Below are 50,675 nucleotides of genomic sequence, written 5' to 3'. Positions count from 1 at the left end.
GATCATTACTTACGTCAGCATGTGGGTAAAACAGAACGTCAGCTTAAAAACTCAATTCCAAAAGTTGCATTGTCACAAACTGAATATGACGTGTATCTCGACTTTGTCTACCAATACGGCATTGGTGCATTTAACAAGTCGTCTATGCGTACCAATCTGTTAAATGGTCAATATGCACAGGCTTGTCGCTCACTCCTGCAATACCGCTACGTGGCGAAGCGTGACTGTAAGGTTCGCTCAAACAATTGCTATGGCGTGTATACGCGTCAATTAGAACGCTATCAGAAATGTATCGGAGAGAACCAATGAGCTTAGCACTACTCATCAAATTTTGGCGTGAGGGCATTATCGGGGTACTGGTGTTTGTGCTGATGGGCATGATTACCTTAGTTACCAATAAAACACATGCCATAGAAAACCTGAAAAATCAGCATCTTATTTACATTCAAAAGACACAACAAGAGCAACTTAAAGCGCAAGTCGAAGCACAACAACAACTGATCGAAGCGGAGCAAACCTACAATGCTAAACTCAAACAAATCTCGCGTGATGCTGATTTGGCTCACACTCGGGCTGACAGCTTGTCAAAGCAACTTACCCAAGCCAACAGCCGTGTTAAAACCGCAAGACGAGAAGCAGTCGAAGAATACTCAAGAGTCCAAGGTAACGTACTCTCAAGTTGCATCACAGAATATCGAAACATGGCAAAAGTTGCTGATGAGTACCGAGCTGATGCGGGGAGAAAGCCCTAATTAATTAGGGCTTTTTCTTACAAAAGAAAAAGTAAATGAATTAAACAAAATACAAAGAATAATATATATCAATAAAGAAATTAAGCTGCCGAAAAAGAATGAGTAGTTGTCTGTAATTATATAATTATGCTGAAATATTAAATTAGAATATCCACCACCCAATAAACTAAACAGAATACCTAAGATAATATTTTTTGAATACTTAAACCATTTTTCACCCCCTTTAACCCTTTCCCATTCTTTTTTTAAGAAAATATCAATTACCTCATAATTTGTCCGATCATCCGTTAGATCACTACTAGTACCAGATAGAAAATTTTCAAAATTTATATATAGCGCATCCACATGTGTAAGCAATTTTTTGTCATGTGTCTGCATTCCACTTAATTTCAATCTGATCTTTAAATATGCGACGTGAATTTTTTCAATGATTAATTTCTTCTCTGTCTCGTACTCTTTTGTGCTTGGTTTATTAGCAGCACTTTTTTCAACACTATCCAATTCTTTTAAAGAATATATGAATTCAATTAATTCAGATCTTATCTCTTTTATCCAATCTTGACGGAATTGTGAAACACTATTTTCTTTGGTTACAACCATTGTAATAAAAGCTATTATTGCTGCAATAGATGCTGCTGTTATTGCCCCAATTGCTGTCCATGATATATTGCCTTCAGACGACACGCTTGGAGTTGTAAGGCTAACGAGATAGTTAATGTCCATACTAAATAATTAATTTCTAAAAGTTTAATTATATATTAATATATTTTTGAAAAACTATTTTTGATATATAGGAATTTCTCTATTTTCACTTACGATCACAAATGCAAAATAAAATCTAAAAACTGATACTCCACTAAAATGCTATATTTATATACTGCAGATAAGCCCATATAAAGATTAATTGAAATAAAAAATTATAGCCATAGACCAATTTAGTCTATTGCGTTACAGGTTGCGTTACAATCAAAATAATCTTTTATTAATATTGATTAATTTCAAATATTTAAGTGATGAATTATAAGCACGCTGGGGGTACCAAATACAGCATTTCTCAATTCTTATTAAAATAAATCACCGCCTTTTTCAAGATAGCTTACAATTCCTATTTTTATTTAAATGTATATAAGTGAAACTATGACTCATCACATATCTTTAAAGTAATAAATGCTGATTTATAAACAATATATAGCATCATAAAAATTAAAACGATCATCATCATAAGAACCACCAAAGTGTTGTCTTAAGAAGATTTTAGCTAAAAATAATGAAAGATATATTACCAACCCTTATTCATAATATGTAGCTTTTTGTATCTATATTTTGTTATTATGAATGTATTATGGAGGGGTTATGAAAAATAATTTTAAAAAAATAATGATAGGAAATTTACTTTTTTTTCCTATGACATTCGCAGTGTCTGCTGTTTGGCATCCTTTAAAGATTAATGAAGAATTACCACCTAATACTGTTGAAGAAACTGTAGCAGAAACAGATTTGCAACCACAAAAAATTATTTCTAGACAAGAAATAAAAGCAAATGATTTTATTCAAAATAATCGTACACAAGAACAACTTAATAAAGAAGTTGTATCTTCTAAAATTTCAAGCAGTATTGCTTTAGGTATGATTACAGGAGGACAAGCAAAAGAATCATTATATTTACCAAATGAAGGACATAATATTAGTTTATTAACTTGGGAAATCAAAAATACTCCAATAATAAAAACTGAATTAACATGGAGTATTTTTCCATGGCTTGCATTCAATATAAATGGGTGGACAACTTTTAATAATAATCACTCAATGATGAATGATTATGATTGGCTAAACGATAATAATAAGAACCAAGTTACAGACTGGTCGTATCACAATAATACGCGTTTAAACTCGGCTAATCATGTTGACTTGAATGTAACGGCTTGGGTTCTTGAAAAACCACATTATAAAATAGGTTTAACAGCAGGTTATCAGCAGGATCATTTTAGTTGGACTGCAAAAGGTGGAACATTTAAATATAGCGATAAAGATACTAATCAAAATTATATTCCTGACACAGCACAATCTATTCAGGGAAAACTCTTTGATAATTTAACAGTTGGTGGCTATAAACAGAATTTTAAAACACCATATATTGGGTTATTAAGTAACTATTAAAAAGGAAATATAGAGTTAAATGCAGGTATAAAGTATAGTACATGGAGTAGAGTATCGACAGAAGATCAACATTATTTACGCGATATGGTCATACATGGTAAATCTTACAACGGACAATATTTCTCCGCTAATATAAATGCGGGTTATTACATCATGCCATATGCTAAAATCTTTACGGAAATGACATGGACTGACTTTCAAAGAAATTTAGGTCAGCTTTCTGTAATTGAGGAAGGAAAGAAAAGAAAAATTAGTGAAAAAGTAGAACAGTCAGGTAGTTCAAATCGATATATAGGCGTCAATGCTGGTTTACAATATGAGTTTTAAATGATAACAAATCTCACCAAAAATATAGTTATGATTGGTTCTTGCATTATTCATACTTACTTGAAGGAAATAGGATGAAAAAATTACTTGCGATAACTTTAATAGGATTAAGTTGTACAGTAGCTTATGCTGAAAAAATGCCATTATCTCATTCAAATATGATGATGGTAGATAACATTCATGGGCAAAATGCAGACATAAATTTTGTAAAAGGTATGATTGAGCATCATAAAGGCGCAGTAAAAATGTCTGAACAAGAGTTACAGCATGGAAAGGATCCACAAATACGCCGTTTAGCACAATCTATTATTAAAGCACAAAATAAAGAAATTCAGATGATGGAAAAATGGCTGAAATTACACCCTGCAAAATAAGAAAAACCCACGTGCTGTGGGTTTCTTTTTACCATCTTTCTAAGGATGCAATTTGCCATATCCATCCAATTATTTCAAACTGCTGTTCTTGTATTTCTTCTGCTGTTAAACGTTCTTCAGGAAACTCTACCGAATTATCCGATACAATTCTTATTCCACCCATTGGTAAATTATACAAACGCTTTGCTTTAAATAATCCACCATGACAAACAGCAAAAATTCGACCATCTTTAATTGTTGTCCGTCCTGTATCAATATGAATTGTATCACCATCTTTAATAGTTGGTGCCATTGAATCCCCTTCAGCTGTGGTTGCAACAGCATTCATATACTCAATATTTAAGCGTCTTAGTGTTATTTTAGATAGCCTCAATTTTCTTCCTTCACTTTCTAAAGCTTCGCTAATATTGCCTGCCCCACAGGCAAAACGAAAATCCTTGAAAAACTTAATTTCAACTTCGTCATCTTCGAGTGGAGTTTCATCATCCCACACATCAACAGGTTCAAATTGATGAGTCTCTTGACCGCTAATGAGCCATTCACTCGTTGTTTGTAAAACATGAGCCAACCGAGGTAGAGCAGTGTTGCTCGGTATATTCATGCCCGATAACCATTTAGAAATAGTACCTTTACTGAGTCCAGTTGCTTGCACTAAATCAACCTGTTTAAGGTTCAGCGTTTTCATGCGTGCAATGATACGATCCCGAACTTCATTCATCTAATGCCTCCCATTTAAGTTTCCTATAGTAAACTGAATTCATTATCTTTTGGGAAACTTTTTGTTTACTTAAGGAAACTTTTCGGGTAAAATAGACTCTATTGATAAGATAATAACGAAGAGGCAATACGATGACACACATGAATGATGAAATTCTAAATATTTTTGAATGGTATGCACAAGGTCTGACTTCTCGTTCACCAAATTATAAAAAAGGTGATATTACACCTAAACAAACACAAATGTTATATCAAGAACGTTTAGGCGTTTTCTCAAGAATTGATGATAACTTTATTAAAGCAGTTGCAACACTAATGATTTATAAAAATATTTCTAAAGAGGAATATCAACAAGTTAGAATGTATCTTGCACAGGTTTTTATTCAAAAAGCCAAGCAAGATAAAAAAAGAATGCCAGACTTTATTACGATTGAACAACTTGCTTGGCTTATGGCACGCCTTGTAATTGATTTTATGTTAGACCCGCAATTAAATGATTTTTATACCGCACAAGGACGTTTATTTTATGCAGGCATCCATAGTTTTAAAATTAATGTGAATGCGTATCGTATGACATGGAAAAAATACGAACAACTTATGCAAGAAACTTTAGAGCAAGCAATCTTTGATGCACATCTTGTATTAAATGATTATAAAGTTGCATTAGGGAAACATTAAGCTTGCATTTTAAAGAAGAATAGGGTACTATATTTCTATAGTGAAAAATTCCGTTTAAAGCTCATCAATTTTTGATGGGCTTTTTTTTGGACTAAAGAAACCCAAGCCACATAGTTTATGTGGCTTTTTTTTTGTATAGGAAAAAAATATTATGATGCGTTGTCCAATTTGCCAAAAAGCGTCACATACACGTACAAGCCGATATATTACAACCAACACCAAAGAAGTTTATTACCAATGCCAAAATATTGAATGTTCAACCACGTTTAAAACCATTGAAAGTATTGATAAAATCATTTCTTCGCCTGTATCAAAAACTTAAATGTATTATAATGTATGATCTTATATTTAAATTTTAAGTGATTTACAATGAAAAAAACAGTATTAGCAATCATGGTAACATCCGCTTTAGCAATGACTGGGTGTGCAACCATTATTAAAGGCTCTACCCAAACCATTTCGTTCAAAACAACACCTGAAAATTCAAATATTCAAATTAAAAATCGTGCAGGTAATGTTGTTTTAAATGGTCAAACGCCTGCAACAGTAGATTTGCGTAAAGGCAGTGGTTACTTTAAACCTGAAAGTTACCAAATTACCTTTTCAAAAGCAGGGTATCAACCAAGAACTGTAGAAGTTAAAGGTACATTAAGCGGTTGGTATTTTGGTAACTTTGTATTTGGTGGACCAATTGGTTTGTTTGCAGTAGATCCTGTAAATGGTGCAATGTATAAACTAACACCAACAGATACACAACTTGTGTTAGAGCAAAATAAAATTAAAGGTAAAAAAGACGCACAAACTTTAGTGGTAGTTTTAACTGAAACTTTACCAAGTAAAATGATTTCAAATGCAACAAGAATAAACTAAGTAAAAAGCCCCAATGTGGGGCTTTTTTTATAGTTTTAAGATTGCAGAGTAACTAAGCGGAATTGAAAAACTAATTAAAATTAAACTTGCTGTACGCTGTAAATTACACTGATTCAGCCATTTTATTTTGTTAGATATGAGTGCCGCTCCAAATACAATCCATAAAAATGCAATAGGCGTAATGAGGAGTAAAAACACAGACATATGTACAAGGTAAATAGATAAATTTGACCAAGCTGTTTGTGGAAATACAGTAGAAGCAAATAACAGTGCTTTAGGGTTTAAAAGTGTGGCACAAAATAGTGCTTTTGCAGTAATCGTTGATTGTTCTAAGTTTACTTTTTGAGTTGATGTTTTCCATAACTTAAGTGCTAAAAAAATAATATAAGATGCGCTGAGTAGCTTAAGAACAGAGGGTAGCCAAGGCAAATATTGTGAAACTGATTGTAATAAAACTCCCCATAATGTAATTGAAATAAGGTAGCCAAACACCTCTGATGGAACTAAGCGAATTGATTTTTTTATCCCTGCTTGAATTCCTGATGAAGCAAGAAGTGTGTTTGTTGGACCAGGTGTAAGCAAAATTGTTGCGATTACGGAAACAAAAAAAATAGTAACCATACAGTCGCCTAAATTAAAAAAGTAGGGCTACTATTTCAAAAAAGTATGTAACTTGTCTAAATTTAAATGTAAACAAATATTTAACTATAAGCCTGCTTTATCTAAAGCGGTTAATAAATGAGGGTCCAAATCAGTCTTCTTACGCAACCATGATACATAATCTATAGGAAGATCTTTAAGATCTATGCCTTTATGCTTACCAAATGGCATGGTTTTTGGAACTTTTGCTTCTTCAGAAAGCTGATAAAGCTCTTCCATATCAGTAGCATTTGTTAAGCTAATGATATGCATTAAAATATTTGCAGTTAAGATAATATCTGCATCTGCACGATGCGCACCTTTTAACAGTTGGCGTGCTTTCTCGCTTCCTTTACTTATTTGGTAAATCAGAGCTGAAATATTATGAGCTTCTGCATCTTTCCAAACTTGTCTCGCTAAAGCCAGTGTGCAAATTGGTTTTAAATGGCTAACATCCACGCCACAACGCTCAATTGCCTTGATGTCGTACTCAATATTATGTCCAATAATATAAGTGACTTCTTGGGGTAGTTTAAATTCTGTATAAAATGGTTGTCCTGCAATATCAGATTCTAAAATATGGTGGACTGCCATAGAGCCATAAGAGATTGGTTCGCCAACTGAATAAAGTTGATCAAAAATTTTCTCTTTATCTAAAGTAAGTTGCCCTTGTTGTAATTCTACAGGGGCATATGCAATTTCAATAGGTAAACCATTTAGTGCATGAGTTTCTGTATCTAAAATAATACTACGCATAATCATTGAGAAAGCTAAATATATATAATGTATCACTCATAAATTTTGCAGGCTAGTTAATTCCCTATAGAGATTGAGTATAGTTTTCCTATGGAGTTCTTTGTATTACCTGCTGCAAACAGAATTAAGAGCTTTTTATTTTTGCTATCTATAGCAAGACCTTCAGGTTCCCAGTACCCATCTGTTTTACGATTAAATAAATTATCTAGTTTTCCTACCGTGACTTGATTTAAATTTTGTAAAAGTTGACCATTTAGATCGTAGACTTGAATTCTTTTATTCTGATCATTTTCTCCACCACTCATTAGATAAATATATTTTCCATCACTTGCTAAACCTTGTAACGCATATTTATCCTTATAAAAATTTTTATTAATAACCCACTCAAAACTAGCTTGTTGACTAATATCTTGAGAATGATCAAGAGATACATGGTTTAAATCGTAGCCTCGAACTACATTTGTTCCATTTTTATTACCACGAACAAGTAAAAAATGATGGTCAGGTGTAATAACAGGCATAGCATAAGTATTTTTATTATAATCATCGCTAAATACTTTAATTATAATAGGATTGATTACATCGTTATTAGCTGTGTACCTAAAACCAATAATATTCAAACCTTTGTTTTCAATCGCATCGCCTGCAGATGCCCATAACATATTTGTTTGTTGGTCTATAGTAATGCCTTGATGGCCTATAAATTGAGAGGGTTTTTGTGTATCTAAGGCATTTAATGTAGATTTTGTTGGATCATAGTCAAAACGATTAATGACTGCATTTTGCGGTTTTCCATAGCTATGGATAGTGTATAGCGTAGAAGTATTATTATTTATAGCTAATCCTTGCACAGCAGTATTCTTGGCAACACCTTTTCTTATAAGATCAATAGAATCTGTTTTTTTGGAAAAAAACTCCATATAAATAGATTTTTGAATTATATGAGGATTTAAAGGCATGGCATGGCTATTAATAGAAAAGCTGCCAAAACATGCTAGACCAAAACATAATATCTTATTCATCTTCTTATCCAATGATTTTATGTATTTAGATTACGCTAGCATAAAACAGACTAATAAACTTTATTTTTTTAGTAAAAACGTTAATTAAAACATAGAATTAGTCATGTGAAAATATTTGATTGGAAAAAATGTCTAAATCCTTAATCTTGAACAATTTTTCTTAAACGATTAGCAAAGTTCCCCACAAAAATGAACAAACTTCGTGCTAGAATACAGTTCAATTTTAGCACGGCTTAAAAGCCCTAATTAATAGGACCTCGCTAATGTTTGCCAATATCTCTATTTCTGAATTTGATCCAGAACTAGCAAAAGCCATTGTTGCCGAAGATGAACGTCAAGAAGCACACATTGAGTTAATCGCTTCGGAAAACTACTGCTCACCAGCAGTCATGGAAGCACAAGGAAGTAAATTAACAAATAAATATGCAGAAGGCTATCCTGGCAAACGCTATTACGGTGGTTGTGAGTACGTTGATGTTATTGAACAAATGGCAATTGACCGTGCAAAAGAATTGTTTGGTGCAGATTACGCAAACGTTCAACCGCATGCAGGTTCTCAAGCAAACTCAGCTGTTTATTTAGCACTTTTAAACCCAGGTGATACGGTATTAGGTATGAGCTTGGCACATGGTGGTCATTTAACACACGGTGCAAAAGTAAGCTTTTCGGGTAAAACATATAACGCAATTCAATATGGTTTAAACCCAGAAACAGGCGAGATTGATTACGAAGAAGTAGAACGCTTAGCGTTAGAGCATAAGCCTCGTATGATTGTTGCAGGTTTTTCTGCATATAGCCGTGTGGTGGATTGGCAACGTTTCCGTGATATTGCAGACAAGGTAGGCGCATATTTGTTTGTGGATATGGCACACGTTGCAGGTTTAGTGGCAGCAGGTGTTTATCCAAACCCAGTGCAAATCGCTGACGTAACTACGACAACTACACATAAAACATTGCGTGGTCCACGTTCTGGTTTAATCTTGGCAAAAGCAAACGAAGAAGTTGAGAAAAAACTTCAATCTGCTGTATTTCCAGGTAACCAAGGTGGTCCATTGGTTCATGCGATTGCTGCAAAAGCAATTTGCTTTAAAGAAGCAATGTCACCTGAATTTAAACAATACCAAGCAACTGTTGTTAAAAATGCACAAGCAATGGCAGAAGTATTGCTTGAACGTGGCTACGAAGTTGTATCAGGTGGTACAGATAACCATTTATTCTTATTGTCTTTAATTAAACAAGATATTACAGGTAAAGAAGCAGATGCATGGTTAGGTGCAGCACACATTACTGTAAATAAAAACTCTGTTCCAAATGATCCTCGCTCTCCATTTGTGACATCAGGAATCCGTATTGGTACACCAGCTGTAACAACCCGTGGTTTTGGCGAAACAGAAGTGCGTGATCTTGCAAATTGGATTGCAGATATCTTAGACAGCAAAGGTGATGAAGCCGTGATTAATGCTGTAAAAGAAAAAGTAAGTGAAGTTTGTGCAAAATTTCCGGTATATGCAAAATAATTAAATGAGCCTCCTACGGGAGGCTTTTTTATAATGATAAATTAGATAGATATAAAAATAATAATTTGAATTATCCATATCAGCAGTTATTTATACGTAATAGGAGTAAATTTACAGCGTGTAAACTTATAGGACAGAAAAATGAGCAAGGATGTTGTCTCAGAATTAAAACAAATCACGGATGTACTTACAGAAGAATTAGATAAAGCTCCCTATGTAAAAGGATTTAGAGTAGGTGAAGGGCAAGCATTAGCGGTGGCTATTCCTAAAACTTTGATTGAACTATGGCAAATATTAAAAATATGTGTGGCACATGATTTAATTATTTTAATGCAGGCATCTAACACAGGCGTAACAGGCGGTTCTACACCCAATGAAAATAATTATGATCGTGATATTGTAGTGGTGAGTACTCGTCATTTAAAAGGTTTACAACTTATAGAAAATGCACAACAGGTGCTTACCTTTCCGGGCACCACGCTAACTGAACTTGAAAATGCGTTAAAGCCACATCAACGTGAGCCACATTCTGTGATTGGTTCTTCTTGTATTGGTGCATCGGTGATTGGTGGAGTATGTAATAACTCGGGTGGTTCTTTAATTCGTCGTGGTCCTGCGTTTACAGAAAAGTCTTTATTTGCTCAAATTAATGCACAGGGGCAATTAGAATTGGTCAATCATTTAGGGATTGATTTAGGTAATACTCCCGAAGAAATTTTTAGTCGTTTAGAAAAAAAAGAGTACACCACAGGTACACAACCTGATTGGAATGGACGTTTGTGGGCAGATGGGTATGCTCAAGATTTACGAGATGTAGAGTCTGCTAAACCAACACGTTTTAATGGTAATCCAACGTATTTACACGATAGCGCAGGTTGTTCTGGCAAACTTGCCGTGTTTGCTGTGCGTCTACCTACGTTTGAAGCAAGTGGTGCGTCTAGTACGTTTTATATTGGTACAAATGATGAGTATGAATTGGTGGAGTTACGCCGTCATTTATTACAACATCTTACTGTATTGCCCCAACAAGCTGAATATATTCATAAAGAAGCATTTGATCTTACACAACAGTACGCCAAACATATTTACCGTGCAATTGATTGGTTTGGTGCAGAGAAAATCCCTGAATTATTTGAATTAAAGAACACATGGGCAAAGCGTGTTCAAAAAATTCCATTTTTGCCTAAAAATACCATAGATCGGGTAATTCAATGGGTTAATAGAATTACGCCATCAGGTATTAAAAAAAGAATTATGGATTATCACCATCGGTTTGAACACCATTTAATGATTAAAACTGATGCGTCTCAAAAGCAAGAGCTTCAACAACATTTACAAACATTCTTTGCAAATAGAACAGGGCAGTTTTTTGAATGTAATGCAGCAGAAGAAAAAAACGCATTTTTAATCCGCTTTGGTGTGGGTGGCTGTACAGTTTATTATTGTGAAAGTGAGGCGATTAATACAAACGAGCGTTTAATTGCCTTTGACTTTGCGTTACGCCGTAATGACGATGAGTGGCGTGTAAAATTGCCCCCACATTTGCAAGAGCAAATTATGTTTGACTCATGTTGTGGGCATTTTTTCTGTTTTGTGAATCATCAGGATTATATTTTAAAGCCAAATGTAGATGGTAAAAAATTTAAACAAGACGTATTAAAATATTTAGACGAGCGTGGTGCAAAATATCCTGCCGAACATAATGTTGGGCATTTGTATCATGCATCACAAGATTATCAGGATCACTTTAAAGAACTAGACCCTACAAATAGTTTTAACCCCGGTATTGGCAAAACAAGCAAATGTAAACATTGGCACTAAAAAAATGGAAGCGTTTAAGCTTCCATTTTTATTTATTTAGAAGGGTAAAATGTACCCTCTTTAAGAGAGGTTTCAATTTCTTCTAAACTTCGTCCTTTGGTTTCAGGCATCATAAAGTAAATGAAGACAAACCCTAAAAAGTTAAGGAAAGCATAAAACCACATTGCACCACCAATACCTAGCAAGTTGACCATCGAAAGTGCAGTAGCGGTAAGAAGTAGGTTAGATCCCCATAAGGTTGCTGCATGTAAACTTGTTGCTTTTTCGCGGATCCCTAGAGGATAAATTTCTGAACCAACTAACCAACCAATGACTTGAATACCGCCTGAGTTAAATACCATAAAGGCAAATAAACAAGCCACAATCAGCCAACCATGTTGTCCACCTGAGGCATCTAATTTAAACATAAAACCAAGTAAAACTAGACTAATGACTGCACCCGGAATCATCCAAAGCGTGAGTGTACGGCGTCCAATACGGTCTACTAGTAATTTTCCTGTAATGGTAAGCACAAGATAAATAGCAGCGACACCCAAAGCAGAATACAACGCAGCATCACGACTAAATCCTGCATCTGTTAAAAATGTTGGTGTGTAGTAAATCATCATCTCAATACCCGATAATTGGGTAAATGCAGCAATACCTAAACCGACAATGAGTGCAGGACGTAGCCAAGGCTGTTTAAGGTCTTTCCAACTGCCTGTTGATTTACGTTGGGCTTTTTCGTGTACACGTTTAATGGATTTAATTTCTTTACGAACTTCTTCTTCAGTTTCACGTACAGCATCTAAGGCAATATGTGCTTCTTTAAGGCGTTTTTTGCTGACCAACCAACGTGGACTTTCGGGTAGGGGCAACATACCTAAAAACAAAATGGTGGCAGGAATAGCCGCTACCGAAAACATGGTACGCCATGTCCAAGCATCTTGTAAAAAAGTGCCCACTAAAGCAGCAGTTAAAATGCCAAGCCCAATAGAGATATTAAAAAATGTGACTAAACGTCCACGTTTAGCAGGTGGGGCAAGTTCAGCAATGTAAACAGGTACAATTTGAGATGCCCCCCCAACCGCAAAACCTAAGACCAAACGTGCAGCACCTAAGGCATAGGCATTAGGTGACATACCTGAGGCAATGACACCCACTGCAAAAATCGCTGCCACAATCATGACGGTATAGCGTCTACCTAAAATGGTAGATAGCTTACCGCACGTAATGGAGCCGACAACGGCACCGACTAAAATGGCACTGGTGACGAGCTCTTGTGCATGAGAGGATAAGCTAAAATCATGGGTGATTTGTAGTAAGGCACCTGAGATGATGCCTGTATCGTAACCGTATAAAAATCCTGCAATTGCCGCAATGGTAGAAGCTGTTAATAAAAAAGTATCTGGGCTTAAAAAGTTAGTTTCTTCATCAGAGGTATATGATACTTTTTCATTATCAACTGCTGTATGATTCGACGGTTTGTCTAATTCGTCATCTTTTCTTACAGACATAATATTCCTTCATTTGTTGTTGTGTATAAAAGCAAAAATGGCTAGATTTCATACACTTGTTATTTAGGTATAACACGAGGTTTTTTTAATGTCATCTAATGTGTTGTCTAGTTTTTATACGCTAATTTAGAGAAAAAAGCGATTTTCGATCAAAGAAATATTTTTATATTTATTGATATAAAACATGGGTTTAATTAAATATAAGGCGTATGGATATACAAATTTAACAAATAAATATACACAAAATAAACGGGACAGATTTTTATTCTTGTTGCTTGATTAATAGACAAAAGTTTAACTAAATATTTCAAACCTTAGGATGGGTATGCAACATATTAAACAAATAGATATTTTGCGTGGGATTGCCATTTTACTGGTACTGGTTCATCACTTTTGTATTCCTTATAAAATTGGTGAACTACTATTGATTGCACGCAATGGGAATTATGGCGTTACGATGTTCTTTGTAATTTCAGGATTTTTAATTACGCAAACAACATTAAAACGCCAAAGTTTTATCGCCAATTTTTATATACGCCGTTGTGCACGTATTTTACCTTGTTTATTTTTATTATTGGCTATTGTTACGGTGTTAGGGCAATTCGGATTAGCCCCATTTGTTAATCATGCACCTAATGGCATAGCGGTCTCTTATGCCTTAACGGTTCTATCTGCATTAACTTTTTCGATGAATATGCTCATTATCAAATATGGTTGGGTCAACTATGCGTTAGGTGTTTTATGGTCGTTGTCTGTTGAAGAGGTTTTTTATTTTGCATTTCCAATTATTAGTTTATTAAAAAATAAGTTTAAATATGCGATTTTTTTTGGACTAATTTTGTATGCGCCTTTTATACGAGCTTCTTATTTTTTAGATCCAAACGAGGCTTATCTATACCATTATTTTGCAAGTTTTGATGCTATTGCAATTGGCTGTTTAACAGCATTTCTTTGGGATACGTTACGTTTAAATAGATTTTGGGGATACTCCGCTATTTTGGTAATGACGGCGTTATATTTTATTGCACCCATTAAAGACGTCAGTACATGGAGTATGAGTGTTTTTGCAGTTGCAACCGCTGTTTTAATCTTATCTTTTAAAACCGCTATGAAAACAACGTGGCTTTCAAAATTTTTGATTGCAATAGGTCAAAGGAGCTATGAACTTTATTTGTTTCACTTAATTATTTTAGGTTTAATTAAAGTTTATTTTATTCCATCACAGACAGATTATTTAACCAAACTGGTATTGCTTGTGGTTTACCTATTGGGTGCTTATGTTTTAGCTTATCTGATTGAACGATATTATTCGTCTGCACTTAATCTAAAAATTAGAAAACGCTTTATATCGTAAAAAACGATTGTAAGTATAAAAATATACTGTTTTGACTGTTAAGAAACTTTCGTTAAGATAGCATCATTAAACGAATTTACTCCCTTGGAGATTAAACGATGTTAGACCAAAATATTAAAGCACAATTAAAGGCATACTTAGAGCGTTTAGAGAGCCCAATTGAAATTGTGGCATCTTTAGATGAATCAGAAAAAGCAACAAAAATTAAAGAGCTTGTATTAGAGATTGCTGAGCTTTCTGACCAAGTAACTGCACGTTTAGATGGACAAAATTCACGCCGTCCAAGTTTTGGTATTGCAAAAGCAGGTGAAGAACCACGTGTACACTTTGCAGGCTTACCAATGGGGCATGAGTTTACATCACTTATTTTAGCGTTGTTGCAAGTATCTGGTTATGCACCAAAAGTGTCTGATGAAGTATTAACACAAATTAAAGGTTTAAACTTAAAAGCAAACTTTGACGTATTTGTATCATTAAGCTGTCACAACTGCCCTGATGTTGTACAAGCATTAAATTTAATTGCAGTTTATAACCCAAATGCCACAGCAACGATGATTGATGGTTCTTTCTTCCAAGATGAAGTAGAAGAACGTAAAATTATGGCTGTACCTATGGTGTTCCAAGATAACGAACACATTGGGCAAGGGCGTATGACGTTAGAAGAAATTGTAGCAAAACTTGATACCAATTCTTCTGAAAAAGAAGCTGAAAAATTAAATGCAAAAGAAGCGTTTGATGTGCTTGTGATTGGTGGTGGTCCTGCAGGTGGTACATCAGCTATTTATGCTGCACGTAAAGGTATCCGCACAGGTATTGTGGCAGAGCGTTTTGGTGGTCAGGTGATGGATACCATGGACATCGAAAACTTTACAACAGTACAAAAAACAGTAGGTCCTAAGTTTTCAGCAGATATGGAAGCGCATGTGCGTGAATACGATGTTGATTTGATGAACTTACAACGTGTTAAAGCCGTAACAGGTGCTGACCAAACAGAAAATGGTTTAGTTAAAGTTGACTTAGAAAATGGTGCTGTACTTGAGTCTAAAACCGTTATTCTTTCAACAGGTGCACGCTGGAGAGAGTTAAACGTTCCGGGTGAAGTAGAATACCGTACGCGTGGCGTGGCATATTGCCCACACTGTGATGGTCCGTTGTTTAAAGGCAAACGTGTGGCTGTTATTGGTGGTGGTAACTCTGGTGTAGAAGCTGCGATTGATTTGGCAGGTATTGTAGAGCATGTAACGCTTGTAGAGTTTAGCGATAAACTTCTTGCAGACCAAGTACTACAAGATAAGTTAAACAGCTTACCAAACAGTACGGTGATTAAAAGTGCACAAACGACAGAAGTATTAGGTGATGGTTCACAAGTAACAGGTTTAAAATACAAAGACCGCACAACAGATCAAGAGCATGTTGTAGAACTTGAAGGGATTTTTGTACAAATTGGTTTATTACCAAATACAGATTTCTTAAAAGAAAGTGCTGTTGAGTTAAGCCCACGTGGTGAGATTGTGATTAATGCGCGTAATGAAACGAATGTAAAAGGTGTGTTTGCCGCAGGTGACTGTACCACAGTACCTTACAAGCAAATTATTATTGCAACAGGTGAAGGCGCAAAAGCATCACTTTCAGCATTTGATTATATTATCCGTTCAGGACAATAAGTTGTTTAAAAGCCACCTTTTTAGGTGGCTTTTTTTATCCAATTGGAAAACCATTAAATTTTTTTATTTCTTTAAGTACAAACATACTCTGCATTTCTTTGATACCAGATAAACGCCGTATAACATTCATAGAAAAATGCGCATATTCATCAAGATCTTTTGCAACAACTTGTAGTAAAAAATCCGCATCACCACCGATGCTGTAGCAGGCAATAACATGATCTAAACATTCTACTTCTTGTTCAAATTTCTTTGCTTCTTCTTCACTATGATGATCAATCACGACTTTGACAAACACCATTACACCTAAGCCAAGTTTTTTACGATTTAAACGAACGCCATAGCCTTCAATAATTGCCATATCTTCTAATTTTTTTATTTTACGCCAGCAGGGTGATGCAGATAAATGAACTTTATCTGCAATATTTTGATTGGTGAGTCGAGCATTTTGTTGTAATAAATTTAAAATTTGGTAATCTATAGCATCTAGTTTAGACATATTTATTCTTAATAACGGATTATATTGAAATATTTAACCCTTTTAACATAAAAATTAGAAAGATAAAGCAAAGAATATCCCTCTTTTTATTGTCAAAATTTAAAAAAAGGAGGGGTTTATGAACCAAATTTTGTCTTATGCGATTGTCTTTAGTATTGCTGTATTTATCCCCGGACCAGGTATCTTGGCATTAATCTCATATGTGGTTAATCAAGGAAAAAGAAGCGGTTTTTTATTATTATGTGGTTTGATTGTAGGCGATTTATTTTATCTATCCATCGTATTTTTAGGTTTAAATCAGCAAATAAATATGGATTGGCTAACTGTAATTTCAGGAGGGTATCTTATTTGGTTTGCTTATCAGTTATGGGGGAGTTGTTTAGTAATAGAGGAACAAGTAATAAAAAAATCTAATCCGCTTTTACAAGGTACAATGGTTTCGCTTTCTAACCCAAAAACGATGGTTTTTTACCTTGCAATTTTACCGACTATTTTTACAGATATTGACTTACAGAGTAAGTTTTTAGTTTACATCATTACCATTATTATTTTTTTAGGCATCGGCACGTTATACATTTATAGCTTTAAATTTTTAACTGTTTCTTTAATAAAGCATCAAAAAATTATTTTAAGAGCTGTTGCCTGTGTAATGGCTTTTTTAGGATTACATAATTTCTGTCAGATTTTTTAAAAAATAGGTGTAAATCTAAAAATAGACTTACACCTGATTTCATTTTTTATATCTTAAATATAGGTTATTTAAAATAAGTGCTAAACCTGTAATACATGCACCAAAAATCTCTGCTGAATTGGGTACAACTCCCATAATGGCTGAAATAGAAAAGGCTGTTAGTGGCACAACATCCATAAATAAAACACCATTCATTGGACTAAGAATTTTATTCCCTATGTTCCAACATAAAATTCCGAAAAAACTTGCGAAAATAGCAGTATAAGCAACCTGTGGTATGACAAGAATAATATTTTCTAAAGATGGAGGTTGAACGTAATTAAAATAATAAATGATGCTATTTAAAACTAGAACACTGCTCATACCTAGACATGTGGTGAGCGTTGTATATTTTAAAGGTGACCAATGGGAAAAGTAAGAAGCACCTATAGTGTAAATAACCCAACAGAATGCACCCAAAATAATTAAAAAATTAGCTTTATAGTGAGATTGTGTAGATATGAGGCTAAAATAGTCCCCTTGAGTAATAACAGTAATCACGCCAAAAAACGAAATAAAAATAAGAAGAATTGAAATTTTAGGGGGGACTATATGCCGAAGTTTCCAATTTACAAGTATCCCAAGCATGGGCATGGTTGCCATCATAATAGATGCGGTGAGTGCACCACTAGCACCTGCCATTTGTTGTCCTAAAAATACAAGAAAGCCAAATCCTACAAACGCTAGACTTCCAAGAAACCAGGCTAAAAAAAACCGTTCGCTTTTTAATTTAAAACCTTTTTTACCTTCTTTAATATAGAGTGTAAAAGCTAAAAAAATACCTGCAAAGCCATAACGCAGTGTTGTAAATAAATATGGGTCTATATGTTGTAATGCAGTTGTCATTAAGGGAAAAGTACCACCCCATGATAAAGTTGCAAGTAGACAGCATGTGACGCCAAAAGAATAAGAATTTTTCATTATCATTCAAGTGTTAAAATAAAAACTTATCTTTACCGACAACAACGGTATGATAAAGGTTGTCTAGGTTAATTGTCTTGTAACCATAAGGTTTTCAATAATGGATAAACTTGCAGGGATGGAGGTTTTTGTAAGGGTTGTAGAATATGGAAGCTTTACAGCTGCTGCAGAAATTGGCGACGTTTCAACAACAATGGTTGCTAAACAAATTAAAGCAATTGAAAAAAGGCTAAATGCAAAGTTGCTACATAGAACTACACGTCGACAACAGCTTACAGAAATAGGGGCTTTATATTATGAACGTTGTAAAAGAGTGCTTTCTGAGTTTTCAGTAGCTGAAAATACGGCAATTGAATTACAACAAACACCTCAAGGTACAATCCGTTTAGTTGCACCTATTAGTTTTGGGTGTCAATTTTTAATTCCAAAATTTAAAGATTATTTGAATAACTACCCTGAAGTTAATATTTCTTTGACACTAGAACATAAACTACCTAATTTAGAAAAAAATGAAATTGGTATTCATATTGGAAAGATAGATCGGCAAGATATTGTTGCACGCTCTTTACGTTCATATTCTAGAATATTAGTTGCATCCCCTGATTATATTAAACAATATGGTGAGCCTAAACATCCCAATGAGTTAGTTAATTTTAGTTGTTTGGGTATTGCCTATTGGGGGCATGAAAATCATTGGGAATTAGTTGGACCAAATCAAGAACCCTACACAGCAGTTGTAACAGGGCGGTTTACCTCAAATCAAGGAGAAGCATTGCGAGTTGCTGCGTTAAATGGTTATGGAATTATTTTACAACCGACTGCTCTGTTAGAAAATGATTTAAAACAGGGGCGTTTAGTCCGTATTTTGCCTGATTGGTCATATAAACCAACACCTGTTTATTTAATTTATAATCAAGAAACTTATCCATCTGCTAAATTAAAAACAATGATTAATTATTTAATTGAATGTTTGAATAATCCATAAAAAAGCCTATTAATGAATAGGCTTTTTAGGTTTAAACAATGTTAAGTGCTTTAAATTTAACCAGTAGCTCTTCTTTACTTTCAATATATTGAGGGTTTGGAATAATACAATTAATTGGACATACGGCAATACACGTTGGGTTATCATAAAATCCAACACATTCTGTACAGCGCAATGGTTCAATTTCGTAGACTTTTTTCCCTTCAGTAATGGCAGTATTAGGGCATTCAGGTAAGCACATATCACAGTTGATACATGCATCTGTAATTAAAAGAGCCATTATGCTGAGTATGCCAATGAAGACGCAGGCATATCCTCTGCACGATCAGGTAAGTTACGAATTAAAAGTGCATATGTCATATCAACATCTTTAATAGGGACAGGGATTCTAACAACATGCCCTGAACCTTTTGCACTCTCAACATCGTTGCCTTTGCGGTCTTTCATTTGTTCAAGTGTGAAAGTAATATTACCTTGAGGTGTCATTAACTCTAATGAATCGCCAATAACAAAGCGGTTTTTTACATCAATTGTGAGATAACCGTTATGATGTTCAATTACTTCACCACAAAATTGCTGATAGTCAAAACGTGATGAGCCATCTTCATAGTTTTGATATTCTGTATGTACATGACGACGTAAAAATCCTTCTGTATAGCCACGGTTTGCTAACCCTTCAAGTTGGGTCATCAAACTGGTATCAAATGGACGGCTTTCGAGTGCATCATCAATTGCTTTGCGATAAATTTGAGCAGTACGGGCACAATAAAAATAAGATTTAGTTCGTCCTTCAATTTTTAATGATGCAATGCCACTTTTTGTAAGACGTTCTACATGTTGAACTGCGCGTAAATCTTTTGAGTTCATAAAGTACGTACCGTGCTCGTCTTCCTCAGCAGCAAACATTTCTTCTTCGTTACGTTGGATGAGCATAGGCTCAGTCACAATATTTTGAACAGGAATCACGTCGCCTGTTTCGTTTTCTTTTGCTTCATGAATTTTGTAGTCCCAACGGCAGGCATTGGTACATGCACCTTGATTGGCGTCACGCTTATTCATGTAACCTGATAGCATACAACGCCCAGAATATGCCATACAGAGTGCACCATGTACAAAGACTTCAATTTCCATATCGGGTACATGTCTTTGGATATCTTCAATTTCTTCGATAGAAAGTTCACGCGATACAATGACACGCGTTAAGCCATAATCTTTCCAAAATTTTACGGTTGCCCAGTTCACGGCATTGGCTTGTACAGAAAGATGAATATCCATATGAGGGAAGTGTTCACGTACCATCATAATTAAACCGGGGTCTGACATGATGAGTGCATCAGGTTGCATGGCAACAATCGGTTCTAAATCTTGAATAAAGTTTTTGAGTTTACTGTTATGAGGCTGAATATTTGCCACAACATAGAATTTTTTACCTAATGCATGTGCTTCATTAATGCCAATTTGAAGGTTCTCGTGGTTAAACTCGTTATTACGCACACGTAAGCTATAACGTGGTTGTCCTGCATACACTGCATCTGCACCATAAGCAAAGGCATAACGCATATTTTTAAGAGAACCTGCAGGTGAGAGAAGTTCAGTTTTCATCATTGGTTATAAAGACATACAAAAAATAAGGAATAATTTTACTGATAGTTATTTGTCTAAACAACCAAGTATTTTAGTCGGAATTAGAGCATAAAAAAAATCCTAGCTTAGGATTGGGAGAAAGCTAGGATTTTTAGCCAATTGGCTAGAAGTTATGTATCTATATTAAAAAGAATAGCTAAATCTGTAAAATGGTTAATATAAATAAAATTAATTAAAAAAAACGATGGTTAATCGAAACGGTAAATATCCATACCTAATGCACCCATCGAAAAACTACTATGCACAATGCTGAAGCGTTGCCCTGTACCCATGGCAAAAAATAAAGGAGCAAGATGTTCTAGCGTAGGGTGATTGCGTTGAATATAAGGTAAAGACTGCCAATCTAAAACGCCGTTATAATCTCGATGAGTGAGTTTAGATACGATAGTGTTTCTAAACTCACTTGCCCATAATGGCGTTGTGCTTGCAGGTTGCCATGTCAGTTCTGCTAAGTTATGTGTAATACTGCCCGAACCAATCAAAAGTATCTGCTCATCACGCAAAGGTGTTAAAACCTGTCCAATTTTATAAATTTCTTCGGCTGTAGAGGTAATAGGTAACGAAATTTCGATGACAGGAATATCTGCACTGGGGTACATGTGTGTTAACGGCATCCATACGCCATGATCGCGCGGGCGTGTACTGTTGGCATGCGCATGAATGTCGGCTTGCGTAAATAATTGTATAAGTTGTTCTGCAAGTTCAGGTGAACCTGAAGCAGGATAGCGTAACTCATAAAGTTCGGGTGGAAAGCCTCTAAAGTCGTGCCAAGTTTCTGGACGTGTAGCGGTACTAATTTCGAGGGTTTGGCTTTCCCAATGTGCAGACATAACAATAATTGCACGTGGTTTAGGCAGATTTAAGCTCAAGCGTTCGAGAGCAGGACCGACCTGTTCGGGGTCTAAAGCTAACATGGGTGAACCATGAGATATAAAAAGTCCGGGAAGTGTATTCATAAAACTCCATAGTTTAAAAAGGATGCTTTGCGCACCCTTTCATTTAAGCACGATGATAGGGATGATTATGGTTAATACTCATGGCACGATAAAGTTGTTCGATGAGCATGACACGAACCAATGGATGGGGAAGTGTTAATTTAGATAAAGACCAATGCCACTTTGCTGCCTGACGCACAGCATCGCTCAAACCATCGGGTCCACCAATGGCTAATGCAATATCTTGCCCATCAAGCATCCATGTTTTCATGGTGTCGGCTAATTTTTCTGTACTTAATTCGCGACCACCAACTTCAAGCGCAATTAGAGTTTCGTTTGGTTTCAATGCATTTAAAATGGTTTCACCTTCTATTTGGCAATACTTTAAAATATCTGCATCTGAATCATTTTTCCCACGTTTTGCCATAGGTAGCTCAATAAACTGAGTTTGTACAAAAGGCTGTATTCGCTTGAGATAATCGTCAACACCTGTAAGTACCCACGCTGGCATTTTTTGTCCAATGGTTAAAATACGAATTTTCATAATAGTGAAATACGGAAAAAATTGAATTATAACGCGTCTGATCGATACAAAAGTCAATAAGCCTATACAAAAGCCATGTAGTTGCTTACATATTCAGAGGTTTTCTTCATGTTTAGTCTCAAAAAATAAAATATATTAGATCTATATCGAATGAGGACAGCATAATGTTGAAAAAAAAATTAGTGTCTTTTGCCTTAGTTGTAAGTACAAGTGCAATGAGTGTGGTTGCAATGGCAGATCCATGGCAAGACCATCGTGGGGGGCCAAATCCACAAGGGCGTGATATGCCACACGATATGAATCGCAATGGTGGGCATGACCGTCAAATGCATCGAGATGGTCCAAATGATCGTCAGATGGATCGTTATCCAAAGTTCCGACAATCCCCACAAGGACGCCACTGGCAACAAGGTGATAATCTCCCACCAACATATCGTAGTTCACACTATCGAGTAAGTGATTGGCGTAGCCGTGGTTTACCACCACCACCAAGTGGTCATCGTTGGGTACATGTAAAAGGTGAATATATCTTAGTTGCTGTAGCAAGTGGGGTAATTGCAAATATCTTACTTAATCGCTAAAACAAGAGCTGCCACATTGATGTGGCAGTTTTTTTTTGGAGAAAAAATAATGATAAAGAAAATTGGAATTTTAATTACAACCGTTTTATTAAGTTATTACACCTATGCAGATACACCACCGCCACAAAACTATTATTGGCAAAACATAGACCCTAACTTTTATTCTGACCATCCTGTACGTGATTGGCATGAGGGGGATTTTTTACCACCAGAATATCAAGGGCGCCATTTTGATTGGCAGGCTTCACATTTACCAACTCCACCAAATGGACATGAGTGGTTAAGAATTAATGGTGATTACGTATTAGTGCAAACAGCCTCTCAACTCATTACCCAAATTTTATTAGGTCCTCGTTATTAAAAAACCACTTCCGAAGAAGTGGTTTTTTTGTTCAGTGACGAGCCGAGTTCTGGTCTTCAATTTTATTGACTACAGGGGTGACCAAAGGTTTTGGTACCTCTGTTAGTGCAAGTGGTAAAATATCATCAATGGTCTTAACTGCTTTAATTTCCAAACCTTCTTTCACATTATTTGGAATTTCTGTTAAGTCACGTACATTTTCATGTGGAATAAAGACAAGCTGGATGCCACCACGATGAGCTGCAAGTAACTTTTCTTTTAAACCACCAATACGTAATGCTTGACCACGTAACGTTGTTTCACCTGTCATGGCAATATCAGCACGAATTGGAATACCCGTAAAGGCAGACGCTAATGCCGTTGTGAGTGCTAAACCTGCTGATGGTCCATCTTTTGGTGTTGCGCCCTCAGGTAAATGCACATGTACATCAGTTTCTGCAAAACGTGATGGATCAATTCCCAATGCTTCTGCACGAGTACGTACAACAGTCATCGCGGCTTTGATCGATTCTTGCATTACATCACCTAATGAACCTGTGGTGATGACATTGCCTTTCCCTTTCATTGTCGCAACTTCAATGGTAAGTAATTCACCACCTACAGATGTCCATGCTAGACCATTCACGCGTCCAACTTGTGCTTGTTCTTCGGCAATACCGAAGTCAAACTTATGAACACCTAAGTAATCAGGTAGGTTTTGTTCGGTCACATCAATGGTTAGGTTTTTCGCTTTTTTGCTTACCGCTTCTTTTACAACTTTACGTGCAATTTTAGACACTTCACGTTGCAGGTTACGTACACCTGCTTCACGCGTGTAACGGCGCACAATATCGCGAATAGCTTCTTCATGAACGCTAAGTTCTTTTGGCTTTAATCCATTATCTTTAATGGCTTTTGGCACAAGATATTTTGATGCAATATTCACTTTTTCATCTTCGGTATAACCCGGTAGACGAATAACTTCCATACGGTCAAGAAGTGCTTCAGGAATATTCATACTGTTTGCGGTACAGATAAACATTACTTCAGATAAGTCTAAATCCAAATCTAAATAATGGTCACTAAACTTATTGTTTTGTGATGGATCAAGCACTTCTAACAATGCAGATGCAGGATCGCCACGATAGTCTTGTGCCATTTTGTCAATTTCATCAAACAAAAAGAGTGGGTTTTTAACGCCAACTTTTGTGAGTGACTGCACAATTTTACCTGGCATCGCACCAATGTAAGTACGACGATGTCCGCGAATTTCTGCTTCGTCACGCACGCCACCTAATGCCATGCGTACAAATTTACGCCCTGTTGCTTTGGCAATAGATTCACCTAGCGAGGTTTTACCCACACCCGGAGGACCCACTAAACATAAAATAGGACCACGTAATTTTTTCACACGTGACTGTACTGCAAGATACTCAACAATACGTTCTTTAACTTCATCTAAGCCGTAATGATCTGTATCTAAAATATCTTGCGCTTTAGGTAAGTTAATGCTGACTTTGCTTGCTGTATTCCACGGTGTATCTAAAATCACATCAAGATAGTTACGCACAACTGCTGCTTCGCTTGATGCAGGTTGCATTGCTTTTAATTTACGGAACTCTGCTTCTGCCTTTTTACGAACGTGTTCGGGTAAATCTGCTTCTTCTAGACGTTTCTCTAGTTCAGCAACTTCATCTTCTGCACCGCCATTCATATCGGACAGTTCACGTTGAATAACTTTCATTTTTTCATTTAGAAAGTATTCACGCTGATTTTTTTCCATTTGGCGTTTTACGCTGTCATGGATGCCTTGTTCAATCTGTTGTTCTTCAGATTGTTGAGCAAGATAATCAAGCAATTCATCTAAATGTGCTTCGAAGTGGTCATGCTCTAAATAACGCTGTTTAACTTCAATGTTTAACGGTGCACGCGTTGCCACAAAAAACATAAGCTGTGCAAGGTCATCAATTTTGTTGGCAGCAGTAATCAATTCACGCGCATTGCGAAGTTTTGACTCTGCATATTGAGCAAACAGTGCTTTAAGTTCTTCAGTACGTTTTGCTTGTAATGTTTCATCTAATGGAACATGCATCGGTGTAATCACATGTTCGGCTGTAAAATATTCGCCTTCGTCAGTCACACTTTCAAGTTTAGAGCGGTGTAGACCTTCAATAAGCACTTTAATACAGTTATCGTCGTTTTCGTGATTAACCACTTGAACAATTTTTGCCACTGTACCGTATTGGTATAGGTTACTTTGGTCAATGTCTTCAGTAAGTGAATCTTTTTGTGCAACCACAAAAACTAAATTGTCACTACTGCGCGCCACATCTACAGCTTTGATCGACTTTTCGCGACCAACAAAAAGCGCAATTTGCATATGTGGATACACCACAACATCGCGTAGCGCCAATAAAGGTAATGTATTTGGAATTACAAGTTCTTGTGAACTCTCATTATTTAAAATTTGTTCAGTCATGGGCACTCCTAATGAGTGACAACATTGTTGCCATGATTTTATAGTGATGGATATTTTTCAAATTACAAGGGTGAGAATTTAAAAATGACTAAAAAAGTTGGGATTAAGTTGAAGATTGGGGCAGACGTTTGAAAAAAATCAATTTTTTAGGGGTACATACAGCATCTAACGGTTGATCCCACGTTTGTCGTTTGAGTAAAGAGGGCAAAAGCTGAAAATTATGCGCAAGACCTAAACGGTAAGGAGAGTATGAGGCATTGGCAAGTGTACGGTCGTAATAACCACCGCCCATACCCATACGTGTGCCTACAAAATCGCAACCTACTAAAGGCAGAATTAATAAATCTAAATGGCTTACTAATTGCCCACGTCCAAAAGGTTCATACATACCTAGTGGATGTTTATAAAATTGCTTTTTCAGATATTGCTGATTGGTAATTTTTACCCATAAAAGTTGTTGTTTGATAGGACAAATACGAGGTAAATAAACTTCTTTTTTAAGTTTGAAGCAATATAAAATAATGAGCCGAGTAGAGACTTCACCAAAAGCATGTAAATAAATGCCAACTTTTTTGGAATTTTTGAATATGGCTGAGCCAATTACATGTTGAAACACAGCGCGCTCAGCTTTTTGTTGTTCAAAATAACTGAGCTGTCTACGCGATTTTTTAAGCTGTGTTCTTAATTGTTTCATTGCTAAAAAAGCGTGCTACAAGCACGCTTATGTTTAGTGTTGCTGATGCTGTTGGTGATCTTGTTTTTGTGCTTGCTCAGGATGAACCTGTGCTTGTAACGTTTGCATCATGCTCACAAGTTCATTTTGAATTTTGCCTAACTGTTCTTTAAGTTGGTTAATTTTGTTGGCATCAGGTGTTTTAGATGCACCTTCTTTTGCAAGCTCAAATCCAACAGTATTAGATTGGATAATTTTATTACGAAGTTCATCTGCTTCATTACTCTTAAGTTGTAGTTCTTTTAAGCTTTGGTTAAAGCCATCTACATACGCTTGCATTTTACCAACAACAGCAAGAACTTGATCTTGTTTACCTGTTTGTAATGCTTGAATGGCTTCGCTCTGATAATCTAAACCTTCTTGTGCTTTTTTATTAGATACGGCTTGAATCGCAGTTAAATCACTTTTGATGTCTTGGAGATTATGTTGGCTTAAACTATTTTGAGACTGAGACTGAGACTGAGACTGAGACTGAGACTGAGACTGAGACTGCTCAGATGCTGTGGTTGTTTCTTGTGGTTTTTTATCACATGCAACTAATGTAAGAGAGCTTGCACATAAAGTTGCTAAAAGTAATTTTTTCATTGTATACCTAAAAATCTTTATTTATCAATATGTAGTAGATTTTAAAAAATTAAGCTAAGAATTACGATATATTTTTTGTTAATAGCAGATACAAAAAAACCAGCTTATAAGCTGGAATTATTGATGGTGCCCGGAGCCAGACTCGAACTGGCACGCCTTTGTGGGCGGGGGATTTTAAATCCCCTGTGTCTACCGATTTCACCACCCGGGCATGGCGTGTACTATATTCAAATATAGAGGTATTGGCAAGTGTTTAAGTTGTTGTTTGATGGTGTTTTATTCAAATTTGAGCTTTTTTATAAAAAATAAGGTTGAAATGCTATAAAAATAAGCAAATAAAATAGCAGTAAAAATATCAAGTGGAAAATGGACACCTAAAAAAATGCGTGACCACCCTACAGCTAATGCAACACAAAGACCCATATATCCCCATTTTTTCAGTTGTTGGGTAAATAAACAGATACAATTAACATGTGATGACTTGGTAGAGAAGAGGTTGCAGCATGATGAATAAGTGTTTGTCCAATATGTAAAACAAAAGGACGAGGAAAATAAAAAAACTCATTGAAAATATAATTTAATCCTAAAGCGAGAGTACATGTACTAATCAGTAAAATATGCAGAGGTTTGTTTTTAAAATTAAAGATGAAAATAAAGATAATAAAAATAGGCAATAAAAAGTTAGAACAAAATAGTGCAATATCTATCAGCCAATAAGAAGTATGAGGTTGTGCATTAATTAAAGAAAATAACCAAAGATTAAAATGATTAAGCATATATTTCTTCTGTAAATAAAAATAATTAGAAAAAGAAGAAATGAAGAAAAACTTAGGAAAAATCCTAAGAAAGTCTTAATGTTTGATTCTTATTTTGAAGTAAAAGAATTTGAAGTTATGCATTAAGTGAAACTAAATACGTTCGAACTAAAAAATATTATCTTGTTATTTGCTACTGCATTTAGCATGTTGGTTTTTGTACCTATAGCAGGACAACTTGACCAACAACTTGCTATTGGATGGTTAGACCCTAATGCCAAATTTTATTTAGAAGATAATGGGTGGTTGGTACATATTGGGCACGAAGGCTTAAAAGACGTTGTAATTGCCATCGCAGTTTTTTATTTATTTTTGTATATCAAGCAAAAAAAATCACAACATGCATTATTTATTTTAATTTCAATGGGATTGTCTGTAAGTGTCATTGGGCTACTCAAAGCAACTTCTGTACACGCTTGTCCGTGGTCTATGGTTGAAATGCATCAGACAATAATTGATTGGAATAAACCAATACAAGGTTTAGGCAAATGTTTTCCAGGTGGGCATGCATCTGCAGGGTTTTCTTTAATTGTTTTATTTTTTGCATATTATGACCGTTACCCTTTAAAAGCAAAAATATTCCTCATATTGGCAATAACATTAGGTGCTGTTATGAGTTTAGTGCAAATGTTAAGAGGGGCACATTTTCTTAGTCATAATTTATGGGCATTATGGTGGAGTTGGGCAATTAGTTTTGTACTTTATCTAATATGGGTTCGTTGTCCTAAGCAAACCCTAAGATTTAAACGATGAGATAAAGCTAAATTTATTGCGAGATCATGTTAAATGGTGCGTCAAGTTTCTTTATCTGTTTTTAATGGGCTCTTAGCATTATGGTTGGCAGGTTTGCCCAATCTTGTATTTTATAAACAAATCGCACATTTAGCCTCGTTTAATTCTGTTGGTGCATTTTTATTTGCAGGTATAACATCTCTTATTCTGAGTAGTTTCTATTATTTTGTTTTACAGCTTTTTAGTTGGAGATTAACCGCTAAAGTTTTAGCCATTTTCTTGATTGTTTTAACAGGCTTGACCAGTTACTTTACTAATCAATTGGGTATAAAAATAGATGTAGCTCAAGTCCAAAACCTCATGCAAACAGATCTGCATGAAACACTAGATTTATTGTCTTTTCCTTTTGTTTTACATATTTTGGGATATGTGGTTTTACCCTGTATTGTTGTGTTTTTAATTTGTATTCAACCGCAATCATGGCAAAAAACAGTGCAGCACAAATTGATAGGAATTGTGTGTGCTTTTGCTTTAATGGGCGTTGGGCTTTTTTCATTTTATGGTCAATATGCACCTATTTTTAGAGAGAATAGAGAGTTAAAAGCACAAATTACGCCGTTAAATATTATTTCAGGAAGTTCAAGCTATCTAAAAAGTTTTGTACATCAAGTGAATCAACCCTTAGTACAGTATGGAACAGATGCAGTGCAAACCCATCCACAAGATAAGAAAGTATTTGTTTTGGTGATTGGTGAAACAGGACGTGCCGAAAGTTGGAGTTTAGATGGATATAACCGACCCACTAATCCAAATTTACAGAAGTTAGATATTATTAATTTTTCGCAGGCGTCTTCATGCGGTACACAAACAGCGGTTTCTGTGCCTTGTATGTTTTCGGGTATGCCAAGAAAAGCGTATGATGAAAATTTAGCTTCACACAGAGAAGGACTGCTTGATATTGCACAGCGGGCAGGTTATGAGGTCACATGGATTGATAATAACGCAGGGTGTAAAGGAACGTGCAATCGGATTAAAACTTATATTACGCCGTGTAAAAATGGTGAGTGTGATGATGGCGTTTTGTTAGAGGCTTTAAATGATACTTTGCAAAAATTAGATGTAAAAAACTTACAAAAAAATCAACTCATCGTATTGCATCAAATGGGTAGTCATGGTCCTGCTTACTATAAGCGTTATCCTCAAAATTTTGAAAAGTTTAAGCCTGTATGTGCTACCAATAATATTCAAGATTGTAGCCATCAAGATTTAATTAATACCTATGATAATACGATTTTGTATACTGACGATGTTTTGGCACAAACCATTAACCAACTTAAAGCATTAAATGTTGCAACAGGTTTGTTTTATGTGTCTGATCATGGCGAATCTACGGGTGAGCATGGGCTATATTTGCATGGTACACCTTATTTTATAGCACCTAGTCAACAGACGCATGTGCCGATGTTGATGTGGTTTTCACCGCAATGGAAAGATGAGACCAAAATTAAAAGCTGTTTGCAGTCGCAACGAGCAACTTCTGTGAGCCAAGATAATTTATTTCCAACGGTACTTGGACTTTTACAGATTAAAACTCAAGTTTTAAATCCTTCACTCAATCTATTAGAGCAATGTAAATGATTAAAGTGCTTTATATTGAAGATGATTTGATGATTGGCAAAACAACCTGTCAATTATTACACAATGAAAATTACGCTGTAGATTGGGTAACCACAGGCTTACAGGCATTAGATTTTTTGTTTAAGCATACTTATCATCTAATTTTGCTTGATTTAGGATTGCCTGAAGTTGATGGTGTGGATGTACTTAAACACATTCGTAAAAAAGCAGAACTTGACCGTACCGCAGTCATTATTATCAGTGCAAGAGACCAAATTAGAGACAAGGTGGGTATGCTTAAACTTGGGGCAGATGATTATTTAGTGAAGCCCTACGATTTTGATGAATTGACGGCACGCATGGAATGCTTGTTACGCCGTACAGTAGTGGTAAAGCAAGATGAGCTGTGTTTTAGCCTTGGAAATATTAAAATGTTTCCTAAAAAGCATCGACTCATGAAAGAAAATGAAATTATAAACTTATCAGCAAAAGAATGGCTAATTTTAGAACCGATGATGATGTATCCCAATCAAATTTTTTCTAGGCAAACTTTAGAAGAAAAACTTTATGATTGGCATGAGGATATTCAAAGCAATACCATAGAAGTTCATATTCATAATCTAAGAAGTAAGTTAGGCAAAAACTTTATTCGGACTGTGCGTGGTGTTGGATATTGTATTGAGGAACAATATTAATGAAGGCATTTTATCATGGCTTATCTTTAAGTGCCCGAATGTCTTTAAGTGTTTCTTTGTTTAGTATTGGTTTGTTTGTTTTGATTGGATTTTCGGCTTATCGAATTGCTTTAGAAGAATCACAAGAAGTTATTGATCAACAGATGCAACAAATGGCACATTTTTTAGATGAAAATCATTTGCCTAGTCGTTTATCAACCTTTAACCATCAAAAAAAATATAACGAAACAGACTTCTTTATCGATATTGTGCCCAAAAAGGATTTAGAAAACTTTCAAGGACGTTATCACTACTTACAACCCTATGCATTATCTGCTCATTTTATGCGTAAAAAAACAGATCGGGGCGATTTAAAAATTTATGTTTTACCACTTGCAGATAAACAGATTCAGATTAGTCAGCTTATTCATGTACGTGTTAATTTAGCAAAAGAACTTGCATTAAATATGTTGCTTCCTTATTTGCTGTTTGTTCCTTTTGGTATTTATGGCTTATTTCGGTTAATTCGCCATCACTTAAAACCTATTCATGTATTAAAAAAGACCTTTGCCACACGGCATTACTCTAATTTATCGCCAATTTATATTAATCAGTTACCGCATGAACTAAAGCCAGCAATAGACGAGTTAAACACGCTGTTTGTCAGAATTACACAAGCACAAGAACAACAGCAGAAATTTATTGCCAATGCAGCACATGAGCTAAGAACGCCTCTTACCGCACTGAATTTACAAGCCCGACTATTATCTAAGCATGGAAGTACACCAGAAAACTTAGAAGATTTACAAAAAACGATTGTGAGAATGACACGTTTAGTTGAGCAGTTATTAAAATTGGCACAACAAGAAGAAAATATACAGCATCAATTTATTCGGATTTCTCTAAATAAGGTTGTAGAAGTATGTATGCAACAACTTATGGTACAGGCTCAGCATAAAAATATTGTCATTAGTTTTAAGGCATATCATCAAGCATTTACTGAAGCACCTGATTTTTGTGTTGAAACTATTTTGATGAATATCATTGAAAATGCAATTAAATATAGTCCAAACAATAGTCAGATTTTAATTGAGCTAATATGTGCAGAACAGCAGTGGTGCATCAGGGTACACGATGATGGGCAAGGTATTTCGCAAGAGCAACTTGCACAAGTAACTCAACGCTTTGTAAGACTTACACATAAAGAAACGGGCAGTGGACTTGGGTTATCTATTGTACAAACAGCACTCAATGTCATTGGTGGAACGCTAGAATTAAAAAGCTCTAATACGTTACAGGGCTTGTGTGCAGAGATTTATTTTAAAAAACAATAGTCTATATTCAGAATTATTGTAAATTTCAATTAGATTTTTAAATGAGAATTGTTATTAATAGCACTATTATTTACAGGTTGATTGTGATGAAACATATTTTTACTTATACCGCCTTAGCTTTGGCATTAAGCCAAATGACCCACGCACAAAATGAAGTACTACCTACCATTACCTTGACAAAAAACACGCAAAAAATTGAGCCGTCAACGCTTAAAACATCACAAAAAAATTTAGATATTCCGCAAACTGTAAATACGGTGTCTTCACAATATATTAGTGACTATCAACCTCAAAACTTAGATGAGGCACTTACACAGGTGAGTGGTATAACGCAGGGCAATACATTAGGTGGCACACAAGATACGGTGATGAAACGTGGCTTTGGGGATAATCGTGATGGTTCGATTATGGTGAATGGTATGCCAATTATTCAAGGTCGAACCATGAATGCCGCCGTTGACAAGGTGGAGGTGCTTAAAGGACCATCCTCATTGTTGTACGGTATTATGGACCCTGGTGGTGTTATTAATGTTGTGCCTAAAAAGCCTCAAAAAGAGCAAAGTACAGTAGTGTCTTTAAATGGTTCAACCTACGCACAAGGACGTAATGGTATTGGTGCAACAATAGATACAACAGGACAAATTGCAGACAGCAATTTTTCTTATCGTTTAATTGCAAACCAATCTACCCAAGACTATTGGCGTAATTTTGGTATTAATAAACAACAACTCATTGCCCCTTCTTTACGTTGGGATGATGGTCAGACACAAGTTGATGTAAGTTATCAGTATCATAAATTTGATGTGCCTTTTGATCGATCTACTGTATTTGATAAAACCACAAATAAAGCATTACCTATTTCTCGTACAACGCGTTTGGATGAAGCGTCAAATCAAATGACAGGTGAAGACCACTTAGCCCAATTAAGTATTGATCATAAAATTAATGATCATTGGTCTGCCCATGCAGGTTATAGCTATAACCAAGAAACTTACGATGCTAATCAATTACGAGTAACTGCCTTAAACACAGCAAAGCACACCGTATCACGCCGTGCTGATGCAACCAAAGGGGCATTAAGTATAGATAGTTTTGGAAATGCCTATATTGAAGGTAATTTTAAGCTTGCTAACTTAAAACATGTTTTACAGCTAGGTACAGAGTCTGAATATCGAAAATACTATCGAAAAGATATGCTACGTGGTACCACAACCACCTTTGATTATTTAAATCCAGATTATGGCAATACGTATACAAGCCAAGTCAGTAATACAGACAGTGACCAAACAGACAAATTACATACATATGGCGTCTTTTTACAAGATTCTATTTATTTAACAGACCAGTGGATTGCAGTGTTAGGTACACGTTATACCCATTGGCAACAGCTTGCAGGAAAAGGTCGTCCCTTTGTTGTCAATACCGACACCAATGATGGAAAATGGTTACCAAGAGCAGGACTTGTTTATAAATGGACAGATCAGCTTTCTGTGTATGCCAGTTACACACAATCTCTCAAGCCATCTTCTACCATTGCCTCCCTCAGTAGCGGAACTACTTTAACATCGTCATTATTACCCGAACAGGCAACGTCTTACGAATTAGGGTTAAAGTACGAAGCATCAGATTTATCTGCAAACATTGCACTGTATGATATTAAGAAAAAAAATATTCTAGTTGATACAGATATAGATACTGTGGCATCAGGAAAAGCTCGCTCAAAAGGTATCGAATTTGATATTACTAAAAAACTGACAGACCGTTTAGACAGTACTTTGACCTATGCATATACAGATGCAAAATCTACAGAATCAACAGATACTACTATTATAGGTAAACCGCTTTTAAATGTGGCTAAAAATACAGCTTCTTTAGCATTTAATTATGATTACGGTACATTTTATAATGGACAATTACGCTTTGGATTAAGTGGAAATTATGTTGGTACTCGCTCAGGCGATGCAACTAATTCTTTTAGATTGCCAGATTACACATTGGTTAATGGGTTTGTCAGCTATGCAACTAAAATTGCACAAAAAGACGTGGACTTTAAACTTAATCTAAATAACATCTTTGACACAACTTACTACACGGCTTCTGTAAGTAACTTAGCGGTATCTGTTGGTGATTCTAGACAAGCTGTTTTAAGTGCAACAATCAGATTTTAAAATGAAGAAAATCTTCATTTTTATCTTGAGTATTGTGTTAAATATGGCTGTTTATGCACAAGAAGATAAAACGATTACGATTGTGGGTCAGCTAAAAAATTTAGATATTTCTTCTGATCAAGCTGTTAAAAACTATTTATTAGATCAGCATTATAAAGTTAATTTAGTAAATCAGGATGTAGACCCACATCATTTGCCACCTACAGACCTTGTTATTATTTCTTCGAGTGTCTCTGCAAAAGATTTAAAAAGTGGATGGCGTCAGCTTCAAATTCCTTTGATGACTTGGGAAAATGATTATTTAGATGATTTGGTGATGACAGGAAAAAGAATTCATCAGGATTTTGGTGAGGTAGAAAAAGAACCCTATTTATGGCTAGTTAATCAACCGCATCCACTTTCGGCACATTTAAACGCGGGTATTACAAATGTGTATAACAAGCAAGCACCGATGAGTTGGGGACACCCAGGACTAGGTGCAACAATTATTGCAACGGTGTATGGACAACCTGAAAAAGTGGCGATATGGGGCTATGAAAAGGGAAGTACAATGGACTATGAAACGCTTGCACCGCAAAAAAGACTCATGTTCTTTTTAGGAAATGATACATTTACAAATTTATCTGTAGATGGAAAAAAGCTTTTTCAGGCATCTATTGATTGGTTGCTTCACTAATTTTAGGTACAAAAAAACCAGCCTATAAGCTGGAATTATTGATGGTGCCCGGAGCCAGACTCGAACTGGCACGCCTTTGTGGGCGGGGGATTTTAAATCCCCTGTGTCTACCGATTTCACCACCCGGGCATGGCGTGTACTATATTCAAATATAGAGGTATTAGCAAGTGTTTAAGCTATTGTTTGGTGGTGTTTTATTCAAAATAGATAAAAAATCTTCTTTAAAATAAAAAAGTTGAGTATTCAACTTAATAAAAATAACTTTTAGCTGTTTTAGAAGAGAAAATATATAAATAAAAAACTGTTTTTTATAGAATCATGCAGAGTTAGATTTTTTATAGTTCACATACAAAAAAACCAGCATTAAGCTGGAATTATTGATGGTGCCCGGGGCCGGACTCGAACCGGCACGCCTTTGTGGGCGGGGGATTTTAAATCCCCTGTGTCTACCTATTTCACCACCCGGGCTTTACCAAGATTGGAGGCGGAGGTCGGAATCGAACCGGCGTACACGGAGTTGCAGTCCGCTGCATGACCACTCTGCCACCCCGCCATGTCTTGGTGATGCATATATTAGCAAGCTTATAAAAAAAAACAATAGTTAATTAAGAATATATGTTCATAAAACAAGCATATAAAGATGTTTTCTCAAAATAATGATGTATTATGCATATAAATGGTTTTTTTATCACCTATGGAGATGCATTGTGGCATTGGTTTTAGACGGAAAAGCTTTAGCAAAACAAATTGAAGCCAACTTATCAATACGAGTTGAAGCGTTAAAAGCAAAAACAGGACGTACCCCAATTCTAGCAACCATTTTAGTAGGCGATGATGGCGCATCAGCGACTTACGTACGTATGAAAGGGAATGCTTGCCGTCGTGTAGGCATGGATTCATTAAAAATTGAATTACCACAGCAAACCACAACAGAGGAACTTCTTGCAGAAATTGAAAAACTAAATGCAAATCCTGATGTGCATGGTATTTTGCTTCAACACCCAGTACCTGAGCAAATTGATGAGCGTGCATGTTTTGATGCAATTGATCTTAAAAAAGACGTTGATGGGGTAACTTGTTTAGGTTTTGGACGTATGGCGATGGGTGAGAGTGCCTATGGTTCTGCAACACCAGCAGGTATTATGACTATTTTACAAGAAAACAAGATTGAAATTGCAGGAAAGCATGCGGTTGTTGTAGGGCGTTCGGCTATTTTGGGTAAACCGATGGCAATGATGCTTTTACAGGCCAATGCAACGGTAACCATTTGCCATTCACGTACACAAAACTTAGAAGCATTTGTAAAACAAGCCGATATTATTGTTGGTGCTGTTGGTAAAGCAGAATTAATTAAAAAAGATTGGATTAAACAAGGTGCTGTGGTGGTTGATGCAGGCTTTCATCCAAGAGAAAATGGCGGCGTAGGTGATATTGAATTGCAAGGAATCGAAGATATTGCCTCTGCTTATACACCTGTTCCGGGTGGTGTTGGCCCTATGACAATTACGACGTTGATTCGTCAAACAGTTGAAGCTGCCGAGCAGGCACAATAAAAAAAAGTGCATCTAAAACGATGCACTGAAAGATTACAGTAAATTTTGTAAGGCCAGTTCTAAAGATGGATATTGAAAATGGTATCCATCTTTTAATAGATGTTTAGGATATACAAATTGTCCATTTGTAATGAGTTGTGCTTGTTCGCCCAATGTTAGTTTTAGCACGGTTTCAGGTAAAGGCAATAATGGTGTCTTTTGTAAAATCTCTGAAACTGTATTTACAAAATCGATCTGACGATTTTTGTCAGGCGCTGTAAGGTTATAGACTAAATAGTTATTAGTAGAGCGAGCTAATAAAAAACAAATTGCATTAACCACATCTTCTATATGAATCCATGTAATGGGTTGTTGCCCTGATGCAATTTTACCTACAGCATTAAGTTTGATGGGTAATAGCATTTGTTTAAAAGCAGACGCTTTTTTAGAAAAAACGACACCTAAGCGAATAATATTTAAGTTAAATCCCATTTTTTGGAGTGGTAAAATTGCATTTTCCCATTTTTGACAAAGTTCAGAAACAAAAATAGACTGCGATGGACTATCTTCATCTAGTTCTTGCCAATTATGCTGTTCATTAATACCGTAATAACCAACAGCAGAGCCTGATAAAACTCGTTTAGGCTTTTGCTCAAGTGTTTGTAACCACGTCGCTAATTTTTGAGTGGTATGAACACGACTATTAATAATACTTTGTTTACGTTGACTTGACCAACGTTTGCCACCAATACTTTCACCTGCCAAATTAATGACATAATCGACTAAAGTTTGAGGGGGAAGTTGGTCTAAAGATTGAATACCTTTGACATAATCTGTTGGATATTCATCTTTTAATTTGTTTGGATGACGCGTTAGTACAATAACATGACATGAATGGCTTAAAAAATGTTGAATAAGTGCTGACCCAATGAGTCCTGTACCACCTGTGATTAAAATCGTTGATTTTTGTATTTGCATTATTTTTATTCCTATAAAAAGAGAGTGAAATCACTCTCAGATGTTATGAACACTGATAACGAATCACTTGTAATGTATCTGGGTGAGTATCTAAAGTGTTGCGCATCACGTTACTATCATTTGATGAGCGTCCTACAAGGCTAAATGTGGCTTGTGAGTGTCCAATATTGACACCATTTTGCGTTGGAAACTTAGCTGGATTTGCAATTTCATTTGTACTTAATACAGTAATACTATAGGGCTTATTTTGTCCTATTACTTTTTTACATGCATTTTGCAACTTTTGTTGGTTTACTTGATGATTCGGTGCAGTTGCAAGGGTGTAGCTTAAAATTGCAGATTGGCTTGATTTACTTTCTACTTGATAGCCTGCCGTTCCGTTATACGGTTGTGGCATATTTTGACATGCAGTGAGTGTAAGAAGTGTAGAAAGTCCAAGCAAAAGTTTTTTCATTGTGATGCGTCTCATCATTATTTATCTATTAAAGTATGACATAATTCATAAAAAAGGTCGCTTGAGCGACCTTTTTTTTATACAGCTTTTGCAGCTTTAATCAAAGTTTGTTGTCTATGTTTTAGACTTTTTGGAAGACGTTCACCAAGTTGATCAAAAAGAGTAGTATGGCTTTCAAGCTCTTTTAACCAAAGTTGCATATCTTGTTCAGTGACTTGTTTAAATTGTTCTTCGGAAAAATCGGTTTCTTGCCAATTTAAATCATTGTAAGTTGGTACAAGTCCCATAGGCGTTTCTACGGCTTCTGCATTTCCCTCACAACGATCAATAATCCATTCAAGTACACGCATGTTTTGTCCAAAGCCTGGCCAAACAAAGTTACCCTTTTCATCACGGCGGAACCAATTCACATTAAATATTTTTGGTAAATTATGATCTGCTTGGTTTTGGAGTTTTTCACCCATTTCTAGCCAATGGGCAAAGTAATCTGCCATGTTGTAACCTGCAAACGGTAACATTGCAAACGGATCGCGACGTACAATACCTTGCTGTCCAACGGCTGCTGCTGTGGTTTCAGAACCCATTGTTGCCGCTTTATAAACACCATCTACCCAATCAAATGCTTCTGTAATTAACGGAATAGTATCTGCACGACGTCCACCAAAAATGAATGCTGAGATAGGCACACCTGCTGGATTTTCCCACTCTGCATCAATAGATGGACATTGGTCAGCAGAAACTGTAAAGCGTGCATTTGGATGTGCAGCTTTTTCTGTACCTGTATGTGGTTGTCCTTTCCAGTTTGTCAAATTAGATGGTGTTTCTTTTGTTAAGCCTTCCCACCAAATCTCACCTTGGTCTGAGACAGCAACATTGGTATAAATTACATCTTTATGTAAGGTTGCCATGCAGTTAGGATTGGTTTTGATATTAGTACCTGGTGCTACACCAAAGAAGCCTGCTTCTGGGTTAATTGCATAAAGGCGACCATCTTCACTCGGTTTAATCCATGCAATATCGTCACCAACAGTTTCAATTTTCCAACCTTCATAACCTTTTGGCGGAATAAGCATAGCAAAATTGGTTTTACCACAGGCAGAAGGAAATGCTGCAGCAACGTAGTGTTTTTTACCTTGAGGATTTGTAATGCCAAGAATAAGCATGTGTTCTGCAAGCCAACCTTGCTCACGTCCCATCACAGATGCAATACGTAATGCTAAACATTTTTTACCAAGTAATGCATTACCTCCATAGCCAGATCCAAATGACCAAATTTCACGAGTTTCTGGGTAATGCACAATATATTTATCATCATTACATGGCCATGCAACATCTTTTTCACTTGGTGCTAAAGGCGCTCCAACACTGTGTACACATGGAATAAACTCGCCATTTGTTCCAAGTACGTCGTAAACTGCTTTACCCATACGTGCCATTTTGCGCATGCTGATAGCAACGTAAGGAGAATCTGTAATTTCAATTCCAATATGTGCAATGTGGCTACCCAAAGGCCCCATTGAAAATGGCACAATATACATGGTACGACCTTGCATACAACCATTAAACAAACCATTTAGTTTTTCACGCATAATAGCTGGGGCTTCCCAATTATTGGTGGCTCCAGCATCTTCTGCTTTTTCTGAACATATAAATGTACGGGTTTCTACGCGTGCAACATCTGAAGGGTCTGAATTTGCAAGATAAGAACCTGGATGAGTATCTTCATTGAGTTTTTGCATCGTACCATTGGTAATCATTAACTCAATAAGACGTTGGTATTCTTCTTCGCTACCATCACACCACTCAATGTTTGCAGGTTGAGTAAGTTTTGCAATTTCTTCAACCCATTGAATAAGTTTTTGATGTTTAACAAAGTGAGGGGCATTGACAGTAGTCATACTCAGGAATCTTACATATCTAAATTGGTGGTATTAGATCATAAAAAAATATCGAATTTAAGGCTTGATATTTATTTAAAAATTAATAATTACAATGGCTTAATATTATTTTCCTTTTTGAATTAAATATTTAGCACGCTTTTTGTGGATATTATTTATTTTTATTATAGTCATATTTTTTTTGGAAATATATATAAAAATCAGTTACTTTTTAAATAAGAAGAAAGCTTGTAGAGTACGTACAACTTATCTAAAAATATCTTGTACATTTATTTTTTTTATTCACAATAGAGCCGTGCAGTTACTGGTTTTTTTGGAAAAAATGCAAACACTTAAGCCACTTTCAATTATTTATAATCAAAAGTCAGGGTTTCATGCTACTCATAAAGAGGATTGGTATGAGCAAATTATGACAATATTTACAGCACATGGATTTGAAATACAGGTATTTGAACTTTCAGAGAAACAGCCTTTAGCTGAAGTAATGAAGGATGTGATAGTGCGTCATCAACAACATCAAGATATTGGGATTGTGGTGAGTGCAGGGGGAGATGGAACGCTTAATGGTATTGCACAGCACTTATTAGGCACTCATATTCCTTTAGGTGTATTGCCTTTAGGTACATTTAATTATGTAGCACGGTTATTAAAAATTCCTTTGGATCTGTTACAAGCAGCTGAAGCCATTGCAACAGGTAAAAAACGTACGTTACATGTTGCTAAGGTCAACGAGTTTATTTATCTCAACAATGCAAGTTTAGGATTATATCCTTTATTTATTCAAAAAAGAGAGCAATACAATAAGCAGTTAGGGCGTTTCCAATTACATGCTTATACGTCTGCTTTGGAAGTGTTATTAAGGCACTATCAGGAACTTAAGTTAGAAATAGAAATAGATGGGCATCATCATCCCGTATCCACACCACTTTTATTCTTTGGAAATAATCAGCTTCAATTAAAAGAAATGAAGTTACGCATTTCTAAAGCTGTAAAAGCAGGTAAAATTGGAGGAGTAATGGTGGCTAAAACCAATCAATGGTCATTAATCAAACTATTAGTTCAATTGATTAAAGGGAAAATAGAGCAAGCGCCAGAAGTATACAGTTTTAGTGCTGATCAAGTCGTGGTAAAAACTTGTAAAGGACAAACAATACATCTTGCAATTGATGGTGAGCTTGTGCAGACACGTTCTCCACTTCACTTTTCTGTTGAAAAAAATGCATTAACAATGATGGTGCCTCATGCTATTACATCTGTCTGATTTACACTTTGGAACACATAAAGAAAATTGTATTACGGCAATTCAAAAGTTTTGTCGAGAGAATAAGGTTGAGGCAGTTGTAGTAAGTGGGGATTTAACCCAAAGAGCGCGTTTTAAGGAATTTTTTCATTGTAAACTGTTTTTGGAAAGCCTCAACTTACCTTATTTAGTTGTGCCAGGAAATCATGATATTCCGCTTTATCATGTGTGGCGCCGTATGTTTAGTCCTTTTGTGCGTTATCAAAATTTTTTTGGTAAACCAGAAGAAGTACTGGAAACGCAAAATTTTTATATTATTGGCGTGAACAGTATTCATCGCAGACATCATACCAAAGGGCGTTTATCTAAAGAACAAATCAATGATATTGCGCAGAAGATAGAGCAAGCACCTAAGAACAAAATTAAATTAGTAGTGATTCATCAACCTTTTTATGCATCTGCCGATGCTAAACATGATATGAAAGATTGCCCTACATTAGCGAAAACTGCACTTCAAATATGGGGACAACATGGATTGTTTGGTTTGTTGCATGGACATCTACATCAAAATGCAGTGTACGATTTAAATAAAATTTATGATTTAGCACTTGATGCACCTGTATACGATATTCATGCAGGTACCTCTACGTCTTATCGTTTACATGATCAAGAACCGAATAGTTTTAACGTATTGTTTGCAGATAAAAAAATTTCACATTTTGAATTTAATGAAGATTTACAAGAGTTTGAGCAAAAGGAGATTTTTTTTGGATAAAAAAACATCAAAAAAGATATTTTTTCGTTGTGTAGCTCTTGAACCAAAAAATTAAGCCCCCAAAAAATAGTAGAAATTTAAATTTGTACTGATAGTGAACTCTAAAAACAATCACTATGAGTCATTGGAATCTGATGGAGTTTAAGATGAGCAATATTCGTCCGTTACATGATCGCGTTGTAATTCGTCGTGTTGAAGAAGAAACAAAAACAGCGGGTGGTATTTTATTACCAGGTTCTGCAACAGAAAAACCATCTCAAGGTGAAGTGATTGCAGTAGGTAATGGTCAAATTACAGACAATGGCGTTCGTGCTTTAGACGTTAAAGTAGGTGATAAAGTTTTATTTGGTACTTATGCAGGCACAACTGTAAAAGTAAACGGTGAAGAACTTCTAATTATGAAAGAGTCAGATCTTTTAGCTGTATTAGAAGGCTAATCATTTTCTTTGTTTATTATCAGATCAAGTAAAAATTGGAGTAACGCATGTCAGCGAAAGACGTAAAATTTGGTGATTCAGCTCGTTCAAAAATGATTGCAGGTGTAAATGTACTTGCAGACGCTGTAAAAGTAACGTTAGGTCCTAAAGGTCGTAATGTTGTGATTGATCGTTCTTTTGGTGCACCACATATCACTAAAGATGGTGTAACAGTTGCAAAAGAAATATCATTAAAAGATAAGTTTGAGAACATGGGTGCACAACTTGTGCGTGAAGTGTCTTCAAAAACAAATGACATTGCAGGTGATGGTACAACAACAGCAACTGTTCTTGCTCAAGCAATTTTAAACGAAGGTATCAAGTCTGTGACTGCGGGTATGAACCCAATGGACTTAAAGCGCGGTATTGATATTGCGGTAAAACAAGTTGTAAAAAGTATTCGCGAAACAGCACAACCTGCAAATGATTTTAAAGCGATTGAGCAAGTAGGTTCGATCTCTGCAAACTCTGACCATACTGTGGGTAAACTGATTGCCCAAGCGATGGAAAAAGTAGGCAAAGAAGGTGTTATTACGGTTGAAGAAGGCTCAGGCTTTGAAGATGCATTAGACGTTGTAGAGGGTATGCAGTTTGACCGTGGTTATATCAGCCCGTACTTTGCAAATAAGCAAGAAACATTGACTGCTGAACTAGAAAATCCATACATTCTTTTAGTAGATAAAAAAGTAAGTAATATTCGTGAGTTAATCACAACTTTAGAAGCTGTTGCTAAAACAGGTAAACCGCTTTTAATTATTGCTGAAGATGTAGAAGGCGAAGCACTTGCAACACTTGTTGTAAATAACATGCGTGGCATTATTAAAGTATGTGCAGTAAAAGCACCAGGCTTTGGTGACCGCCGTAAAGCAATGTTACAAGACATCGCAATTTTAACAGGTGCTACTGTTATTTCTGAAGAAGTAGGCATGTCTTTAGAACATGCTTCTTTAGAAGATTTAGGTACAGCACATAAAGTGACTGTTTCTAAAGAAAATACAGTAATTGTTGATGGTGCAGGTAATGCAGCTGCAATCTCTGAGCGTGTTCAACAAATTCGTGCACAAATTGAAGAGTCATCTTCTGATTACGACCGTGAAAAACTACAAGAGCGTGTTGCAAAACTTGCTGGTGGTGTTGCCGTAATCAAAATTGGTGCAGCAACCGAAGTTGAAATGAAAGAGAAAAAAGACCGTGTTGATGATGCGTTACATGCAACACGCGCCGCTGTAGAAGAAGGTGTAGTTGCAGGTGGTGGTGTTGCACTTGTACGTGCTGTAAATGCACTTGATGGTGTTAAAGGCGAAAATGAAGATCAGACAGTAGGGATCAACATTTTACGTCGTGCAATTGAAGCACCACTTCGTCAAATTGTTGCAAACTCTGGTGATGAACCGTCGGTTGTAATTAATGCTGTAAAACAAGGTACAGGTAACTATGGCTATAACGCAGCAACAGGCGAATATGGCGATATGTTAGAAATGGGTATTCTTGATCCTGCAAAAGTAACACGTTCTGCACTTGAACATGCTGCATCTGTAGCAGGTTTAATGCTAACAACAGAAGCAATGATTACAGATATTCCTGAAGATAAACCAGCTGCTGGTGCACCTGATATGGGTGGCATGGGCGGTATGGGTGGAATGATGTAATCCATCTATTTAATAGATAAATTTATGTTTTAGCATTGTGAATAAGTCATAATTTATAAAACAATAAAAAGCCCCTTAATTGGGGCTTTTTTATAATTAACTAGCTAGATTGAGATCAGATGTACTATAAGCTAGTACATAAATATTTAACCAATAGCTTTTTCGTCCATCTTTTTATGGTTTATTAATACGCTGATCTTTTATACGTTCATATAGTTCTTGGCGTGAAATATTCAACCTACACCAATGCTTGATGGTAAACGCCGTCAAGAGGAAGAAACACGTAAATTTCAGATGATTGATGTCAGGCCTTCTTCTAATAACGCATCTTCACCACAACGAGCTAATAAACCTAGTTTTGCTATGTAAGATGTAAAACAAGTGGTTGGGCAAGCTCAAACATTAGTGGTTGGTTTAGCTAAAACTATGAAAAGTAATGTGAAAGAGGGGACAAGTATTGGTAATGAAGCTCAAATGATTGCTTCTACTTTGAAAAAATTTGATATTACACGCAATATACTCGAAGTATGATTATTAAAATGAAAGAGAAAATGAAAAAAAGTATTGCTTTTGCTGGTATTTTTGCTTGCTGTTTTACTCATGGAATTGATTATAAGTTAGCATTAAAAGATAAAAAACTAGTGATGTTTGGTGCAGAGTGTGCAGGTATTTCACTAAAAAAAGATGCTGGTTTATCTAGTGAGATGGGGAGTTCAGCAGAATCATGTCCAGTTGATTTAAAAACACGTGTTAAATGGCTAAATACAGATACATTTATGTTAGTTGAAAAAAATAAACTAAATGAAACTAGCCCACCGCGAGTTTATATTTATCAAGTAATATCTATTGTAGGTAATAAGGTTGTTCTTCATGATTTTTGGACAGGATGGAATGATTACCAGGATGAGAAAATTTCTTATACTATTAAATAAATACTATAATACTGTGCAACCTGAGTAAGAAACTGAATTTATATAAGATATTAAAATTAAATTACTAATCCCGTAAAACATCAGCAAGAAAACAACCTAAGAATGGCAGTACATAATGCTTGTAGTATACTGCCTTAATATTTAAGGTTGTACAGGATCTATAGAGCCACCTATTTTAAAATCGTGTTCTTTAACCCATCCTTCTGTAGTATTTCCATCTGTTGCAACGTACATAACATACATCCATGTTTGACCTTCATTTTTAAAAGTTTGATATGCAATTACTGAATCTTTAGAAATAATAAAAAGGTTTTTTATTAAACATTGTTGGGATGGGGCTGAATGAAAGTATGTTCTAAAGCCTTTTTGGCCTTTAACGTAAAAAATATATTTAGTTCCGTATTGCACACTATTAGTATCAGCAATATGAGCTAAGCTATTACAATCAGCCCAAATAGTTGAGCTAAATAAGCATAGAAAAATTAAAGTTAACTTTTTCATTCTGATTTATTCCGTAGAGTTGTTTTAATGCTCAGAGTATCATTTTGGCTTTGACTATCAGCAATGCTTTTTTGACTTTGCTTTTCTTGTTCTAAGCGTTTGTAGTCTTCTGCCGTAGGTGTATAGGCATGTGCATTTTGCTCAGCTTGAGTAGGAAAATCCTCTTGCTTGGGTAGTTGTGGTTCGGGTATTGGTGTTGGCTCTACAGTTTGAGTTGGTGTAATAGTTTCATTGCTTAAAGGTTTTAGCTCTTGATCTGCTACAGATGGCTGTTTTTCAATAGTAGGGCTGGGCGAGCTTTGGTGACTTGTACGCCCAAACATAAAAACGATTACTATAAAAATTGCAGCTCCACCTAACAAAGCCAAAATAAGGGTTGAAAGAAATCCTCTTTTTTTCTTTGGATTTGATAAGGTAACAGAAAATTGACGACCACAGTTATTACAAGTATGGGATTCTTGAAATAAATTTGATTTTTGCTGACTATATCTAGTCTGTGTACTCCCACAGAACGGACAATTTGGACGATACATTTATATGACCACTAAAATTCCTTTTGATGATTAGATAAAATACAATATTTACTTTTAAAAAGTAACCATATCGAAGATTTACCCAATTACATTCCGCTCTCACGCCGGTTTTGTTATGCCTTGAGGAAAATGAATGACAATATCATCTGTGCTTAGCGGTGCACCTAATACCGCTATGGCATCACCTATTACCCCAAAAGTAGAATCTTTATTGTTGGCAGGTAAGAGTCGAACCATCATGGGGCTATTTTCTGATGTCACGATTGAAGAAAAACATAAAGATGAGCTTTAGATTACAGAGCATCCTACGGAGATAGGAAGTCCAATGTCTGATCATGCCTACAAAATACCGCCTGAGGTAAGTATGACGCTAGCTTGGTCTGAAAGCGGGTTTGGTAGATAACACGCCTTTATCAGGCACCACAGGTCTAGTGGCTTTTTATGAGGTATTACAACAATTACAAGATAGTAAATTCCTTTAACTTTAACCTCGCGGCGCATAAGTTGGATCTATTTCTATACGGCTTGTCATAATGGCATATTGTGTAATTTCAGCCATAATCTGACGAATTAGGTTTCCTTTATTTGCACCAGTACCACGCCTGGTCTTTTTAATACGTTTAATTGCATTATCTAGAACAGTTCTAATGTACAGGACTGTAATATCCTTAATTGGTAGTTTCGCCAAAACAGGGTAGATGTCTTTATTTAAATAGCAATTTCTGAAATCCAACCATTCTGCAGACTTAACAGGTTTTTTAAAGTTTATAAATTCTTCTGCAACAAATTGGAAAGTTTCTTGGTTAGATTTAATAGTTAAAATTTTTTCATTCTTTTATGTTCAGATGGATCTATGCCTTTTTTTAATAATTTACGATATTGCTTGGTTTGTCACGGGCAAGAGCTACACTTTAAGCATTTTGGCTTTGTTTAAGAAACGGTATCTGTATTGCCATATTTGTTTACCAGTAGGTCTAATTTCAAAACATAAACCTGAATGATTAGTTACATGCTAAATTTTTCCTTTGGGCTTTAACTTATTAATTTTAAATTAATTTAGTGTTTTTTGAGTAAGATAAATTAAAAATAGAGCTTACGCACAATCTTACTCACATTTTGTTATAATGTCATTAGATACTAGATTACATTAGGCGACATTAAAGTCCTGAATGATGTAATCCATCTATTTAATAGATAAATTTATGTTTTATCATTGTGAGTAAGTCATAATTTATAAAACAATAAAAAGCCCCTTAATTGGGTTTTTTTTATATTGCGTCTAAAAAAATTAAGTTTTATTTAAGCTTGTTTTACTATTCTAACAGCATAGGAATTCTGCTGTAGTTTCCTATTTTTGAGTCATACTCCTACTGACAGAGTATGGCTTTTTTTTTGCCTAAAAATAAAGCCTCTATTTAGAGGCTTTATTGATTAAGGGCAGTTAAGTTGCTGTAAAGCAGCTACACGCTCTTCAATAGAAGGATGTGTTTGAAATAAGGCTGCAAGACTAAAGCCCTGTTCGCGACCCTCAGTAATTGCAAGGGCTTTCATTTCTTTTGGCATTTGATCCGGCATTTCAGTTTCTGCTTGTAAGCGCAGTAAAGCAGAAATCATAGCTTGTTTACCCGCTAAACGTGCGCCTGCTTCATCTGCACGATATTCACGATAGCGTGAAAACCACATTACAATAGCAGATGCAAGGAAGCCAAACACAATATCAAGTACCATCGTAATTGCAATATATGCAAATCCTGGTGCCTCACCATCTTCACGACCAAATACATTACGGTCAATGGTGTCGCCTACAACGCGTGCAAAAAACATAACAAAGGCATTCACAACACCTTGAATGAGCGATAATGTGACCATGTCACCATTAGCAACGTGCCCAATTTCGTGAGCAAGTACAGCGCGTAATTCATCTTGATTCATGCGCTCTAAAAGTCCACTTGAAACAGAGACTAAAGCATCATTTTTATTCCAACCTGTGGCAAAGGCATTTGACTGATAAGAAGGAAAAATACCAACTTCAGGCATATTAATACCTGCACGTTGAGATAAATCTGCAACCGTTTGCAATAACCAAACCTCAGCTTGGTTGCGCGGTGCATTTGGATCAATCAGTTCTGTGCCTGTGGTTTTTAATGCCATCCATTTAGACATGAATAACGAAATTAAAGAACCCACCATACCAAAAACAAAACAGATGACCATTAGGTTAGATAGGTTTAAACCACCGTGGCTATGGTAACTACCAACACCTAATACTGACAAAATAAGACCAGCGACAACCAGTACCGCGAGGTTGGTAAGCAAAAACAAACCAATCCGCATCATTGAGTAAATCCTCTTATAATTAAAAAATATAACTTATCAAAAGCTATAAGGCTTAATATGCGGTGAGAAATTGTAAAATTCAAGATGTAATGCTTAGTTTCTTACGGAAATATCTGTAAAGGTGCCGTCGGCAAGCTGAATGATTTCGCGTGCTTTTGTTTTAGTCGAGGTTTGTGTTTTCACAGAAAGCGTAGAGGTAGGAGCTTGAGCAGATTTTGTGATAATTTGTGTGTTTGAGAGTGTCGTACTGCCAAGAATAAGTCCATTATTGTATAAGTTAGAATAACGACTCATCACACGGTGTACATAATCCTGTGTTTCTTTAAAAGGCGGAATACCACCATATTTTTGTACATTACCTTCACCTGCATTGTAGGCTGCAAGAGCAAGGCTCATATTGCCTTTAAAACGTTTTAGTAAAAAACTTAAATATTTGGCACCACCATGAATATTTTGTTGGGGATCAAAAGAATTAAATACATTAAAACGTTTAGCAGTTGCAGGCATAAGTTGCATTAAACCTTGTGCACCTACAGGTGATCGCGCACTTGTATTAAATCCAGATTCGGTATGCATAACTGCTTTAATTAAGCCTTCGGCAAGTCCGTGTTGTTGCGCGGCATCTTTAATAATTGCATCAAAGGCATTTTTATTTCGACTATAACTTGGCAGTACAGCAGATTCTGATTTACCCCAGTTTTGGTAACGGTGCATGTTGCTATCTGCATAATACGTTACATTAACTTTCGTGTATTGTGTACCATTCATTTTACGATCGGTAAGTAAAATACCACCATCGGCATCTTTATAGGTGTATGTTGTACCTGCCCATGTAAAAACAGGCAACAAGAGTATAAAGCCTACAGCCTTTTTTATCATAAGGACGAATAATTAATAAACAAAAGTATAGGCTTTTTAGCAATTCAAGTTTTAAAATGCAAGCAAAGTTTAGGTAAAAATGTAACTTATTCAGCTAAACTGTTTTTTTGAAATAGATCTTACGGCTTTAACCTTCTTTTGTTTAATAGGTCGCTCGTTGTAAAGTTTTAAACCAATAACAACAATTGCTAAGACAGCAGTTAAACCATTTGCTGTCATGACAGGAATATCGTGCATCTGATAGCCATAAAATGTCCAGCTTGTTACGCCAAAAAATAACGCAGCATACATACCAAGAGATACACCTGTTGTATCACGTTTTCGGATCATATGAACAACTTGTAAAAAGAATGAACCTGTTGTGACCCATGCTGCCAATGCACCTAATGCAACTGGGTATTGATAAAGTATGGCAACAGAAATACAAACGGCAATAACAGTTCCAATCACAATATAGATATCTTTTAAATAGTTTTTGTTCATTTTTAATTCCTCATTCTTTTAGATCTTTAATAGTCTGCTCAAGTGAGTCACAAAATTTTTGACAGTCACAAAGTGAGCCAAACAGAATTTTTGATGTTGCAAATGCATGAATTGGATTTGAAGCCGAAAAGATTTCTTTTACATTAAGTTGAGATAGGGCACAGTCCTCATATTCAAATGGAAGTTGATTTTGGTTATATTTTTTAAGGAAGAAAAAATATAACCCTGCAAGTTTAAGACTGCTTGTTGGCATTTTATTTTGTTCAAAGCAATCTTTTAGGGTGGGTACAATAAAACCACTTAACTTTGCAATACTATCTGAAGAAATACGAGCGACAGTATCTTTAACATAAGGGTTTTTAAAGCGATTTAATATGGTATTACACTCTGATACGGTGTCTATATTGATACCATGTTGTTGAAGTGCAAAACCAACATCATTTTGTGCATAATTTTTAATAATTGAAACAATATGAGTGCTTAATGTTTCATTGATATAAGTTTTGTTATTAAGTGCCCCTGCCCAAGCTAACCCACTATGACTGGCATTTAAAAGACGAATTTTTGCTTCTTCATAAGGTGCTACATCATCAACAAATTCCACACCTACTTGCTCTAATAGTGGGCGCTCAGTAATAAAACTATCTTGAATAACCCAACGTGTAAACTTTTCACAGCTAAGTGGTACATCATCTTTAATATTCTTTTGAGCTATACGCTTAAAAATACTCTCTTCAAATTTAGGCGTAATCCGATCGACCATACTATTAGGTGCGCAAACGTGATGTTTTACCCATTGCTTTAATTCAGGGAAATTTTTGGCATCAATGAAGTCATTTAAACCCTGTAAGAAGCTCTCACCGTTGTTTCTC

56 protein-coding genes, 4 tRNA genes and 1 pseudogene (1 of these 61 only partly in view) are annotated in these 50,675 nt (G+C 35.7%); 30 read left to right on the top strand and 31 right to left on the bottom strand.

The genetic code is table 11. From position 1 onward, the window contains the following. On the top strand, positions 1-309 hold a 309-nt coding region (locus PCI70_RS09365; protein WP_269915069.1), incomplete at its 5' end, for a glycoside hydrolase family protein. Next, on the top strand, positions 306-752 hold the full coding sequence (locus PCI70_RS09360; protein ID WP_269915068.1) for a hypothetical protein: 447 nt from the start codon (positions 306-308) through the stop codon (positions 750-752). The genes PCI70_RS09365 and PCI70_RS09360, both read left to right, overlap by 4 nt. Here PCI70_RS09360 and PCI70_RS09355 read toward each other — a convergent pair whose 3' ends face one another. Then, on the bottom strand, positions 753-1,436 hold the full coding sequence (locus PCI70_RS09355) for a hypothetical protein (protein ID WP_269915067.1): 684 nt from the start codon (positions 1,434-1,436) through the stop codon (positions 753-755). Between the two features lie 651 nt (positions 1,437-2,087). Between PCI70_RS09355 and PCI70_RS09350 the strand changes: the two are divergent. Together PCI70_RS09350 and copM are read left to right on the top strand one after the other, a co-directional pair. After that, a pseudogene (locus PCI70_RS09350) lies at positions 2,088-3,236 on the top strand (omptin family outer membrane protease). Positions 3,237-3,310: 74 nt separating this feature from the next. Continuing rightward, positions 3,311-3,610, top strand: coding sequence for a CopM family metallochaperone (gene copM / locus PCI70_RS09345; protein WP_269915066.1), 300 nt, complete (start codon positions 3,311-3,313; stop codon positions 3,608-3,610). A 28-nt stretch (positions 3,611-3,638) separates the two neighbouring features. Here the strand turns inward: copM and PCI70_RS09340 are convergent, their stop codons facing one another. Beyond that, on the bottom strand, positions 3,639-4,328 hold the full coding sequence (locus tag PCI70_RS09340; protein ID WP_269915065.1) for a helix-turn-helix transcriptional regulator: 690 nt from the start codon (positions 4,326-4,328) through the stop codon (positions 3,639-3,641). Positions 4,329-4,459: 131 nt separating this feature from the next. Here PCI70_RS09340 and PCI70_RS09335 point away from each other — a divergent pair, with 131 nt between their 5' ends. The 3 genes from PCI70_RS09335 (at position 4,460) to PCI70_RS09325 (ending at position 5,875) form a co-directional block, all read left to right on the top strand. Beyond that, positions 4,460-5,005, top strand: coding sequence for a hypothetical protein (locus PCI70_RS09335; protein ID WP_269915064.1), 546 nt, complete (start codon positions 4,460-4,462; stop codon positions 5,003-5,005). Positions 5,006-5,156: 151 nt separating this feature from the next. Then, positions 5,157-5,327 (top strand): ogr/Delta-like zinc finger family protein, encoded by a 171-nt coding sequence (locus tag PCI70_RS09330; RefSeq protein WP_269915063.1) that lies wholly within the window; start codon positions 5,157-5,159, stop codon positions 5,325-5,327. Positions 5,328-5,374: 47 nt separating this feature from the next. Continuing rightward, a complete protein-coding gene (locus PCI70_RS09325; RefSeq protein WP_269915062.1) occupies positions 5,375-5,875 on the top strand; it encodes a hypothetical protein in 501 nt (166 codons plus the stop codon). A gap of 27 nt (positions 5,876-5,902) precedes the next feature. Here PCI70_RS09325 and PCI70_RS09320 read toward each other — a convergent pair whose 3' ends face one another. From PCI70_RS09320 to PCI70_RS09310, 3 genes are all read right to left on the bottom strand, one after another. Beyond that, positions 5,903-6,496 (bottom strand): LysE family translocator, encoded by a 594-nt coding sequence (locus PCI70_RS09320; protein ID WP_269915061.1) that lies wholly within the window; start codon positions 6,494-6,496, stop codon positions 5,903-5,905. An 84-nt stretch (positions 6,497-6,580) separates the two neighbouring features. Then, on the bottom strand, positions 6,581-7,270 hold the full coding sequence (locus tag PCI70_RS09315; protein WP_269915060.1) for a putative quorum-sensing-regulated virulence factor: 690 nt from the start codon (positions 7,268-7,270) through the stop codon (positions 6,581-6,583). A 56-nt stretch (positions 7,271-7,326) separates the two neighbouring features. Continuing rightward, positions 7,327-8,292, bottom strand: coding sequence for a phage baseplate protein (locus tag PCI70_RS09310; protein WP_269915059.1), 966 nt, complete (start codon positions 8,290-8,292; stop codon positions 7,327-7,329). Between the two features lie 263 nt (positions 8,293-8,555). Between PCI70_RS09310 and glyA the strand changes: the two genes are divergently transcribed. Together glyA and dld are read left to right on the top strand one after the other, a co-directional pair. Continuing rightward, a complete protein-coding gene (glyA, locus tag PCI70_RS09305) occupies positions 8,556-9,809 on the top strand; it encodes a serine hydroxymethyltransferase (protein WP_269915058.1) in 1,254 nt (417 codons plus the stop codon). A gap of 141 nt (positions 9,810-9,950) precedes the next feature. Continuing rightward, positions 9,951-11,630 carry a D-lactate dehydrogenase gene (gene dld, locus PCI70_RS09300; RefSeq protein WP_269915057.1) on the top strand — a complete coding sequence of 560 codons (1,680 nt, stop codon included), beginning with the start codon at positions 9,951-9,953 and terminating at the stop codon, positions 11,628-11,630. 32 nt (positions 11,631-11,662) lie between these two features. Here dld and PCI70_RS09295 read toward each other — a convergent pair whose 3' ends face one another. Then, on the bottom strand, positions 11,663-13,126 hold the full coding sequence (locus tag PCI70_RS09295) for a sugar porter family MFS transporter (protein WP_269915056.1): 1,464 nt from the start codon (positions 13,124-13,126) through the stop codon (positions 11,663-11,665). A gap of 325 nt (positions 13,127-13,451) precedes the next feature. On the opposite strand from PCI70_RS09295, the gene PCI70_RS09290 reads away from it, so the two are divergent. Next, positions 13,452-14,480, top strand: coding sequence for an acyltransferase family protein (locus tag PCI70_RS09290; protein WP_269915055.1), 1,029 nt, complete (start codon positions 13,452-13,454; stop codon positions 14,478-14,480). A gap of 98 nt (positions 14,481-14,578) precedes the next feature. Further along, on the top strand, positions 14,579-16,144 hold the full coding sequence (gene ahpF, locus PCI70_RS09285; protein ID WP_269915054.1) for an alkyl hydroperoxide reductase subunit F: 1,566 nt from the start codon (positions 14,579-14,581) through the stop codon (positions 16,142-16,144). Between the two features lie 34 nt (positions 16,145-16,178). On the opposite strand, the gene PCI70_RS09280 is transcribed toward ahpF, so the two are convergent. Then, positions 16,179-16,643: an Lrp/AsnC family transcriptional regulator gene (locus PCI70_RS09280; RefSeq protein ID WP_442865194.1), complete on the bottom strand. Its 465-nt coding sequence runs from the start codon at positions 16,641-16,643 to the stop codon at positions 16,179-16,181. Between the two features lie 118 nt (positions 16,644-16,761). On the opposite strand from PCI70_RS09280, the gene PCI70_RS09275 reads away from it, so the two are divergent. Continuing rightward, positions 16,762-17,334 (top strand): LysE family translocator, encoded by a 573-nt coding sequence (locus PCI70_RS09275; protein ID WP_269915053.1) that lies wholly within the window; start codon positions 16,762-16,764, stop codon positions 17,332-17,334. Between the two features lie 39 nt (positions 17,335-17,373). Here PCI70_RS09275 and PCI70_RS09270 read toward each other — a convergent pair whose 3' ends face one another. Then, positions 17,374-18,294, bottom strand: a complete 921-nt coding sequence (locus PCI70_RS09270; protein WP_269915072.1) for a DMT family transporter — start codon at positions 18,292-18,294, stop codon at positions 17,374-17,376. 100 nt (positions 18,295-18,394) lie between these two features. On the opposite strand from PCI70_RS09270, the gene PCI70_RS09265 reads away from it, so the two are divergent. Then, positions 18,395-19,279 (top strand): LysR family transcriptional regulator, encoded by an 885-nt coding sequence (locus tag PCI70_RS09265; RefSeq protein WP_269915052.1) that lies wholly within the window; start codon positions 18,395-18,397, stop codon positions 19,277-19,279. 31 nt (positions 19,280-19,310) lie between these two features. Here PCI70_RS09265 and PCI70_RS09260 read toward each other — a convergent pair whose 3' ends face one another. The 4 genes from PCI70_RS09260 to rlmH all read right to left on the bottom strand — a co-directional run bounded on the left by PCI70_RS09260 (position 19,311) and on the right by rlmH (position 22,402). Next, positions 19,311-19,559, bottom strand: coding sequence for a YfhL family 4Fe-4S dicluster ferredoxin (locus PCI70_RS09260; RefSeq protein ID WP_269915051.1), 249 nt, complete (start codon positions 19,557-19,559; stop codon positions 19,311-19,313). After that, positions 19,559-20,881 (bottom strand): prephenate-dependent tRNA uridine(34) hydroxylase TrhP, encoded by a 1,323-nt coding sequence (gene trhP, locus PCI70_RS09255; RefSeq protein WP_269915071.1) that lies wholly within the window; start codon positions 20,879-20,881, stop codon positions 19,559-19,561. Before trhP ends, PCI70_RS09260 begins: the two co-directional genes overlap by 1 nt. Positions 20,882-21,111: 230 nt before the next feature. Next, positions 21,112-21,879 (bottom strand): dioxygenase family protein, encoded by a 768-nt coding sequence (locus PCI70_RS09250; RefSeq protein WP_269915050.1) that lies wholly within the window; start codon positions 21,877-21,879, stop codon positions 21,112-21,114. A gap of 43 nt (positions 21,880-21,922) precedes the next feature. Beyond that, positions 21,923-22,402 carry a 23S rRNA (pseudouridine(1915)-N(3))-methyltransferase RlmH gene (rlmH, locus tag PCI70_RS09245; RefSeq protein ID WP_269915049.1) on the bottom strand — a complete coding sequence of 160 codons (480 nt, stop codon included), beginning with the start codon at positions 22,400-22,402 and terminating at the stop codon, positions 21,923-21,925. Positions 22,403-22,566: 164 nt separating this feature from the next. Here rlmH and PCI70_RS09240 point away from each other — a divergent pair, with 164 nt between their 5' ends. Both PCI70_RS09240 and PCI70_RS09235 read left to right on the top strand, forming a co-directional pair. Next, positions 22,567-22,983, top strand: a complete 417-nt coding sequence (locus tag PCI70_RS09240) for an RcnB family protein (protein ID WP_269915048.1) — start codon at positions 22,567-22,569, stop codon at positions 22,981-22,983. A gap of 49 nt (positions 22,984-23,032) precedes the next feature. Further along, complete coding sequence (locus PCI70_RS09235) at positions 23,033-23,344, top strand: RcnB family protein (RefSeq protein ID WP_269915047.1); 312 nt, start codon at positions 23,033-23,035, stop codon at positions 23,342-23,344. Positions 23,345-23,375: 31 nt separating this feature from the next. On the opposite strand, the gene lon is transcribed toward PCI70_RS09235, so the two are convergent. The 6 genes from lon to PCI70_RS09210 all read right to left on the bottom strand — a co-directional run bounded on the left by lon (position 23,376) and on the right by PCI70_RS09210 (position 27,896). Then, entirely contained in the window at positions 23,376-25,802 is a 2,427-nt protein-coding gene (lon, locus tag PCI70_RS09230; RefSeq protein WP_269915046.1) for an endopeptidase La, read from the bottom strand. A gap of 103 nt (positions 25,803-25,905) precedes the next feature. Beyond that, positions 25,906-26,496 carry a 5-formyltetrahydrofolate cyclo-ligase gene (locus PCI70_RS09225; RefSeq protein WP_269915045.1) on the bottom strand — a complete coding sequence of 197 codons (591 nt, stop codon included), beginning with the start codon at positions 26,494-26,496 and terminating at the stop codon, positions 25,906-25,908. A gap of 33 nt (positions 26,497-26,529) precedes the next feature. Continuing rightward, entirely contained in the window at positions 26,530-27,120 is a 591-nt protein-coding gene (locus PCI70_RS09220; RefSeq protein WP_269915044.1) for a hypothetical protein, read from the bottom strand. A gap of 124 nt (positions 27,121-27,244) precedes the next feature. Continuing rightward, positions 27,245-27,331, bottom strand: a tRNA-Leu gene (locus PCI70_RS09215). A 65-nt stretch (positions 27,332-27,396) separates the two neighbouring features. After that, a complete protein-coding gene (locus PCI70_RS12190) occupies positions 27,397-27,561 on the bottom strand; it encodes a phosphatase PAP2 family protein (RefSeq protein ID WP_442865201.1) in 165 nt (54 codons plus the stop codon). Continuing rightward, positions 27,558-27,896: a hypothetical protein gene (locus PCI70_RS09210; RefSeq protein WP_269915043.1), complete on the bottom strand. Its 339-nt coding sequence runs from the start codon at positions 27,894-27,896 to the stop codon at positions 27,558-27,560. Before PCI70_RS09210 ends, PCI70_RS12190 begins: the two co-directional genes overlap by 4 nt. 186 nt (positions 27,897-28,082) lie before the next feature. Here PCI70_RS09210 and PCI70_RS09205 point away from each other — a divergent pair, with 186 nt between their 5' ends. The 6 genes from PCI70_RS09205 to PCI70_RS09180 all read left to right on the top strand — a co-directional run bounded on the left by PCI70_RS09205 (position 28,083) and on the right by PCI70_RS09180 (position 35,136). Further along, positions 28,083-28,688 (top strand): phosphatase PAP2 family protein, encoded by a 606-nt coding sequence (locus tag PCI70_RS09205; RefSeq protein ID WP_269915042.1) that lies wholly within the window; start codon positions 28,083-28,085, stop codon positions 28,686-28,688. A gap of 33 nt (positions 28,689-28,721) precedes the next feature. After that, positions 28,722-30,305 (top strand): phosphoethanolamine transferase, encoded by a 1,584-nt coding sequence (locus PCI70_RS09200; protein WP_269915041.1) that lies wholly within the window; start codon positions 28,722-28,724, stop codon positions 30,303-30,305. Next, positions 30,302-30,979 carry a response regulator transcription factor gene (locus PCI70_RS09195; RefSeq protein WP_269915040.1) on the top strand — a complete coding sequence of 226 codons (678 nt, stop codon included), beginning with the start codon at positions 30,302-30,304 and terminating at the stop codon, positions 30,977-30,979. Before PCI70_RS09200 ends, PCI70_RS09195 begins: the two co-directional genes overlap by 4 nt. Next, positions 30,979-32,292 carry a sensor histidine kinase gene (locus tag PCI70_RS09190; RefSeq protein ID WP_269915039.1) on the top strand — a complete coding sequence of 438 codons (1,314 nt, stop codon included), beginning with the start codon at positions 30,979-30,981 and terminating at the stop codon, positions 32,290-32,292. The genes PCI70_RS09195 and PCI70_RS09190 overlap by 1 nt, the downstream gene beginning before the upstream one ends. An 86-nt stretch (positions 32,293-32,378) precedes the next feature. Further along, positions 32,379-34,460 (top strand): TonB-dependent siderophore receptor, encoded by a 2,082-nt coding sequence (locus tag PCI70_RS09185; RefSeq protein WP_269915038.1) that lies wholly within the window; start codon positions 32,379-32,381, stop codon positions 34,458-34,460. 1 nt (position 34,461) lies between these two features. Continuing rightward, positions 34,462-35,136 (top strand): hypothetical protein, encoded by a 675-nt coding sequence (locus PCI70_RS09180; RefSeq protein WP_269915037.1) that lies wholly within the window; start codon positions 34,462-34,464, stop codon positions 35,134-35,136. A gap of 42 nt (positions 35,137-35,178) precedes the next feature. On the opposite strand, the gene PCI70_RS09175 is transcribed toward PCI70_RS09180, so the two are convergent. From PCI70_RS09175 to PCI70_RS09165, 3 genes are all read right to left on the bottom strand, one after another. Further along, positions 35,179-35,265, bottom strand: a tRNA-Leu gene (locus PCI70_RS09175). Positions 35,266-35,517: 252 nt separating this feature from the next. After that, a tRNA-Leu gene (locus PCI70_RS09170) sits at positions 35,518-35,604 on the bottom strand. Positions 35,605-35,615: 11 nt separating this feature from the next. Next, positions 35,616-35,689: transfer RNA gene (locus PCI70_RS09165), tRNA-Cys, on the bottom strand. Positions 35,690-35,843: 154 nt separating this feature from the next. On the opposite strand from PCI70_RS09165, the gene folD reads away from it, so the two are divergent. Then, entirely contained in the window at positions 35,844-36,689 is an 846-nt protein-coding gene (gene folD / locus PCI70_RS09160; protein ID WP_269915036.1) for a bifunctional methylenetetrahydrofolate dehydrogenase/methenyltetrahydrofolate cyclohydrolase FolD, read from the top strand. A 33-nt stretch (positions 36,690-36,722) separates the two neighbouring features. Here folD and PCI70_RS09155 read toward each other — a convergent pair whose 3' ends face one another. From PCI70_RS09155 to PCI70_RS09145, 3 genes are all read right to left on the bottom strand, one after another. Continuing rightward, on the bottom strand, positions 36,723-37,640 hold the full coding sequence (locus tag PCI70_RS09155; protein ID WP_269915070.1) for a TIGR01777 family oxidoreductase: 918 nt from the start codon (positions 37,638-37,640) through the stop codon (positions 36,723-36,725). A gap of 49 nt (positions 37,641-37,689) precedes the next feature. Then, positions 37,690-38,100: a hypothetical protein gene (locus PCI70_RS09150; RefSeq protein WP_269915035.1), complete on the bottom strand. Its 411-nt coding sequence runs from the start codon at positions 38,098-38,100 to the stop codon at positions 37,690-37,692. A 77-nt stretch (positions 38,101-38,177) separates the two neighbouring features. After that, entirely contained in the window at positions 38,178-39,998 is a 1,821-nt protein-coding gene (locus PCI70_RS09145; RefSeq protein ID WP_269915034.1) for a phosphoenolpyruvate carboxykinase (GTP), read from the bottom strand. Between the two features lie 322 nt (positions 39,999-40,320). On the opposite strand from PCI70_RS09145, the gene PCI70_RS09140 reads away from it, so the two are divergent. The 6 genes from PCI70_RS09140 to PCI70_RS09115 all read left to right on the top strand — a co-directional run bounded on the left by PCI70_RS09140 (position 40,321) and on the right by PCI70_RS09115 (position 45,070). After that, the gene (locus PCI70_RS09140) at positions 40,321-41,259 is read left to right on the top strand and encodes a diacylglycerol/lipid kinase family protein (RefSeq protein ID WP_269915033.1); all 939 of its coding nucleotides are present in this window, start codon (positions 40,321-40,323) and stop codon (positions 41,257-41,259) included. Then, positions 41,240-42,013 carry a metallophosphoesterase family protein gene (locus PCI70_RS09135; protein WP_269915032.1) on the top strand — a complete coding sequence of 258 codons (774 nt, stop codon included), beginning with the start codon at positions 41,240-41,242 and terminating at the stop codon, positions 42,011-42,013. Before PCI70_RS09140 ends, PCI70_RS09135 begins: the two co-directional genes overlap by 20 nt. 146 nt (positions 42,014-42,159) lie before the next feature. Then, a complete protein-coding gene (locus PCI70_RS09130; protein ID WP_269915031.1) occupies positions 42,160-42,450 on the top strand; it encodes a co-chaperone GroES in 291 nt (96 codons plus the stop codon). 47 nt (positions 42,451-42,497) lie between these two features. Then, the gene (gene groL, locus PCI70_RS09125; protein WP_269915030.1) at positions 42,498-44,138 is read left to right on the top strand and encodes a chaperonin GroEL; all 1,641 of its coding nucleotides are present in this window, start codon (positions 42,498-42,500) and stop codon (positions 44,136-44,138) included. Positions 44,139-44,519: 381 nt separating this feature from the next. Further along, complete coding sequence (locus PCI70_RS09120) at positions 44,520-44,669, top strand: hypothetical protein (protein ID WP_269915029.1); 150 nt, start codon at positions 44,520-44,522, stop codon at positions 44,667-44,669. An 8-nt stretch (positions 44,670-44,677) separates the two neighbouring features. Then, the gene (locus tag PCI70_RS09115; RefSeq protein WP_269915028.1) at positions 44,678-45,070 is read left to right on the top strand and encodes a hypothetical protein; all 393 of its coding nucleotides are present in this window, start codon (positions 44,678-44,680) and stop codon (positions 45,068-45,070) included. Between the two features lie 141 nt (positions 45,071-45,211). On the opposite strand, the gene PCI70_RS09110 is transcribed toward PCI70_RS09115, so the two are convergent. Then, positions 45,212-45,571, bottom strand: coding sequence for a hypothetical protein (locus PCI70_RS09110; protein WP_269915027.1), 360 nt, complete (start codon positions 45,569-45,571; stop codon positions 45,212-45,214). Continuing rightward, on the bottom strand, positions 45,568-46,104 hold the full coding sequence (locus PCI70_RS09105) for a hypothetical protein (protein ID WP_269915026.1): 537 nt from the start codon (positions 46,102-46,104) through the stop codon (positions 45,568-45,570). The genes PCI70_RS09110 and PCI70_RS09105 overlap by 4 nt, the downstream gene beginning before the upstream one ends. 133 nt (positions 46,105-46,237) lie before the next feature. Here PCI70_RS09105 and PCI70_RS12185 point away from each other — a divergent pair, with 133 nt between their 5' ends. Beyond that, on the top strand, positions 46,238-46,396 hold the full coding sequence (locus PCI70_RS12185) for a hypothetical protein (protein ID WP_442865193.1): 159 nt from the start codon (positions 46,238-46,240) through the stop codon (positions 46,394-46,396). 33 nt (positions 46,397-46,429) lie between these two features. Beyond that, entirely contained in the window at positions 46,430-46,507 is a 78-nt protein-coding gene (locus PCI70_RS12180; RefSeq protein WP_442865200.1) for a hypothetical protein, read from the top strand. A gap of 81 nt (positions 46,508-46,588) precedes the next feature. Here the strand turns inward: PCI70_RS12180 and PCI70_RS12175 are convergent, their stop codons facing one another. The 5 genes from PCI70_RS12175 to PCI70_RS09080 form a co-directional block, all read right to left on the bottom strand. Beyond that, positions 46,589-46,918, bottom strand: coding sequence for a phage integrase central domain-containing protein (locus tag PCI70_RS12175; RefSeq protein WP_442865199.1), 330 nt, complete (start codon positions 46,916-46,918; stop codon positions 46,589-46,591). Positions 46,919-47,535: 617 nt separating this feature from the next. After that, entirely contained in the window at positions 47,536-48,441 is a 906-nt protein-coding gene (gene htpX / locus PCI70_RS09095; RefSeq protein WP_269915025.1) for a protease HtpX, read from the bottom strand. Positions 48,442-48,534: 93 nt separating this feature from the next. After that, entirely contained in the window at positions 48,535-49,320 is a 786-nt protein-coding gene (locus PCI70_RS09090; protein WP_269915024.1) for a lytic transglycosylase domain-containing protein, read from the bottom strand. A gap of 90 nt (positions 49,321-49,410) precedes the next feature. Next, a complete protein-coding gene (locus tag PCI70_RS09085) occupies positions 49,411-49,803 on the bottom strand; it encodes a SemiSWEET family sugar transporter (protein WP_269915023.1) in 393 nt (130 codons plus the stop codon). A gap of 10 nt (positions 49,804-49,813) precedes the next feature. Beyond that, positions 49,814-50,675: the 3' portion of a mannitol dehydrogenase family protein gene (locus tag PCI70_RS09080; protein WP_269915022.1), read on the bottom strand. Its footprint extends 518 nt past the window's final position; only the last 862 of its 1,380 coding nucleotides appear in the window; its start codon lies off the right edge, out of view — the gene reads right to left on this strand; its stop codon occupies positions 49,814-49,816.

It is taken from the genome of Acinetobacter sp. HY1485 (assembly GCF_027568475.1).
Classification (GTDB): domain Bacteria; phylum Pseudomonadota; class Gammaproteobacteria; order Pseudomonadales; family Moraxellaceae; genus Acinetobacter.
The sequence above is the reverse complement of the archived record's forward strand: the minus strand, read 5'-3'. Positions and strand labels throughout refer to the sequence as shown.

What these genes read in the sequence shown, in the direction of transcription:
- PCI70_RS12180 (WP_442865200.1), top strand. Translation starts at nt 46,430, where the DNA reads ATGTCTGATCATGCCTACAAAATACCGCCTGAGGTAAGTATGACGCTA.
- PCI70_RS09205 (WP_269915042.1), top strand. Translation starts at nt 28,083, where the DNA reads ATGTTGGTTTTTGTACCTATAGCAGGACAACTTGACCAACAACTTGCT.
- PCI70_RS09195 (WP_269915040.1), top strand. Translation starts at nt 30,302, where the DNA reads ATGATTAAAGTGCTTTATATTGAAGATGATTTGATGATTGGCAAAACA.
- htpX (WP_269915025.1), bottom strand. Translation starts at nt 48,441, where the DNA reads ATGATGCGGATTGGTTTGTTTTTGCTTACCAACCTCGCGGTACTGGTT.
- PCI70_RS09105 (WP_269915026.1), bottom strand. Translation starts at nt 46,104, where the DNA reads ATGTATCGTCCAAATTGTCCGTTCTGTGGGAGTACACAGACTAGATAT.
- PCI70_RS09315 (WP_269915060.1), bottom strand. Translation starts at nt 7,270, where the DNA reads ATGCGTAGTATTATTTTAGATACAGAAACTCATGCACTAAATGGTTTA.
- lon (WP_269915046.1), bottom strand. Translation starts at nt 25,802, where the DNA reads ATGACTGAACAAATTTTAAATAATGAGAGTTCACAAGAACTTGTAATT.
- PCI70_RS09110 (WP_269915027.1), bottom strand. Translation starts at nt 45,571, where the DNA reads ATGAAAAAGTTAACTTTAATTTTTCTATGCTTATTTAGCTCAACTATT.
- trhP (WP_269915071.1), bottom strand. Translation starts at nt 20,881, where the DNA reads ATGAAAACTGAACTTCTCTCACCTGCAGGTTCTCTTAAAAATATGCGT.
- copM (WP_269915066.1), top strand. Translation starts at nt 3,311, where the DNA reads ATGAAAAAATTACTTGCGATAACTTTAATAGGATTAAGTTGTACAGTA.
- PCI70_RS09140 (WP_269915033.1), top strand. Translation starts at nt 40,321, where the DNA reads ATGCAAACACTTAAGCCACTTTCAATTATTTATAATCAAAAGTCAGGG.
- PCI70_RS09275 (WP_269915053.1), top strand. Translation starts at nt 16,762, where the DNA reads ATGAACCAAATTTTGTCTTATGCGATTGTCTTTAGTATTGCTGTATTT.
- groL (WP_269915030.1), top strand. Translation starts at nt 42,498, where the DNA reads ATGTCAGCGAAAGACGTAAAATTTGGTGATTCAGCTCGTTCAAAAATG.
- PCI70_RS09360 (WP_269915068.1), top strand. Translation starts at nt 306, where the DNA reads ATGAGCTTAGCACTACTCATCAAATTTTGGCGTGAGGGCATTATCGGG.
- PCI70_RS09330 (WP_269915063.1), top strand. Translation starts at nt 5,157, where the DNA reads ATGATGCGTTGTCCAATTTGCCAAAAAGCGTCACATACACGTACAAGC.
- PCI70_RS09130 (WP_269915031.1), top strand. Translation starts at nt 42,160, where the DNA reads ATGAGCAATATTCGTCCGTTACATGATCGCGTTGTAATTCGTCGTGTT.
- PCI70_RS09280 (WP_442865194.1), bottom strand. Translation starts at nt 16,643, where the DNA reads ATGTCTAAACTAGATGCTATAGATTACCAAATTTTAAATTTATTACAA.
- glyA (WP_269915058.1), top strand. Translation starts at nt 8,556, where the DNA reads ATGTTTGCCAATATCTCTATTTCTGAATTTGATCCAGAACTAGCAAAA.
- PCI70_RS09250 (WP_269915050.1), bottom strand. Translation starts at nt 21,879, where the DNA reads ATGAATACACTTCCCGGACTTTTTATATCTCATGGTTCACCCATGTTA.
- PCI70_RS09260 (WP_269915051.1), bottom strand. Translation starts at nt 19,559, where the DNA reads ATGGCTCTTTTAATTACAGATGCATGTATCAACTGTGATATGTGCTTA.
- PCI70_RS09220 (WP_269915044.1), bottom strand. Translation starts at nt 27,120, where the DNA reads ATGAAAAAATTACTTTTAGCAACTTTATGTGCAAGCTCTCTTACATTA.
- PCI70_RS09325 (WP_269915062.1), top strand. Translation starts at nt 5,375, where the DNA reads ATGAAAAAAACAGTATTAGCAATCATGGTAACATCCGCTTTAGCAATG.
- PCI70_RS09085 (WP_269915023.1), bottom strand. Translation starts at nt 49,803, where the DNA reads ATGAACAAAAACTATTTAAAAGATATCTATATTGTGATTGGAACTGTT.
- PCI70_RS09295 (WP_269915056.1), bottom strand. Translation starts at nt 13,126, where the DNA reads ATGTCTGTAAGAAAAGATGACGAATTAGACAAACCGTCGAATCATACA.
- PCI70_RS09320 (WP_269915061.1), bottom strand. Translation starts at nt 6,496, where the DNA reads ATGGTTACTATTTTTTTTGTTTCCGTAATCGCAACAATTTTGCTTACA.
- PCI70_RS09310 (WP_269915059.1), bottom strand. Translation starts at nt 8,292, where the DNA reads ATGAATAAGATATTATGTTTTGGTCTAGCATGTTTTGGCAGCTTTTCT.
- PCI70_RS09135 (WP_269915032.1), top strand. Translation starts at nt 41,240, where the DNA reads ATGCTATTACATCTGTCTGATTTACACTTTGGAACACATAAAGAAAAT.
- PCI70_RS09210 (WP_269915043.1), bottom strand. Translation starts at nt 27,896, where the DNA reads ATGCTTAATCATTTTAATCTTTGGTTATTTTCTTTAATTAATGCACAA.
- PCI70_RS09090 (WP_269915024.1), bottom strand. Translation starts at nt 49,320, where the DNA reads ATGATAAAAAAGGCTGTAGGCTTTATACTCTTGTTGCCTGTTTTTACA.
- PCI70_RS09185 (WP_269915038.1), top strand. Translation starts at nt 32,379, where the DNA reads ATGAAACATATTTTTACTTATACCGCCTTAGCTTTGGCATTAAGCCAA.
- PCI70_RS09115 (WP_269915028.1), top strand. Translation starts at nt 44,678, where the DNA reads ATGAAAGAGAAAATGAAAAAAAGTATTGCTTTTGCTGGTATTTTTGCT.
- PCI70_RS09265 (WP_269915052.1), top strand. Translation starts at nt 18,395, where the DNA reads ATGGATAAACTTGCAGGGATGGAGGTTTTTGTAAGGGTTGTAGAATAT.
- PCI70_RS09190 (WP_269915039.1), top strand. Translation starts at nt 30,979, where the DNA reads ATGAAGGCATTTTATCATGGCTTATCTTTAAGTGCCCGAATGTCTTTA.
- ahpF (WP_269915054.1), top strand. Translation starts at nt 14,579, where the DNA reads ATGTTAGACCAAAATATTAAAGCACAATTAAAGGCATACTTAGAGCGT.
- rlmH (WP_269915049.1), bottom strand. Translation starts at nt 22,402, where the DNA reads ATGAAAATTCGTATTTTAACCATTGGACAAAAAATGCCAGCGTGGGTA.
- PCI70_RS09200 (WP_269915041.1), top strand. Translation starts at nt 28,722, where the DNA reads ATGGTGCGTCAAGTTTCTTTATCTGTTTTTAATGGGCTCTTAGCATTA.
- PCI70_RS09270 (WP_269915072.1), bottom strand. Translation starts at nt 18,294, where the DNA reads ATGAAAAATTCTTATTCTTTTGGCGTCACATGCTGTCTACTTGCAACT.
- PCI70_RS09290 (WP_269915055.1), top strand. Translation starts at nt 13,452, where the DNA reads ATGCAACATATTAAACAAATAGATATTTTGCGTGGGATTGCCATTTTA.
- PCI70_RS09235 (WP_269915047.1), top strand. Translation starts at nt 23,033, where the DNA reads ATGATAAAGAAAATTGGAATTTTAATTACAACCGTTTTATTAAGTTAT.
- PCI70_RS09225 (WP_269915045.1), bottom strand. Translation starts at nt 26,496, where the DNA reads ATGAAACAATTAAGAACACAGCTTAAAAAATCGCGTAGACAGCTCAGT.
- PCI70_RS09180 (WP_269915037.1), top strand. Translation starts at nt 34,462, where the DNA reads ATGAAGAAAATCTTCATTTTTATCTTGAGTATTGTGTTAAATATGGCT.
- PCI70_RS09335 (WP_269915064.1), top strand. Translation starts at nt 4,460, where the DNA reads ATGACACACATGAATGATGAAATTCTAAATATTTTTGAATGGTATGCA.
- PCI70_RS09150 (WP_269915035.1), bottom strand. Translation starts at nt 38,100, where the DNA reads ATGAAAAAACTTTTGCTTGGACTTTCTACACTTCTTACACTCACTGCA.
- PCI70_RS09145 (WP_269915034.1), bottom strand. Translation starts at nt 39,998, where the DNA reads ATGACTACTGTCAATGCCCCTCACTTTGTTAAACATCAAAAACTTATT.
- dld (WP_269915057.1), top strand. Translation starts at nt 9,951, where the DNA reads ATGAGCAAGGATGTTGTCTCAGAATTAAAACAAATCACGGATGTACTT.
- PCI70_RS09240 (WP_269915048.1), top strand. Translation starts at nt 22,567, where the DNA reads ATGTTGAAAAAAAAATTAGTGTCTTTTGCCTTAGTTGTAAGTACAAGT.
- PCI70_RS09340 (WP_269915065.1), bottom strand. Translation starts at nt 4,328, where the DNA reads ATGAATGAAGTTCGGGATCGTATCATTGCACGCATGAAAACGCTGAAC.
- PCI70_RS12185 (WP_442865193.1), top strand. Translation starts at nt 46,238, where the DNA reads ATGACAATATCATCTGTGCTTAGCGGTGCACCTAATACCGCTATGGCA.